This is a genomic window from Streptomyces sp. NBC_00557 (genome assembly GCF_036345995.1).
In the GTDB taxonomy this organism is placed as follows: Bacteria; Actinomycetota; Actinomycetes; order Streptomycetales; family Streptomycetaceae; genus Streptomyces.
Genome location: NZ_CP107796.1, coordinates 7,298,065 through 7,354,016, shown reverse-complemented (window position 1 = coordinate 7,354,016; position 55,952 = coordinate 7,298,065). Strand labels below are relative to the sequence as shown.

The window sequence follows — 55,952 nt, the reverse complement described above, 5'->3', positions numbered from 1 at the left end:
GGTACCTCCGGATCCGGGAGAGTGAGGCGTACGGTCGCGCCGCGCAGCCCGGCACGGTGCGGGCAGCCCCGGTGCACGCGGACTCGGTCGGCGCCGCGCCGCCCCCGGCGGGACAATCGAGACGAGGGCTCGGAGAAGGGATCACGGCAGCCATGGTCGGTGACATCAGCGACGAGCTGCGCGCACGGCGCGAGGGCGACAACGGCCACCGCACGATGCCGCACACGGCGGACACGCGTCTGCAGGCGTGGGGCACCACCCGGGAGCGCTGCCTCACCGAGGCCGTACGCGCCATGGTCGAGGCCTTCGCGGACGTGTCGCACGCGCACCCCACGACGATGGAACGGCTCCGTCTCGCTCCCGGCGACGACGCGGACCTGCTGGTGGCGCTGCTCGACGAGGTGGTCTACCGGCTGGAGGTGTCCGGCCGGATCCCCGTCGACGTGGAGGTGGAGCCCGCCGACGACGGGGCCCTGGAGGTACGGCTGTCGCTCGCCGGCCTCGCGGACGTCCCCATCGTCGGTGCGGTGCCCAAGGGCGTCTCCTGGCAGGAGCTGCACATCGGCCCGGACGCGTACGGCTGGTCCTGCTCGGTGATCGTGGACGTGTGACCGCCCGCAGGCGCCCGCGTCACCCCTTCACCACTCCGAGCGGCACCAGCCGTGCGACCTTCCGGCACAGCCCCGCGCCCTCGCTCGCGCCGACCACGGCGTCGACGTCCTTGTACGCCTCGGGGGTCTCCTCCGTCAGGCCGCGCCAGGACTTCGGGCGGGCGGCGATGCCCGCCCGGCGCAGCCGTGCCCGCAGCTCGCTGCCGGTGACGGAACGGGCGGCCTGGTGGCGGCTCATGGTGCGGCCCGCGCCGTGGCAGGTGGAGTGGAAGGCGTCGCCGCCGGGCACCCCGGCCAGCACGTACGACGCTGTCCCGAGCGTGCCGGGGATCAGCACCGGCTGGCCGAACTCCCTGATGTCGTCGGGCAGTTCGGGGTGCCCGGGCGGGAAGGCGCGGGTGGCGCCCTTGCGGTGCACGCACAGGCGCCGGCGACGGCCGTCCACCGGGTGCGTCTCGATCTTGGCGAGGTTGTGGGAGACGTCGTACACCAGCGACAGCCGGGCGCCGGCGGCGCGCCGGAACACGCCGCGCGCCGCGTCGGACAGCAGCTGCCGGTTCGCCCGGCCGTAGTTGGCGGCCGCGGCCATGGCCCCGAGGTAGGCCTGCCCCTCGGGGGAGTCGACCGGCGTGCAGGCCAGCTGCCGGTCGGGCACGGTGATGCCGTACCGGGCCATCGCACGGTCCATCAGGCGCACATGGTCGGTGCAGATCTGGTGGCCGAGGCCGCGCGAACCGCAGTGGATCATCACGCACACCTGGCCCGGTGCGATCCCGAAGCGGGCCGCGGCCTGCTCGTCGTACACCTCGGCGACCTGCTGCACCTCCAGGAAGTGGTTGGCGGATCCCAGGCTGCCGACCTGGCCGAGGCCCCGCTCCCGGGCCCGCTGTCCGACCTGTGTCACGTCCGCGTCGGCGACCGCGCCGCCGTCCTCGCAGCGCAGCAGGTCGCGTTCCTCGCCGTGGCCCTGCTCCACGGCGTACCGGGAGCCGCCGGCCAGCAGCCGCTCCAGCTCCCGTGGACCGCCGAGGTGCCAGACGCCCCCGGGCCCGGCCCCGCGGGGTATGGCCCGGTCCAGGCCGTCCATCACCGCGGTCAGCGCGGGCCGGAAGGTGTCGCCGTCGCAGTCGGCGGCCAGCAGCCGCACCCCGCAGGAGATGTCGAAGCCGACGCCGCCCGGCGAGACCACCCCGCCGTCGGCCACGTCGGTGGCGGCGACCCCGCCGATGGGAAAGCCGTACCCCCAGTGGATGTCCGGCATGGCGTACGAGGCGGTGACGATGCCGGGCAGCGTGGCGACGTGCGCGACCTGCTCCAGGGACTGCTCGGCGTCCGCGAGGAGTTCCCGGGAGGCGAACACGACCCCGGGCACGCGCATGTCCGCCCGCGGCTCGATGCGGTAGCGGAAGGAACGTTCCTCGACCAACTCCATCGCGGCCTCCGCTCCGGCTCGGCGGCGCGCCCCGGGTCACTGTCCGTGCAGCGCGGCGAGCACGTCGTCGTCCGTCAGCTGCTCGAAGTTCTCGTACCACTCTCCCACGGCCAGGAAGACGGCGGGCCGCTGCAGGCACAGCACCTCGTCGGCCTCGCCGCGCAGCAGTTCGGCCGCCTGCGGCGAGCACACCGGCGCCGCCAGCACCACCCGCTCCGGCGACTGCCGGCGCAGCCAGCGCAGCGCCGCCCGCGCGGTCGCCCCGGTGGCCACCCCGTCGTCCACCAGGATCACGGTGCGGTCCCGCAGCTCGGGCGCGGGACGGCCCTGCCGGTACCGCTCCTCCCGGCGGCGCAGCTCCGCCCGCTCCCGCTCCACCACGTCGGCCAGGTCCTCCTCGCTCAGGCCGAACTCGTCGAGGGTCCGCTTGTCGAACAGCGGAGGATCGTCCCCCGCGAGCGCGCCGACGCCCAGCTCCTCCTGGAACGGCGCCCCGATCTTGCGCGCGACCAGCACGTCGAGCGGCGCCTCCAGCGCCCGCGCGACCTCGCGGGCCACCGTCACCCCGCCGCGCGGCAGGGCCAGCACGACCGGATGGGTCAGCGCCCCGGCCTCCTGCCGGATGCGCAGCCGTTCGGCCAGCTCCCGCCCGGCATGGACACGATCATGAAACCGCATGTCCCGTCCGCTCCTTCCACGTCACCGGCGGGCCGTGCCTCCGGATCGGCGGCCTCGCCCAGCGACGCCCCGCCGGTCGTCCGGTCCGGCGGGCATGGCACACCTGCCTCCGGCGTCCCGCCCGGGTACCCGGGCAGTGCCGGCACGACACGGGGATCGGGCGGCCGGCGGAAGGTGCGGGGCGTGGTGATCGGAGGAGATGGGCGATGGCACGGATGCGCGTCGACGGGGACGACCTGGTCGTACGGCTGTCCTGGTGGGAGCGGGCGGCCGCACGCCGCGGCGGGGTGCGGGTGGCGCTGGCGGAGGTGTGCCGGGTGACGGCCGAGTCCGAGTGGTGGCGCGCCCTGCGCGGAGTCCCGCGGCGCGGCGTCTGGGTGCCCGGCGGCCGGTCGGTCGGGACACGCGGTCATCCCGGCGGGACGGACTTCGTGGCCCTGCGGGCGGGCAGACCCGTGGTGTGCGTCGAACTGCGGCCCTCCGCCCCCTTCCGCTTCGTCGCCGTGTCCGTGCCGGACATGGACGAGGCGAGGGCCACGGCCCGCGCCCTGGACCGGGCCGCGCCGCACATCGACACCTCCACGCGGTACCGGCAGCCGGTTCCGGTGGCACAGGAACTCCCCGGGGGCAGCGCACGTCCCAGCTTGCCTTCGGGCACCGGGAACGACCAGGGCACGGGGCAGGACCGGCGCGCGGGCCCGGATCGGGGCACGGGTCCGGATCGGGGCACGGACCCGGGCACGGGGAAGGGACCGGGCATCGGGAGGGACGCGGACACCCGAAAGGGCGCGGGCACCGGAAGGAGCGGGAACACCGAGAGGGGCGCGGACAGCGAGAAGGACCGGGGCGCCGGGACGGGCCGGGACCGTCCGCCGTGATCCGGGCTGGCTGCGGACCGTGCGCAGCGGGTGGTCGCGGACGCGGATCACGTCCGGGTTGTCCGGGACCCCCGGCCGCTGGACCAGGTAGCCGGTGTTGATCGGCGGGTCCTCGGGCTCGAGCACCGGGACGAGAACGCCCGAGGCCAGGTCGTCCGCGCACGGATAGCGGGGCAGTACGGTGAAGCCCGCGCCGGCCGCCACCGCCGTCCCCTCGACCGTCGGATTCGATAATGCCGGTAAGGCAGTTTTGTCCGGAATGCCCCGGGTACCGCTCCGCCGTGGGGCCGCCTGTGAAACGTCTTCAACGTCTTCAAGGAGGACTCTCGATGAGTCGGCCGGCCGGCGCGAGTGAGGCTCGATGGACTGGCACCCGCTGCGGCTGACCACCCCCGTGAAGCGGCACGTCTTCGGTGGCGGTGCCCTGGCCGGCCGGTGGGGCCGCACCGGCCTGCCCGACACCCCGGTCGCCGAGACCTGGGAGGTCAGCGACGTGGACGGCCAGGGGGCGACCGTGACCGAGGGCCCACTGGCCGGTCGCACTGTGCGGCACCTGGCCGAGCAGTATCCCGACGAACTGGTCGGACGCGGCTGGCGTGGGGCGCACTTCCCGGTGCTGACCAAGTTCATCGACGCCACCGGGCCGCTGCCCGTCCATCTGCACGCCGACGACGTCACCGCCCGCCGCCTGGAGGGGGAGCCCAACGGCAAGACCGAAGCGTGGCACATCCTGGACGCCGCCCCCGGCGCCACCGCTCTGGCCGGCGTGAGAGCCGGCGTCGACCGCGACCGGCTCCACCGTGCCCTGCTGGCGCAGGACTTCGACGCCGTCATGCGGCGTCTGCCGGTGCGCGCCGGGCAGACCCTCTACGTCCCCGGCGGGACCCTGCACAGCTTCGGCCCCGCCACCCTGGTCTACGAGATCGAGCAGACCTCGGACATCCAGCAGCACGCCATGCGCCACCGCATGGAGGACGGCTCCCCGATCGCCGACGCGGAGTGGCATGCCAACCTGGAGCGCCTGCTGGAGGAGTGGCGCCCCGAGCCCCGGCCCGACTTCCAGCCGGGGCTGAGTATGCGGGTCGACGACGGCGTGGAGCGCACCGTACTGTGCGCCGGCCCCTTTTTCGCCCTGGAGCGGTGGCGGGCCGGCACCGCGGCGCCGTTGGCGCACAGGTTCACCACCGCGCTGGTGCTGAGCAACGCGGGCGCCCCGGTCACCGTGGCCACCCCCGGCTGGTCGGGGGAACTGGGCCGCGCCCGCACCCTGCTGCTGCCGGCCGCGCTGGGCAGCCTGCGCATCGAGGGACCGGCCGATGTGCTGCTCGGCTACCTCCCCGACCTGGAGCGCGACATCCGCGCGCCCCTGCTCGCCGCCGGCCACGGCCCCGGCGCGATCGCCGCCCTGGGTGACGCACTCGGCCCGAGGCCGCCTGCCGACGCCCCCGGCCGGTGAACCGCCCGGGAAGGAGGCGCGGCCCGTGAATCCACCGGCACCGGAACGTCCGCCCTCACGGTCGTACGACGGAACCGGCCTCCCTGGAGACCGACGGCGCCACGGTCTCGGCCTGCCAGGAGGCGGTCGAGGCGTACGCCGGTGTCCGCGCCGCCTCCCGGACCGCTGCCCGGAAGCGCAAGGTGCTGGCGTTCGCCGGGGAATGCGTGACCATGGGCCGACGGCCGGGCGGCAGGCCCGCTGGGCGGCGCGTACGGCCCTGACGGCAGGCGCTCACCCGGCCGTCGCGCACAGCGTTTCCTCGGCCCGGCGAACCCGCCACTCCTCGACCGTGTCCTGCTGTCGTCGGGCCCGGTCGAGCAGCGTGTCGAGCCGGGCGGGGTCTAGGCGCTCGTCCGTCGCGCTGAGCCGGCGCAGGGTCTGCCATCCGGCCGCCTTCCCCTCGATTCCCAGCCGCAGCGCTTCCAGGTCCAGCACGTCTCCGAGCGGGGAGCGGCGTACCAGGCGACCGTTGGGCTTCAGCCGCCCCACCTTCTCCCCCGTCCAGCCCGCGCACACCTTGTAGCGGCGGAGGGGAACACCGAGGTCCCGCATGATGCTGATCAACGCTGCCCGGTCCTGGGCGATCTCTGCTGCGACAGGCCCGAGCGCGCGGCCGAGCGCGGAGCCGCGGGAGGTGCGCGCCAGACGGGCGGCACGTGCGGTGCCGGCGGTGGCGCCGGCGAGGTGGTCGTTGAGGTAGACGCCGAGCAGCTTCATGTCGGCACCGTGTCCGGCGGGGCGGTGCTGGAGCGCGCCGGAGTTCGGAAGGGTGTTCATCTGCGGGCTCCTTCGGTTGCCGGGGGCTTCCCCGGGGGCGAGCGGCGTACGTCAGTCCGCGCCGGGAGGGAGGTGGTACGTCTGTCTCAGGAACGCGGCCATGTCGTGCAGGGCCTGCGTGTATCCGGCTCCGTAGTGTGTGTCGACGTCGGTCCGGCCGCCTTCGGCCTCCGCCCAGGCGTCAAGGTGCTGAGCGATGCGCAGGTGGTTGCGGTACAGGGCGCCGTGCCGTCCGCCGAGAGCGGCCCGCGCACGCTGCTCGTCCCGGTCCTCCAGGTCGCCGGTGTCGAAGGCGGGCAGGTCGTCGTCGGTCTGCGGCACCGTTTTCCTCCTCGGGTCGATTCTCCGCCGTGCCGGGTACCGCGCCACCCCGGTGCGATGTCCGAGTGCGGGACACGGTCACGACCGGCGGCCGGCACGCATGAGGTGCCGCGCGCCCCGGGCGGATGAGACGCGGCCCGGGCCGGTGACCGGGCGGCGACAGCCCGGCGCCGCGTACGACGCGGCCGGACACAGCCCGGTCCGTCTCACGGTCCCGCCGAGCTGTCATGCCGGGAACACGCGTGGGACCGGGTCAGGGCTCCGGCCGGCTCTCGTCCGGGCCGCTCACCACGGTGAGCAGGTCGTCCCGGGCGGCCAGGGCGTCCAGGGAGAGTGTGCGGTAGCCGACGTCGTCGAAGAGTACGGTGATGCGGTCCCCGTCCTCGCTCAGCACGGTGCCGCGGCCCCACTCGCCGTGCCGTACGGCGGCTCCGGGCGGATAGGCGCCGGCCTCCGGATGCCGGCCGGTGCCCGTCGCGTCGCCGTCGCCGCTCTCCTGCTCGTTGCACGTGTCGCAGTTGCCGCAGGGGGCTTCGTACTCCTCGCCGAAGTAGCCCAGGAGGAAGCGCCTCCGGCAGCCGGTGGTCTCGGCGTACGCCCGGGCCATGTCCACTCTCGAGCGGTCCATGCGCTTGTGGGCCTCGGCGGTGTCCACGGCCCGGCGCACCGCCCGCGACGGCGCCGTGCCCGGGACCGGACGGACGGCGCCCGAGGCGTCCGTGACCAGGGCCCCGGCTTCCTCGAGCAGGTTCACGGCCGTCGTGACCCTGGCGCGCGACATGCCGGTGTCGCGTCGCAGCCGATCGAGGTCCGGTGGAGCGTCACGGTGGGCGTGGACCGCCTGTACGACGGCGTCGACGGCCTGGGGACGGGGCGTGCGGCTGCTGAAGTACGCCTGCATTCCCGTGTCCTCGGTGCGGTAGTGCAGTACGGCGAGGGCGGGCCGTCCGTCGCGGCCGCAGCGCCCGATCTCCTGGTAGTAGGCGTCCAGGGAGCCCGGCAGCGACGCGTGCAGCACGAACCGCACGTTCTCCTTGTCGATGCCCATCCCGAAGGCCGAGGTCGCCACCACGACGTCCAGGTCACCGGAGAGGAACGCCTCGTGGATCCGCCGGCGTTCGGCGGCGCGCAGGCCCGCGTGGTAGGCGGAGGCGGCAAGCCCGAGGGAGGCCAGCTCCGCGGCGTAGGCCTCGCTGTCCTTGCGGGTCGCCGCGTAGACGATGCCGGGCTTGGGAGCGGCGGCGGCGTCCTCCAGGACGCGGGAGCGGCGTTCGTCGTCGTCGAGGTGGCGGCGCACGTCCAGTCTGATGTTGGGCCGGTCGAACCCGGTGACGAGCTGCCGCGGCCGGTCCATGCCGAGCCGTTCGACGATGTCCTGCCGTACCGGAGGCGCGGCGGTCGCCGTGAGCGCCAGCACGGGCGGCCGGCCCAGCCGCCGTACCGCCGGGGCCAGGCGCAGGTAGTCGGGCCGGAAATCGTGGCCCCACGAGGACACGCACTGGGCCTCGTCCACCACGAAGAGGGCGGGGTGCGCCTCGGCCAGCCGCTGTACGACCTCGTCCTTGGCCAGTTGTTCCGGGGACAGGTAGACGTAGCGCACCGAGCCGCCCCGTACCGCTGCCCAGGCGTCCTCGGTCGCGGCCGCGCCGAGGTCGGAGTTCACGGCGACGGCTTCCGGGCCGCGGTCGCCGCCGGGCAGGCCCGCGATCTGGTCCCGCTGCAGGGCCAGCAGCGGTGACACGACGACGACCGGCCCGGACAGCAGCAGGGCGGGAACCTGGTACACGGCGGACTTGCCCGATCCGGTCGGCATGACCACGAGACAGTCCCGTCCCCGAAGCACCCACTCCATGGCGGTGAGCTGTTCGGGACGCAGCTCCTCCCAGCCGAACACCTCGGCGGCCGTCTCGCGCAGCCGCCCGGCCCGCCGTCTGCGGGCCGTCGGTCCTTCCCCGGTCATGGCGCGCTCCTCGCTGGGCGGGCTGTCGTGGGTACCCCGGCCCTGGGCGAGTACCCGGCACGACCGGTCAGGTGCTCAGGTGCCGTTGCAGCCAGTCGGCAGCGGCACGGCGGAAGAGCCGGCGGTTGTCGGCGCGGAGAAACTCGTGTCCTTCGTCGCGCAGGGTGAGCAGTTCGGCGGTCACACCGCGCTCGCGCGCCGCCCGTACGAACTGCTCGGACTCCCCCGGCGGCACGTTGGTGTCGTGCTCGCCGTGCACGGCCAGCACCGGTGCCCGCAGCGCGTCGATGCGGCTCATCGGTGACAGCGCCCGCAGCAGTTCGCGGTCGCGTTCGGGGTGGCCGTACTTGTGGGCCGCCGACTGGGCGATCCAGGGTTCGGTGCCCTCGAAGAAGGTCGCGAGGTCCGACATGCCGCACACCGCGACTCCGGTGCGGAAGAGGTCCGGGTGCCAGACCAGGGAGGCGAACGTGAGATAGCCGCCGTACGAGCGGCCCATCACCGCCAGCCGGGCGGGATCGGCCGGGCCGGCCAGCACCGCGTGGGCGGCGCAGTCCGCCACGTCGTCGATCGCGGCGAACCGCCCCCTGCCCAGGTCGGCGTCGACGAAGGACCGGCCGTAGCCGGAGGATCCGCGGACGTCGGGCGCGAAGACGTCCAGGCCGCGCCCGAGGATCTCGTGGTACAGCGGGTTGAGGACGGGGCGCTCCTGGTCCTCGGGGCCGCCGTGCAGGTGGATGACGCAGGGCGCCGGTTCGCCGGGGCCGCGGCCCGGCGCGCGGTAGTACCAGCCGTTCAGCGGCAGCCCGTCCCGGGCGGTGGGGCGCAGGGGGACCGGTCGCACGGGCGGGCGGCCCGGGGGAACGGCGTCCTCGTCGCGTGACGACCACGGGGTGCGTACCGGGGTCGCGCCGCCGGGCAGCCACCAGATGCCGGGGCGGCGGCGGGACCCGGACAGAGCGAGCAGCAGCCGGGTGCCGGCGTGCGCGATGCGCGTGACCACTTCGTGGGGCAGGGTCACGGGCCGGGACGGGCCCGGGTCCGTCCCGGGCCGGGCGGACGTGCCCGTGTCCAGCACCTCCAGCTCGCTCGTGCCCCGGACGTTCCAGGCGAGCACGGTGTGGCTGCCGTCGCGGGCGCACCGCAGCAGTTCCAGGTCGGTGCTCTCCCGGGAGGCGACGGTCGACCAGCCGCGCGGTCGGCCTTCCGGGTCGAGTGCGGCGGCGAGGAGGACCGCGAACTCCCGATGCGCGTTGCTGCGCAGCCAGAGCGTGTCCGCGCGGGGTGAGAAGCCGCCGATCCACGGGTCCCCGTCGGCCACCGGCATCACACAGGTCGTCACGTGGTCGGCGGTGCGCAGCACGACCGCCTCGCGCCGGCCGCGGGGTCCCCGGCGCAGCAGTGCCAGCGTGCCGTCCCGGCTGAGATCGCACACGCGGAGCGTCGCCGCGTCCTTCTCGACGGCGAGCAGGACGGGGGCGGCGACACCGTCGGGATCGACGAGGTAGGCCGACAGTCCGTCGCCGAATCCGGCCGCCGGTGCGGTCGCGCCGCCCGGTGCGCCGATCGCCGCCGTCTCCACGGCGACCCCGGGTGACGGCAGTGCGGGCCCGGCGTCCGTGTGGGGTGGCGGGCCGAGGAGCTCCGTGTCGCCCGTCCTGCCCTGCCAGGGGGCCGGCAGCCGGCCGTCGGAAGGGCCGGGACCGGACGCACCGGCCTCCGCCGTGGCGTCCGGGGCGGGTACGGCGGTGGGGACCGCGACGGTGACCGCGATCACCGATCCGTCGTGGGCCCAGCAGCCCAGGTGGGCGGAGCTGCCCGGCTCGGCTCCGGCCAGGATGTGCCGGTCGCTGCCGTCGGGGCGGACGCACAGCACCCGTGTGTGCTCACCGCCGCCGGGGGCGGTGGTGTAGGCGATCCAGCGGCCGTCGGGCGACCAGGACACCTCCGTCACGGGGTCCGGTCCGTCGTCGAGCAGGCGCACGGGCTCGCCGTCGACGGGGCCCGTCCACAGCTGGGGCACACCGCCCCGGTCGCAGATGAAGGCGGCCTGTGTGCCGGCCGGGTCGGACGAGGGGTACCAGCAGCCGTGGGCGATGAGCCGCGTCGTCGCGTCGCGCGGCCCGGAGGCGTTCGGCAGCGGGACGCGGGCGGGCGCGGCGAAGGCGGTCCCATGGCCGTCCGGGGCCGGCGGGGCGGGGCCGGCGGTCCGCTTCGGGTGGGCGGTGGAAGGCCGCCCGGCACCGGCCGTGCCGGCGTCGGGCTGCCGTACCGCGGGGGGTTCCCCGGTCAGATTCCGTGCGTCTGCAGCCATATCTCCAGCAAAGCCACTTGCCACAGTGCGTTCGCTCCGCGCTTGGTGCGGTGCCGGTCGGGGGCCGCCAGGAGTCTGGCGACGTAGGAGTCCTGGAAGAGCCCGCGCCGTCTGGCCTCGGGGGCGGCCAGCGCCTCACGCACCTTGTCCAGGACGGGTCCGGCCATGTGGGTGATCGCCGGGACCGGGAAGTAGCCCTTGGGGCGGTCGACCACCTCGCGGGGCAGCAGTTTGCGGCCGGCCTCCTTCAGGACGCCCTTGCCGCCGTCGGCCAGCTTCAGCTCCGGCGGACACGCGGCCGCCAGCTCGACCAGTTCGTGGTCGAGGAACGGCACACGGGCCTCCAGGCCCCAGTCCATCGTCATGTTGTCGACCCGCTTGACCGGGTCGTCCACCAGCATGACATGGGTGTCCAGGCGCAGGGCGGCGTCGAGCGCGGTCTCGGCCCCGGGCGCCGCCATGTGCTCGGCGACGAACCGGCCGGAGACGTCGTCCCGCGGCAGCATGTCCGGTTGCAGCATCGCGGCGAGGTCGGCGTGCGGCCGGTCGAAGTACGTCTCGGCGTACCTCTGCGGCTCGTCCTCGCGGGCCGCGGAGGCCAGTCGCGGGTACCAGTGGTAGCCGGCGAAGACCTCGTCGGCGCCCTGCCCGCTCTGCACGACCTTGACGTTCTCGGACACCTGCTCGGACAGCAGGTGGAAGGCGACCACGTCGTGGCTCATCATGGGTTCGCTCATCGCCGCGACCGCCGCGTCCAGGGCCGTCGGCACGCGCTTCGAGGGGACCACCAGCTGCCGGTGGTCCGTGGCGAACTCCCTGGCCACCAGGTCGGAGTAGCGGAACTCGTCCCCCTCGTCGCCGCCCTCCGCCTCGAAGCCGACACTGAACGTCGCCAGGTCCCGCTGCCCCTCGTCGGCCAGCAGGGCCACGATCAGGCTGGAGTCAAGTCCCCCGGACAGCAGGACGCCGACCGGGACGTCGGCGACCATCCGCCGCCGTACGGCGGTGCGCAGTGCCTCCAGCACCGCGTCCCGCCACTCGGCGGCGCCCATGCCGGCGTGCTCGGGCCGGCGCGTGTACGACGGCTGCCAGTAGCAGTGGTCCCGGTGGGTGCCGTCCGGCTCGACGACCCGCACGGTGGCCGGGGGAAGCTTGCGCACCCCGGTCAGCACGGTCCGGGGCGCGGCGACGGTGGCGTGCCAGCTCAGGTACTGGTGGACGGCGGCCGGGTCGAGCGAGGTGTCGACGCCGCCGGCCGCGAGCAGGGCGGGCAGCGAGGAGGCGAAGCGCAGCCGCCCCGGGGTCTGGGCCAGGTACAGGGGCTTGATGCCGAGCCGGTCGCGGCCCAGGACGAGGCGGCCGGTCCGGTGCTCGAACAGGGCGAAGGCGAACATGCCGTGGAAGTGGTCGACGCAGGAGGTGCCCCACTGCCGGTACGCCGCGAGCACGACCTCGGTGTCCGAGGTGGACAGGAACCGATGGCCGACGCCCTTCAGTTCCGCGCGCAGCTCCTTGTAGTTGTAGATGCACCCGTTGAAGACACCGGTGATCTCCTGCTCGGTGTCGGTCAGGGGCTGGGTCCCGCGCTCGGAGAGGTCGATGATCTTCAGACGGCGGTGCCCCAGGGCCACGGCGTCCCGTGACCAGACACCCCGGCCGTCGGGTCCGCGGGCGGCAAGCCGGTCCGTCATGCGCTCGACGGCCGCCAGATCGGGACGCGTGCCGTCGAAGCGCATCTCACCGCTCAGCCCGCACATCCGCGACCACCTCCCCGCTGCCCGTGCGTGCGGCGCGGGAAGGGCGGCGATGACGCACTCCGCGTGGGCCGCCCACCGGTATGGGACTGATCGACACGGTCGTGCTTCTCCTTCGCGAGGACGAGGACTTCTCTGCCCTTCCGATGCGCATGGCCACGGCACTCCTCAGGTGGCGGGCGAAGGCCGTCTGCCTCGCCCGGGAACGGATCCGCCCCGCCGGTGCACCGGAGGCGAGCTGTGCACCTCCGACTTCCCACCAGGCGCACGACTCATGCAGCACCGCTCCAAAGAGAGGGTGACCTCACAGATGAGCACCCTGGCCGGCTCCGCGATTCCGCGGGAGGACGTTTGTCCGGGCGCAGACGGTACAGACGAGGAGCTGACACAGTCCTTGTACGACGAGACGGAGACGCACATGGGCATCATCGCGTGGATCATCATCGGCCTGCTCGCCGGCGCCATCGCCAAGGCCATCATGCCGGGCAAGGACCCCGGCGGCATCATCATCACCATGCTCATCGGCGTGGCCGGCGGCCTGCTCGGCGGCTGGCTCGGCAAGGTGATCTTCGGCGTCGACTCCATCGACGGGTTCTTCGACCTCTCCACCTGGATCGCCGCGATCGTCGGCTCCCTCATCCTCCTCGCCCTGTACCGCCTCATCACCGGCAACCGGCACTCGCACCGCCACGCATGACCGACTGACGCCGAATCCGTCGGGGCGACTCTGCAGACGGCTCCCACCCCGGTTCCCAGGGGGGAGCCGTCGCCGCGTGCGGCTGCCGGGCGTCTGCACCGCGGTTCCACGCGCTGGCATGGTGGCCACACGCATAGCCACCCCGCGAACGTTGTCCCGCCACATGTGCCCGTGACCAGCCTCTTCCTACCGTGTGCCGACACGTACCCGTCCCCACCGCACACGAGGAAGTGGCACACGGCATCCCCGAACACCGCTCCCCCCCCCCGCCGACCTCCCCAGAATCGTCGCCGCCAGCCTCATCGGCACGACCATCGAGTGGTACGACGACTCATTCGCTCAGGGCTGGGAACTGCGGTTTTCCGCGATTCCAACCGTCGAAGCCAGGGCGGAATCAGCACGGGGTCGATGACACGCGGACCGGGTGCCGGCCGACCTGCTTCATTCCGCCGTTCACTGCCCCGATGGCGCGGTGTGACGGCTGCGCAGTGTCCGACCCACGTCCGGCTCGGTGCGTCCAGCATGGAGCCCGGCAACACGGCATACGCCCCCGCAGCGAACCGCTGGACAGCCGTCGCGGCGCGGATGACCAACCTCGAAGTCGCGAAGGAGATCGGCACTGGATGAGAGCGAGGTCAACGGCGACAACACACGTTGTGCCCTCATAACGCGGACCACATGGCCGGCGTCAGCGGGCCAGGGATCCCGGGGTCGACGGCGGTGCCGGTCGTGGCAGGACGCCCGGCAGCGCTGCCCGCGACGGCACGGCTTGAGCCTCCAGGCTCCGCCGGCGCACGATCGAGCGCCGCGTGCTCTGTCATTTGGGTTCGGATCGCAGGACCTTGGCCCCGTGCCAGCGGCAGATCGTGAGAGCGAAGTGGAGGTCGAAGGCGTTGGCGTCGAGGCCAAGGTGGTAGCGGTCGACGGCGCTCTGGACACGGTAGTGGACGGTGTTGCGGTGCACCATCAGCTGGTCCGCGGTGGCGGCGTAGCTGCGATGGGTGGCGAGGAAGACGCGGAGCGTCTCGCGGAGAACTTCGCGGCGGCGGTCGTCCACGGCGAGCTCGCCAAGGGTGTCGAAGACGAAGTCGCCAGTTCGCGGGGCTCCTCCACCAGGAGGGCGACCGGGGCGACACGGGCGAAGGCCACCACTTCGGGAGTGCCGGCCCCGCGGAGAGGGCGAGGGTCTTGGCGCGGGCAGCGGCGCGGGCGCTGCGACGGAAGCCGTCGAGTCCCGGGCGGACGATGCCGAGGGCAAGACGCAGCGGCAGCGCGGCGTCGGCCAGTCCAGCGGCGACGGTGTCGGGGTCCACCGGGCAGCCGGGCCTGACGGCCGGCCAGATGCGGGCCCCGGCCTCGACGGTGTGGACCAGCAGGGGACGGCCCTGGGCACGCAGGGCCGTGGACAGCAGCGAAGCCAGCCGGCCGAAGACGGCGGTGGCGCCGGTGGCCCCCGTGGCGCCGTGGAGCCAGCCCTCGACGGCCATGGGGTGGCCGGACAACCGGTAGTCGAGGGCGGCCTCGGCCTGCCGCAGATCGACGCGGGGGTTGTCGAGGAGGGCACGGCACCCGTACGCTCACCGTACATACCAACTGGACGGTATGCCATACAGGAGCGCCGGTGCACGACACGACATCCTGCCGGGCATGCCGACCGCCGATCCAACGCGACCGTCGAAGGAGCCGCCGGGGATGAGCGGAAACAGCCGCCAGGTGCGCCTCGCACATCCCGTGGGAGAGCCGCGGCCCACCGACCGGGAGCACGTCGAGGAGCCGACCGGGCAGCCAGGCGGGAAGTTCCTGGTGCAGGTGCTCTGTCTGCCGGCCGAGCCGGCGATGCGCGGCTGGATGAACGCGGGCCAGGTACCGCGTCCGCCCGGTGGGGGTCGGCGAGGTGATGCGCGCCGGTGCGGTGGGAAGGTGATCGCCTCCCGGCGCTCCGGGTTCGCGGTCGACAACCAAGTGCCGGGCGCGTTCGGCGCGCCCGAGTGCTGCGTGTCGGACGGGCGCGGTGTGACCGAGGCCGGCCCAGCGGCCGCCTGCCAGACGGTCTTGAAGACCGCGGACTGACCGGACCGAGGAGAGAGAAATCCGGTGAAGGCACTGACTTACCACGGCCGTCACGACATCCGCTACGGGGATGCCCCCGACCCGGCCGTCACCAGCCCCACCGACGCGGTGGTGCAGGTGACCGCGGCCGGCATCTGCGGCAGCGACCTGCACATCTACCGCGGCAACCCGTTCAGCCAGGAACTGGGCTACACACCGGGGCACGAATGCGTCGGCGTGGTCGTCGACACCGGCGGCCAGGTCACCCGATTCAGGCCCGGCGACCGGGTTCTGGTGCCCGCCTCCGTCGGCTGTGCGCAGTGCCGGTCGTGCGCGGCCGGGTTCACCGCCCGGTGCGAGCGCGCCACGTCCAGCACGGACCTCTGCTACGGAGTGAGCCCGAAGCTCCCGGGCAGCCAGGCTCAGGCCCTGGCGGTGCCCTACGCCGACGTCAATCTGGTGCACGTGCCCGAGGGCATCTCCGACGAGGCCGCCATCGTGCTGACGGACAACGCCCCCACGGCCTGGTACGGCTGCCGCCGAGCCCGCATCCAGCCCGGCGAGACCGTCCTGGTCATCGGCCTCGGCCCGGTCGGCCTCATGGCCGCCCAAGCCGCCTTCGCGATGGGCGCCGCACGGGTGCTGGGCGCGGACCTGGTCACGGAGCGCCGCGCCTTCGCCGCCACCCTGGGTGTCGAGCCGGTCGAGGGCGAGGACGCACGGACTGCCATACGGGACATGACCGGCGGACGCGGGCCGGACGCCGTGGTGGAGGCCGTGGGCTCGGACGCCACCATCGAGCTCGCCCTCAAGGCCGTCCGGCAGGCCGGGCGGGTCAGCGTCATCGGGGTCAGCCAGAGCAAGGCATTCCCCTTCCACATGGGACTGGCGCAGATCAAGGAACTGGAGTTCGCCATCGGGCTGTGCTCGGTGCACTACGAACTCCCTCCCCTGATCGCCCTCACACGCGCCGGCCGGATCAAGCCCGAGGTCGTGGTCTCCCACCGCTTCGCCCTCTCCGAAGGCCCGGCGGCGTACGAACTGTTCGCAGGCCGCTCCGACGGCGTCCGCAAGATCCTTCTCGACCCCACCCGCTGATCCTCCTGCGCAGACCCGACTCGTCCGGTCTGCCGCGGCAGGACCTTCCGCAGCCGGGTAGGGCGCCCTCAGGCGGCCCGTTCCGGGAACGGCCAGGCCGTGCGGACGACGGCCTGAATCGCCGGGTGTCCGGCGCCGTCGTGCCCTGGCCCGGTGTCCCTTCCCAGGGCTCCGCCCCCGCGGCATCACCGCCATCGCGGCCTGACGGGGCGGGCCCACAGGAGGCCGCGAGGCAGTCGGGCGGGCATTCCGGGCCGAACACCGCCCAGTGACCTTTGCCCGCTCCGCTTCCCGAGTGCGGCCGGCGCAGGCGGGGCAGGACACGGCTGAGCCGGCTCAGCCGAGCAATTGCGCGCTGCTGACCGGTTCGCGCCGCTCTTGCCCGTTGATGCGGTGCCGTTCGATGGACGAGCGCCGGTACACCTCCTGCCGGACCCGCTGGATCTCGCCGAGGGGCCGGTGTTCCTCGCGCGATCGCCACGGCGTGATCGAGGTGGCGTCGGCGGCCGCCAGGTTGTCGTCCCCGCCGATGTCCTGGCGCGGGAGATCCACCCGGGCGACCGTCACCCAGGGGGACAGGTCCTCGGGCCACTTGACGGACGTGTTGTCCACCGGCATGCGGGCCAGATCGGTGTTGATCTGGACCTGGAGCTCGAAGGAGTGGTCTCGCTCCGCGGCCTCGGCCACCAGGGTGCGGCGGAACGCCTCGTTGTCCGCGCGCACGTCCACCATCTGGTGCGTGAGGGAAGCCAGGGATGCGGCGGTCGGCACGGTTCGGATCTTGGCGATGTGGTCGCCGTACCGGAAGGCGCCCATGCTGTTGTAGGTGTACGACAGCAGGTTCCGGCGCGGGACGGCCGTGAACGACAGCATGGCGAACAGTTCGTCCCACAGCCAGCTGCCGGGATCGGTGAGCGTCTGCCGGCGGGTCAGGAACTCCGCCATCCAGGTCTTGCGGCGGGCCGGGTCCACGAGGGCCTCGGGCAGTTCGGCGAACAATTCCTCGATCACCATGTAGTCGTAGGCGGTGTTCGCGAAGAAGACGTCGTTGTTGATCAGGTTGAGGTCGAACGTCCCGCTGTCTCGCTCGTCGTCCAGCAGCGACGGACCGGCGACGCCGAACAGCTTGATGCCCATTCCGCACGCCGCGCCCAACTGGTGGTCGGGGCGCTGGTGGCCCAAGCCGTTCGAGTAACGGACGACGGCGTCGTACACGGTAGGCCGGGCGAAGATGCCCTGCCTGTAGACGCCACGGTTGTCACCAACCGTGACCGTGGCCCTGAGGAGGCCGTAGGTCTTTCCGTGGGCAGTGCGGACAGCGCCGCCGACGGCCTCGCGCTCGACCGAGGCACGAGTACGACGCGCCACCTGGGCGACGACTGCATCCAACTCTTCCTGGTAGCCCGGACGTTCGATGGGGCGGTAGTCCTCGTAGCGGACGGGATCCATGGTGCTGCCTCCCTGTGCGGTGGGGTCGATCAATGACGATAGCGAGCAATTAAATTGTGCACAACATAACTGAGTGTGGCGCATCGCACGGAGACGAGTGCAACCTCGTGGGGGCACCGCGTCCCCGGGGGCGACGCATGCCGTGCTCGGAGGCGGACCGGGCTGCCGGATCCGCCCTGTCCCTGCTCAGCACGGAGCTCAGCCCATCCGAGCGCAAGGGCCGCGCGCGGCGGAGCATTCACCCGGGCCCGGCTGGCCGAGTGGGAGCTCGACGGCGAGGCGGCGGAAAGCACAGGCGTGGTGGTCTCGGAGCTCGTGACCAACGCGGTTCGGCACAGCGGCTCGCCCCAGGCGACGCTGCGGCTGGCCCGCTCCGCGTGGAACCCCGGCTGGCGCGCCACCGTTGAGTGCTGCGGTGGGTGCCGGCCTTCGAGCGTGAGTGGGCGGCGGCGCTGAAGGAGTCGCGCCGGGCGTTCTCCCTCGCCGGGCTGTGCGAGGCCGTCCAGGTGTGGCAGACCCGCGTCGCCTCCGCCCCCCAGCAGTCGGCGCGTTCCTCGACTCCGGCCGGGACGAGACCGCCTTCGTGGGCTGCCTGGAGGAGATCCGGAGCAGATGCCGGTGACCGGACAGCCGTGATGGATCGGCCGTTACGACTGCGCGCAGCAGGAACGGCTCGGCCGCGATGCCGCATACCGCCGGACCGGAGTCGGCGGACAGCAGCCGTGGCCGGCAGGCGCAGCCGCGCGAGCTTCAGACGTGGACTCTGCGCGGTCGACGGCGTGCGGCACTGCGTGGCCGGCCCTGCGACGGTCTGTTCTGCAGGACCTGCTCTGAGGGCCGCCTGCCCGGCCCAGTACCTCGCGCGCCGGCGACGGTGGCACTACGGAGGTGGGCGGCCTGGTGATTCGGTTGGGTGGTGCCTCAGCGGAAAGCGGCGATGTTGCGGGCGACCCAGCCGTCGAAGGGGCGCGGGGCGCGGCCGAGGACTCGTTCCACGTCCGGGCTGATCCGCAGTTCGGCGGGGTTCGGGGCGGAGATGATGTCCAGGGTGTCGTCGGCGAGTTCTGCCGGCACGAACCGGGTCATGGTGGCCTTGGCCTCGTCGCGGGTGAGTTCGTGGAACCGTACAGGCGAGCCGAGCGCGGCGGCGATCGCCTCCGCCTGCTGACGCGGCGTGATGACCTCCGGCCCGGTCAGCTCGTACACCCTGCCGGTGTGCCGGTCGTCCAGCAGGCAGGCCGCCGCGACCTCGGCGATGTCCGCCGGGTCGATGACCGGCACCCCTACGTCGCCGAAGGGCGCGGCGACCGTCCCCTGCGTGCGGACGGACTCCGCCCAGGCCAAGGCGTTGGAGGCGAAACCGCCCGGTCGCAGGACGGCCCAGTCCAGGCCGGACTCCCGCAACGCGTCCTCCACCGCGCGCATCGCGACCCGCGACGGGCCGAGCGGCCTGGTCGCCACGCCCTGCGAAGACAGCAGGACGACCCGGCGGACCCCCCTGGCCGCGGCCAGGCCGATGATGTCGGCCGGCCTGGCTTCCGGGGCGTGCAGTTCTCCGGACAGCAGGAGGAACAGGGCGTTCGCCCCGTCCAGCGCGGGTGTGAGGCTTGTCAGCTCAGCCAGGTCGGCCGTCACATGCCGGACTCCGTCCGGCATCGCCACCGCGTGCCGCGACACCGCCGTCACCTGCTCGCCCGCCTCGGCCAGGGCCTGCGTCAAAGGTCGGCCCACATTCCCGGTAGCCCCGGTCACCACGATCATGTTCAGCTCCTAGTCCGTTGTGCACTGCGGCAAATGACGCTAGGAGGCGGGCTTACTTTTCGTAAGAACGTACCCAGGGGTAAGCTCCCGACATGAAGGAAGGCGCGCAGCTGACGCAGGCCGAGACAGGCGATCGGTATGAGGTGTTTCACACCGACTGCCCCGCGCGAGACGTGGTCGACCACGTGACCAGCAGATGGGGTATCTGGGTGCTGATCTCCTTGCGGAGCAACCACCTTCGGTTCCACGAGCTGCGCGACAGCATCCAGGGCATCAGCGAGAAAATGCTCGCTCAGACCCTGCGCGCGCTGGTCCAGGACGGCTTGGTGTGGCGGGAGGTAGAGCCGACGACGCCGCCCCAGGTCACCTACGGGCTGTCCGAGTTCGGTCAGGACGTCAGCGAGCCGCTGACGGACTTGTTCGACCGGATCACACAGCGGCTACCGCCGCGCAGCCCGGGATAGTGCGGTAGTGGTCGGCCTCGAAGGCGAATCCAGCGTGCCCTGGCGACCTACGTTGGCGCGTCGGCAGTAACCGGCGAGACCGTCGAGGTTCTGCTCGGCGGTCTTGTGCCATACGTACGGGCGGGGGTTCGCGTTTCCAGTCCTTGATCCAAGCGCGGATCCGGCGTTCGAGGGCGGGGACGGACCGGTGGACGCCACGCGGGAGCTTCTTGCAGGTCAGCTCGCCGACCACCACCCGACCAGGTTCAGCCAGGACGAGCCGGTCGGGGTGAAATGCAGCTGGAACCGGGGGTGGTCCAGCAGCCGCTTGCGGACCGGCTCGGTCTTGTGGGTGCCGTAGTTGTCCACGATCAGGTGCACATCAGGTCGGTGGACGGCTTGAACAACTCCGCACGGTGCGGCTTGAGACCGAAGGCCCGCCAGATCCTCGACACCGTCGAGCGACATGTCGGCCCGACGGTCCATCGACCGCGTCGACCAGTGGGGTGGTGTTCTGCGGCTTCGTCTGGTGGTCCAGCAATCGCAGTTCGGCCCGTTACTCGTACCGGTACTTCAGCGAGTCCGCCTCCGCCTGCTCGATGTCGGCGATCGTCAGCTCCGGCATCCGCAGCTGGACCAGCGTCACCTCGGCCGAGGTGGGCTGGGCGTCCGCCGGCAGCCACTGCTCCGGCTTCCAGGCGCCGCTGCGCAGGAGGGACTTGGGGCAGTGCGGGCAGACCTCCTCGATCCCCAGCACCAGCGCACTGGCCGGCGGCTCGCCGACGGCGGTCGGCTGGGACAGCAGCTCCCGGCGGGTGGAGACGCAGGCCCGGCCGTTCACACTGAGCGTCGTGGTGCGGCCCGGGATGACGGACAGCAGCCCGGCCCGTCCGGTGGCGACGACGTTCTGCAGGGTGTCCAGACGCTTGTTGCCGGTCCAGGGGGTGTCCGACGGATCGCGTGACGGATTCTTCAACGGATCGTTCGGTTCGCTGTGGGACGGGGCGACATATCTGACAGCGAGTGGGCTCGATTGGAGCCGCACCTGCCAAAGAGCCTGGGACGCGGGGGCCGGTGGAAGGATCACCGCACTGTCATCAACGGCATCTTCTTCCGGCCGCGGACCGGCGTTCCGTGGCGGGACCTGCCCACGCGGTTCGGGAAGTGGAAGACGGTCCATGACCGTCACCGCCGGTGGTCTGCGGACGGCACGTGGGAGCGAATCCTGCGGGCTGTCCAAGCCGACGCGGACACGGAAGGTCGGATCGACTGGAGCGCGGTGAGCGTGGATTCCACGGTGTGCCGCGTGCACCAGCATGCCGCCGGAGCCCGTCACCGGCCGGCTCGGATTCCGGGACAACGCCGTCGCCCGGCACGACATGTCCCCGATGAGGCGATCGGTCGCTCGCGCGGCGGGCTCACGACAAAGATCCATCTGGCCAGTGAGGGCGGGTGCCGTCCGCTGGCTGTCCTGGTCACGCCTGGGCAGTGGGGTGATGCACCGCAGTTGATTCCGGTCCTGGACCGAATCCGTGTCCCTCGCCCGTTTGGGGGACACCCGCGGACACGACCGGACCACGTGTGCGGCGATAAGGCGTACAGCTCGCGTCGAAACCGCCGCTACCTGCGCCGACGGCAGATCCGGCACACCATCCCCGAGCGCCGGGATCAGCGTGCCAACCGTCAGCGGCGTGGCAGCCGGGGCGGTCGCCCCACCAGCTTCGACCGGGACCGGTACGCCCGCAGGAACGAAGTCGAGCGCACCGTAAACGCACTCAAGGGGTTCCGCGCCGTGGCGACCCGGTACGACAAAAGAGCATACGTATTCCACGGCACGGTCACCCTCACCGCTATCCGGCTATGGCTGCGCCGGTAACCCGCCGGACAGTCCCTAGTGCGCATCCACCCGCACCGGTGGTGCGGTCACCGGTGCAGAGCCACCACGGTGTCCACCACCGCGCGGGACTCCACCTGCTCATCGCGCAGCGCCTGCAGAGCCGGCACGACGTCCTTCGGCGCGTCGACGAGGACCTGGCCGACGAAGTGCGCTCCCGCTGGAGATCCGACAGCGACACGAGCAAGAACACGCCCTCGCAGCGAAGACCACCCTGGTACTAGCTGCCCGCGTGCGTCGAGCGCAACGGCTCGCGTCGTTTCGGTCATGCTCTCCTTCTGGTTGGCTCGTCGCCGTGAGACATGTGGCCGGCGGAAGTTCTCATGACGGGGATCAGCCGGGCAGAAGATCGCGTGCCGGTTGTTTCAGCGCGGTTCGGACGAACTGGCCCGCGCGGTCGAGCGCCAATGCGCCCTCGTCCAGGATCGGCGCGAAGCCCTGGAAGACGTGTGGCACTTCCGCGGTGATGTCGAGGATGACCGAGACGTCGGCGGCTGCCAGGCGGGAGGCGAGCCGGATGGAGTCGTCGAGCAGTGTTTCGTGCGTTCCGACCTGCACGAGAGTGGGCGGCAACCCGTGCAGGTCGTCGAACAGCGGGCTGTGCTCCCGCGCCGCGGTAGCACCTTCGCCGGCGTAGTCGAGCACGCGCCGGGCGAGCGCTTCCCGATTCACCGCGACGTCTACGGACGCCCGCGTTGTCATCGAGTCGCCGGCCAATGTCAAGTCGATCCAGGGCGACAGCAACACCGCGCCCGCCGGTACGGGCCGGTTTCCCGCCACCAGTGACGTGAGCAGTCTCAGTGCCACCCCGCCTCCGGCGGACTCCCCGATCACGATCAGTTCGTCGGCGCCGATACCCGAGTCCAGCAGCGCTTCATAACACGTCGCGGCATCGGTCGCCGCGGCCGGTGCCGGGTGCTCCGGCGCAAGCCGGTAATCCACGGTGACGACCCGCAGTCCCGATCGCCGGGCGATCTGGGTCACCAAGCCCAAGGAGCTGTTCGCCGAACCCAGTGCGAACGCGCCGCCGTGGAAGTAGAGCGCGGTGCCGACCGGTTGCGGCGCACCGCTGATCGTGACCGACAGCGCGGCGACACCCGCCAGGTCGAGCTTCTCGACGATGGCGTCGGTGGGCACCGGCTGCGAGCTGAGGATCTGTTCGAACAGCGGCCGTTGGACGTCGAGATCGCCACCCAGGTCGAGCGGCGAGTTCCGCCGGAGTTCGCGGACCTGCTCGCGTTGCTCACGAGTCATGCTGTCACCTGCCTGGTTTCGAGGCCGGTGCGGTGTGGACGTTCGACCGGGCTGAGGACGACGGTGCGCTTGTTCGTCATGATCGCGCCTCCGCCGACTTGACGTGCTGCGCTACCAGTGCCGAAAACTCTTCGGGCTCGTCGATCGGAACGATGTGGCCGGCGTTGGGCAGCAGGCTAGCGGTCAACTTCTCGCTAAACGGGGCGAGTTGACGCGCGGTGCCCTCGCCGACTGCGCCTCCGCCGATCGTGAGCACCGGAAGTGTGAACACGTTGTGCGTCACCCACGAGGAGATCCAGCCCGCGTTCGCGGGCATCGCGCGGTAATGCTCGAAAGCGGCCCGCAAGGACTCCCGCCCACGGTACGCCTCGACGATCCGGGCGGTCAGCGCCTCCGAGAGCCCGCGGCGGCTTCCGCCGTCGAGGAAGAACCGGATGTAGTGGTCTTCCCGCCCCTCCAGCAGGTCCTCGGCGAACCCGCCCGGAGCCGAATGGAGCCCGAACCACCAGGGGGCGCCGCTCGCCGTGAAGGATTCGGCTCCGGGCAGTGTGCCGATCACCGCCTCACTCAGCGTCAGACTGGACACGCGGTGCGCGTGGGTCGCCGCCAGCGCGAACGCCGGTGCAGCGCCGAGGTCGATGCCGACGACGTGCGCCCGGTCGATGTCAAGCGCGTCGAGGAGCCCGACCAGATCCCCGGCGAGCTCGGTCGCCAGGTAACCGCCGGCCGCCCGGTCGCTGTCGCCCAGACCGCGTAGATCCGGCGCGACGACACGAAGCCCGGCCGCCGTCAGCAGTGGCGCGACTTCGGACCAGATCGCCCGCGTGTGCGGAAAACCGTGCAGCAGCAGGACCGCGGGGCCCTCACCCGCCACCTCGACCGCGAGGCGGACGTCGTTCACCGAGATGTACCGCGCTTGGGCGTCCGCCAGGTAGGCAGTCAACATCGTTCATCTCATCCAGTCGGTTACTATCGGATACCAGGCGAACATAGGAGACCGACCGTGGACGTTCAAGGAGGCACTTCCCGGAACCCTGGTCACCTCGGGGCAACCCCTCACCGCGGCGACCTCTTCGATGCAGCCTGCCCCACCAGGCAGCTGCTCGACCGGGTCGGCACGAAATGGACGACAATGCTCGTCCTGACCCTCGACCAGACCGATGGCGAACTTCGTTTCACCGAACTCAAGCGAGCCCTGACCGGGATCTCCCAGAAGATGCTGACGCAGACCCTGAGGTCGCTCGAGCGGGATGGCCTCGTCACCCGCCGGGTCGAGCCTTCCGTTCCGCCACGGGTGTTCTACGGGCTCACCGCGCGTGGAAAGTCGTTGGCACAACCCCTGTCACAGTTGCGAGAGTGGGCGGAGATGCACATGCCACAGATTCAGCTCGATCAGGACGCATTCGACCGTTCACTCTGAGCGCAGGGCTGGTCCACGGCCGACCAGGTCGGCGATGAGCAAGGTCGTTGGGAGTGTCTGATGGGTCCCGTGACGGGTCTGGCGGTGGATCCGTAAGTGAGAGCGAGGTGGGAGAACAAGCTCAGCGTGTGAGCACGCACCCAGCCGCGACGCCGAGCCAGAGCATGGCTCCGAAGAACAGGCCGACGATCGGATATAGGCGGTACTTCCGGGTGGATACCCTTGCGCTTTTCGGCCTTTCGGGCAGGTAGGCGACCGGTACATGGGTTCCAAGGGCCAGCCCCGTCCCCGTCGTGGCGGGCCGGAACCGGACGGGGCGGCCCTGCCGGTCGGTCAACTCGATGACGGGCTTCGAAGAGTCGTCCCCCGGCTCATGCTCCTGGTTCACCACCGCCCCCCTCGGCGCGCAGCCCGTAGCGGCTCAGCCGCATCTGCAGCCGTGCCTCCCGTTACCGGCCCACAGACTCGCCAGGCCCGCCAATACGGCTAGCCCGATACCGATCGTTTCACCCGTCATCCGTCCCCTGCTCTCCCTCGCACAGCGCCCGCCCGGCACGGGGCGCGCATCAGGAGGACGCGGCGTGTAGCCCGCTGGTTCACGAAGGTGCATGGGCACACCGGCTCCTCGGGCTTACGCGGTCGTGGCGAGGGGCCACGCAGGGCCGGTTGCCGCCTTCGCCGTCGGGCACGCGACTGCCGCCCCTGATGAGCCTTCGTGGAGTCGAGCCAGTCAACTGAGTCACTGCAGTCAACTGACCAGACACAGCAGGCTTGCTGACCCATCGGACACCCCCTAGGGGCTTGAGAGGCTGCGCCGTCCGTCATGACTGCAGGCGCTCCAAGGCTCCCATGGTGACTGGCAGGTCGATGGTCGATCAGGCCAGGCCGGCGGCGTCCAGCCCGGAGCGCAGCAGGGCAAGCAGGTCGGCCAGCGCTGCCGGCGGATCCGGTTCGAGCGTGACGAGCATCACTGCGTCGATGATGAATCGGGCCACTGCGCGGATCCGCAGGTCGGGAGTCTCCAGGCCACGGTCGGCTGCGAGCGCGTCGGCCAGGGTGTCCGCGTGCCGTAGCCACATCTGCTGCCAGTGGACGCGCAGTGCCGGGGTGCCGTGCACGAGGCCGAGGAACGCCTCGAACTGTTCCCGCTCCCGGGGATCCGCCGTAGGCAGTGACATCAGGTACTCCTGCACCGCATCGAGTACGTCACGGCCAGGAGAGCGCTGACGGACCGCGGCAACGAGGCCGGCGTCGATCTCCGGTTCCAGGTCGAAGAGCAGCGCTTCCTTGCTGCGGAAGTAGGAGAACAGGGTGGGCACCGAGACGTCGGCGGCATCGGCGATCTCCGCCACGGTGACCGCGTCGTAGCCGCGTTCGAGGAACAGCCTCAAGGCCGCGTCGGCCAGTGCCCGGCGGATGCGGGCCTTCTTGCGCTGCCGCAGGCCGGGCGCTGGACGGTTCTTTTCGGTCACACATCGAACCTAACAGGTTCCATAGCGATGCAAAATCTTAAGTGGCTTAAAAACTTCAGTAGTTGAAGAAACGTCAGCTGCTGTGCTTCACTCGTGCCGCCGGCTGCCGAGGTCGGTCCACGGTCCGGATGGGCTCCGAAGGGTGTAATCAGCCATACCCATGCGCTCACGCCCGGCAGGCCGCAGTGAAGAGACCCCCCGAAAGTCCCGTTGGCGATGCCGCCCTCCGTCCATTGCCCCGCCCGAGATTCAACAGCGTTCAGCGTCAGTGAGTCCGAGTGACAACCGACCACTGCAGGTAAACGCCGCCTGGACACACCACCGCCCACTGCTGAGACGCCGCCACGGAGAAGCAGGAACTCCCGCCGTAATTCGAAAGGAGTATCAGGTGCAGCGCGACGTAGATTCTCATGGGATTCGGCTTGAATCACCCACGTTCTCTTGCGATATGTGCGGCGGACCGATTCGCCGAGGCTCCGCAGATGACATCAGGGCCAGGAGGAAGCGTCCGCGATACTGCTCGAACGCCTGCCGTCAGCGCGCCTACCGTCAGCGGCTCAAGGACGGCGGAATGGGTACTTCGACTGCGACCGGGATAGCCCGTTTGAGCAGTTTCATCGGCCGCATCGATGAGCTGGTGGAGCTGAAGCGGCTGGTGCGCGCCACACGACTGCTGACCCTGACAGGGCCCGGGGGTGTGGGCAAGTCACGCCTGGCGGTGGAGTTGACTGCCCTTGAACAGCGCGGCGGACGCTGTGAGGTCAGCCTTGTCGAACTGGCGTCGGCGACCACGGGGGAGCAAGCGCGGCAGCGGATCACCGAAGCGCTCGAGGGAACCAGGGAAGCGCGTACCCCCATGGTGGGGGCACGGAGCGGGACGGGCTCCGACCGCGATCGGCTTCTGGTGCTCGACAATTGTGAGCATGTGCTCGACGGCTGCGGGCTGGCCCTCAGCGCGATACTCCCTCGCTATCCGGGCCTGCGCGTCGTGGCCACCAGTCGCGCACGATTACGGTTGCCGGGCGAGACGGTGTACTCGGTGGGGGGTCTCTCCCTGCCGGATCCCGATGGCGGCGGATCACTCGACGGCTTGCTGCGCTCGGACGCCGTCCGGCTCTTCGTCCACCGGGCTCAGGCCGTCTCCTGCGGATTCCAGCTTACCGAGGACAACGCCGTACACGTCGTCGCGTTGTGTGCCAGGCTGGACGGGCTGCCGCTGGCGCTGGAGCTGGCGGCCGGTCTCGTGCGGGCCTTTCCGCCGGGCGAGATCCACCATCGGCTGGACGACCGCCTTTCCCTCCTGACCTGCGGATGGCGTACGGCGGATCGACGTCACCAGAGTCTTCGCTCGGCCATCGAATGGAGCTATGACCTGCTGACGCCTCAGGAGCGGTCGCTGTTCCGGTCACTGTCGCTGTTGCCGGGCGGGTTCGGGACGGATGCCGCCGCGGCCGTCGCCGTGGACCATGGCATACCCCCGTCGGCCGTGCCGCAGCTGCTGGCCGGCCTTGAAGCCAAGTCCCTCATCGTCGCCGGTGCCGACCGGGCAGGTTCCGCCCGGTTCGGGATGTTGGAGTCGATCCGGTGTTACGGGCATGAACGGCTCCGTGCCGAAGGCGAGGAGATACGGGCCTACGACCGTCTCGTGGACTGGCTTGCGGAACTCGCGCGCCCGTTCCGGGAGGCAGCACTCACGCCTGCCAGGACCTGCCGACGACTGGACGAGGAACGCGACAATCTCACGTCTCTGCTGCAGTGGTTGAGCGTGGGAAGCGACCCGCGCCAGCTCCTCCTCGCCGGGGCGCTGGCCCTCGTGGACATCAACCGGGGGTACGCGGCGGAGTCCCGGACGATGCTGGCCGGGGCGTTGGACCGAACGGATCCGGGGGCGGGCGACCGCAGCATCGCTCTGTGCATGCAGGCGCTGCTCATCGCGTGGGAGGGGAACGCCGGCGAAGCGGTACAGCTTGCGCTGCGGGCAGTGACGCTCGAGCGCCGGCGCCCGCAGCGCCGCGAACATCTGATCTGCCGCATGCTGCTGGTGCTGAGCCTGGCCCGGACGCAACACGGCGACCAGAGCTCGAGGGCCGATCTCGAGGAGTGTTTGGAGATCAGCCACCGGATCGGCGATCGCGTCATGACCGCGTTCTGCCTGATCCTCCTCGCCTGGCAGTTGCTCGGCGCCGGCGACACGGTCCAGGCGGTGCGGCTGGTTGACCAAGCCCTCCCGATCCTGAGGGGCGAGGCCAATCCGGTCCTGCTACGGGTGATCCTGCACACGGCCGGCGTCCTTGCCCTGGAACGGGACGACTGCGCTGCGGCGGAGGCGCACTTCGCCGAGGCGCTGGGAGACACGGACCACGTGAGCGACGCGGCTCACCTGGGCGCAGCCGGTCCCGCGCTCTGGGGCCTGGCTGTCAGCGCGGCGCGGGGCGGTCGTTTCGAGCGGGCGCTGCGGCTGTTCGCGGCCGTCGAAAGGTACGACGTGTCCGCGGCCCTCGTACTGCCTCCCTGGTTCCGGGCGCGGGTGGAGGAGGCGGCGGCCACAGCGCTGAGGGCGCTGCCCAAGGCACGGGCCGAGGGTGCGCTTGCGGCAGGGCGCCGGCTGGGTCCACGACAGATCGTGCACTACGCACGGGACGAACAGCCGGCAACCGCACCCGATGGTGACGACCCGCTCAGCCCGCGCGAACGGGAAGTGATCGACCTGGTGGCTGACGGACTCACCAATCGACAGATAGCGGCCCGGTTGTATCTGTCGGTTCGCACCGTCGAGACCCACGTCCGCAACGTCCGCACCACACTCGGACTGCGTTCCCGTACCCATGTCGCCGCATGGTCCGCACGGCGGGCGCAGGCCATGCCCACACGCACCGAAGGAGGGGCCGGAGCCGGGTCCGTGGTGTAACGGTGTTCGTCACCGCGGACCACGTCCGCTGATGCGCCGTTGACAAGCCGGAGCGGCATCCGAGCCGCCGGGGTGAGGAAGGCATGGCGGCCGGCGCCGCCAGGGGAGATGAGTGACCCCTGGCGGCGCCTTTTTCTGCGCTCGTACGTCGTGCTGTTGTCGCTGTAGCCGACGCCGAGGCTGCGCGGCCGCCCGATCCGCCGACGCGTCATGTCTTCCCCTGCGGCTCTGAGCCGCCGTCCTGTGCCACCGGCGGCGGGGCCCGCTCGGAGGCCGCATGCCCCATGTCCAGCGCGACGGGGCGGCGGAGATCAGACCGGTGTCCGCGTCACGTCGCCGTAACGGTGGGCATTGCCGATGCGGCGGCTCTCCAGGCTGAGGATTCTTGTATGCGCAGTTCGATCCCGTGGCGGTGACCGAAAGGAAGAGGCCCGCCTGCTGATTCGACCCCACCCATGTCCGTGCGCATGCGGGCGTGCAGCGGTGGTCGTGCCGGAAACGGATCGTCCTCCCCATCCAGGCACCCTTCGAGGAGTTCTCCGTGCGCATTGTCATGCCCACTACGCGTATGGCCGTGGCCGCAGCAGCAGTGGTCGCCGCCGCATCGACGGTTGTCCTTCCCGCCACTTCTGCCACAGCCGTGACCGCAAAGCCCGCGGCGGCCTCGGCCGACTTCGTCGTAAGCCAAGCCCAGTTCCAGCACATGTTCCCGAACAAGAACCCGTTCTACACCTACGCCGGGCTGCGGAACGCGATGAACTCCTTCCCGGCTTTCGCCCACACGGGAAGCGACACGGTCAAGAAGCAGGAGGCGGCCGCCTTCCTGGCCAACGTCAGCCACGAGACCGGCGGCCTGCGATACACGAAGGAGCAGAACCCCGCCAACTACCCGCACTACTGCGACGCGAGCCAGCCGTACGGCTGCCCGGCCGGCCAGGCGGCCTACTACGGCCGCGGGCCGATGCAGCTGAGCTGGAACTTCAACTACAAGGCAGCGGGTGACGCGTTGGGCATCGACCTGCTGCACAACCCGAACCTCGTGGAGACCGACGCCACGATCTCGTGGAAGACCGCGCTGTGGTACTGGAACACTCAGTCGGGTCCCGGCTCCATGACGCCGCACAAGGCGATGGTCAGCGGTGCCGGATTCGGTGAGACGATCCGCAGCATCAACGGCGCGCTGGAGTGCAACGGCCAGAACCCCGCCGAGATGCAGGACCGTGTCAACCTCTACCGGCAGTTCACGCAGACCCTGAATGTCGCCCCCGGAGACAAGCTGACCTGCTGATCGCGCCGGTGGCGGCGGTCCGCCACCACCACGCCGCATCGCACGCTGTCGCACCCACCGTGGTGCCTGGCCGGCAGGCGACGCCCTTGGCCCCAGGAGGCCGGCACACAACCGGCCTCCCCTCCGCCTTGCCGCGGTCGCCTGCTCGCGCCCTTCAGAACCCGCTCGTTGACGTCATCCGGCGAGGAATCATGCGCAGAACACCTCTGAAAATCCCCCTGCGACTCTCCCTGACAACCCTCCTGACCGGCCTGGTCGCCGCGATCGCAGCAGCGCTGTTGGCGGCCGCACCGAGTACGGGCGCGGGTGCGGTTGCTCCACCCTCCGTCGCACCGGCTGCCGCGGCGGCGGTCGACCACACGGTCACGTTCGTCAACAGCACCGGCAGGAAGATCTGGATCGGCAGCGCCGTCAACGCCGACGAGTCGAGGAACTTCGACAAGCTGCCGATCCTGGAGCCCGGCCAGTCGGCGACGGTGACCATTCCCGAGACGACGGCGCCCGGCCACTGGCGCGGCAAGTTCTTCGCGCGCATGGGATGTAGCGGGACACCAGGCAGCACCTTCCACTGTGCGGTCGGGGACTGCGGCAAGTTCGCCGACCACTGCGCCAAGGGCACCGGAGAACAGCCCGTCAGCCTCGCCGAGTTCAACTTCGACTCCAAGGACGCTGCCGCTCCCTGGTACGACGTGAGCTACGTGAACGCGTTCTCGGTGCCGATCACGATCGCGCCCCGGAACGTGAGCCCCGGCGGTGGCGGGTGCGACACGGTGGGCTGCGCGAACAACCTGCTGCCGAACTGTCCCGCGGACAATCTGACGCGCTGGGCGGACGGCAAGCCGATGCTGTGCACCAACCCCAACCGGGACGCCAAGACGGCCTACAGCGACATGATCGCCTCCCATTGCCCGAAAGCCTATGGGTGGTCCCGGCAGGACCAGGAGCCGGGCAACAAGGTGATGCAGCAGTGCAGCAAGTGCAGCGGCTTCCTCGTGACCTTCCACCGCGCCTCGTGACCGCGGATCACGCGGCCCTCCTGGCCGTGAATGCGGCTTGGCGAGCGGCCGGATGAAAAGGAAGGACGAAGCCATGCGAAAGGCACCCAACTTACGTGGTCTCGCCGTGATTCTGGCGGCTCTGGCCCTGCTCGCGTTCGGCAATCAGGCCGGCACACCCACCGACGCGGTGAACGCGTCCTCCGCCACGGTGAAGAAGAAGGGCGTCAGCGCCTGGAACTTCACCGGCGTCACCAACGCGCTGGCCGACTCGAAAGCCGGTTGGTTCTACACCTGGTCCTCGGGCAAGCAGCAGATCACACCGCCGTCCGGGGTCGAATTCGTGCCCATGATCTGGGGCAAGGGCTCGGTGACCGATGCGGAACTCGGCCAGGCCGAGCAGCAGGGTAAGACCCTGCTCGGGTTCAACGAACCCGACATGCCGGGGCAGTCGAACATGACCGTGCCGCAGGCGCTCGATCTGTGGCCCCGGCTGCAGTCGACCGGCATGCGGCTCGGGGCGCCCGCCGTCGCCACCGGCGCCGACGTCGCAGACGGCTGGCTCGACCGCTTCATGAAGGGCGCCGCCGGCCGTCACTACAAGGTCGACTTCATTCCCCTGCACTGGTACGGCGGGGACTTCGACGCCACGCATGCGACAGCCCAGCTGCGGAACTACCTCCAGGCCACCCACAACCGCTACAAGAAGCCGATCTGGCTCACCGAGTACGCACTGATCGACTTCTCCACCGGCACCCCGAGGTATCCGACACAGGCACAGCAGGCCGCGTTCGTGAAGCAGTCGACCGCCATGCTGCAGGGGCTGCCGTTCGTCGAGCGGTATGCCTGGTTCACCCTCTCCACCAGCCGCGGTGACGGCACCGGACTCTACAACGGTGCGACGGCCAACGAGGTGGGCGCCGCCTATCGCTCGGCCGGCTGAGAAACAGCCCCACCCTTCATCCGGCGACAGCCGGGCCGGGTGCACGCATGCCGCCACGGCCAAGGAGCACAACGCTCCCTTCACCGGTCCACCACGCCGTGAAACCAAGCCACATGAAACGAGGAACGAGCATGAGCAAGCGAAAGCTCCACGTCCCACTGGCCGCAGGGGCCGTCGCGCTGACCGCCGTACTGGGGCTCTCCCCGGCGAGTTCGGCCGCGCCCAGGGCCCCGCAGGCCGAGACCTGCTGGGCGACGCACTACGGTCCCATACCCGCCGGAGCCCTCACGGCCAGCGGCGAGGTCTTCGACAACAACAAGAACACCGCGGCGACCTCACTGACACGCAATCCGCAACTGCCGTTCGGGACCCGTGTGAAGGTGACCAACGTCGCGAACGGCAAGTCCCTCGTCGTGCGCATCAACGACCGCGGCACCTTCCAGCAGACGCCGCAGGAACCGAAGTGCCTCGACCTGACCGACGGTGCCTTCGGCCGGCTCGGCGGCAGCCTCAACCCCGACGCCGGCCACATCGTGGTCCAGCAGAAGGTCCTGAACTGATCCCGGGCTCTCGATCCACGGCCACCGGAAGGAGAGCTTCGTGATCACCATCAGGCAGAAGACGGTAGTCGGACTGGCCACACTCGCGGCCGGCTTCGGCCTTGTCTCTCTCGCCACCCCCGCCGGGGCGGCCGCTCCCGCGGCCCCCGTCATCCACCGCTGCGACGCGCACCACACCACACCCGGGAGCCACCTCTTCGTCCGGCTCCAGACCGGTGACGAGGGACTCTGCTTCACCGGCCAGGGCACCACGACGGACGTCCAGAACCTGACCCCGTTCGAAGCGATCAACCTCAAGCCCGCCGGCGGCGAGCTCATGCAGGTGACCGTCACCTACGTCACCGCGATGGGCGAGCAGAAGGACAAGAACCTCAACCGCGAGGGCCAGGTCTTCAGGTTCCCGGGTTACGCGTTCCTCAAGAAGGTCGACATCAAGCCCCTTTGACGCCGACGGGTGCCTGACCGGCGGTCTTCGATCCCTGGCCGCCCAGCATGTGATGCGCCACCCGCAACACCCGGCGAACCGCAGGTTCCGTCCGGCTCGCACGGAAAACCACTCGGCGCGGCTGTGGAAGACGGCGGCCGCGCCGAGTTCCGCCCACGCACCGTTCCGCCCTGGGAGGCTGACCGGTCTCCCGCCGCCCGGCTGCGACGGGCGTTGCGCGGGGTCGGCGGTGCGGCAGCGGCCATCGACGATCCCGGCTTCCAGCCGGCTCGAAGGCACCCTCAGGGGCGATGGGTGGAGGCCGGGTTGGTCAGCGCTTGCCGGCTCAATCGCTGCCACCATCCTGCGATGTACAGAAAACTTGACATCATGTCGCGGCTGTTTGACACTGCCCGTGTCAAGCTTTCTTTACATCGGGAGCCGCAGTGGCATTCGAAGAGAAACGTGCCTGGATCATGGTCCTGGTCACGGTCGCGTCATACGCGGCGTACCTGGCCGTCGTCCTGCGGCGGCACGAAGGAGCGGCGCCGCTGGCGCAGACGTCCTATGCGTCCCCGCTGCTGTGGACCGTCGGTGCGGCGATCGTCACGCAGATCGCGCTGAACATCACGGTGGCGATCGTGTCTCCCGAGGGCGCGAACACCAAGGACCAGCGCGACCGGGAGATCCACCGCTTCGGCATGTACATCGGGCAGTCGTTCATCGTGATCGGCGGCGTGACCGGGCTCGCCCTCGCGATGGTCCGCGCCGATCAGTTCTGGATCGCCAACGCCATCTACCTGGCGTTCGTCCTGTCGGCGATCCTGTCATCCACGGCGAAGATCGTCGCCTACCGGCTGGGCTTCCACCCGTGGTGAGGCCGACCAGGGTCACCAACACGATCCGGGCGCTGCGCTTCGCCCACGGCGAGATGACCCAGGCCGAGCTCGCCCGCCGCATCGGCGTGACCCGCCAGACCGTCATCGCCATCGAGCAGGGCCGCTACTCGCCCACTCTGGAGATGGCCTTCCAGATCGCCCGAGTGTTCGGCGTCCCACTCGAAGAGGTTTTCCAGTACCCCGGAACCGATGAAACCGGGGAAGTCGAGGGAGAGAGCAAGTGAAGGCCATCGTCCAAGACGCCTACGGACCGCCCGAGGACCTGCGTGTCGAAGAGATCGCTCAGCCGGATCCCGGTAGCGGCGAGGTGCTCATCCAGGTCCGGGCGGCATCCGTAGACCCGGGTGTCTGGCACCTCACCACGGGCCAGCCGTATCTGCTGCGCGCCCTCGGTTTCGGGCTGCGGGCGCCCAAGGCACGCGTCCGGGGCATGGATGTCGCGGGACGTGTGGAGGCCGTCGGCCCGGACGTCACCCGCTTCCAGCCGGGCGACGAGGTGTACGGCACCTGCGACGGATCGTTCGCCGAGTACGCCTGCGCCAAGCAGGACAGGCTCGCCCGCAAGCCCGGCAACGCCGGCTTCGAGCAGGCGGCCGTCGTCCCGGTGTCCGGCTGCACAGCCCTCCAGGCGCTGCGCGATGTCGGGCGACTGCGGTCCGGGCAGAGTGTCCTCGTCATCGGCGCCGGGGGCGGCGTGGGTACCTTCGCGGTGCAACTGGCCAAGGCCCTCGGGGCCGGCCATGTCACCGGTGTCTGCAGCGACGCCACAGCGGAGCTGGTCCGCTCCCTCGGCGCCGACGAGGTGATCGACTACTCGCGTCAGGACCCCACCGACGGCACCCGCCGCTACGATCTCGTTCTCGACATCGCCGGCAACCGCCCCCTGGCCCGGCTGCGCCGCGTCCTCAGCCCCGGCGGGACGCTGGTCCTGGTCGGCGGTGAGGACGGCGGGAAGTGGTTCGGCGGCATGGGCCGGCTCCTGCGAGCGCTGCTGCTGTCTCCGTTCACCGGCCAGCGCCTCCGCGGCCTCTTCTCCACTCAGAGCCACGACGACCTGCGGCTCCTCGCGGAGCTCATCGAGGCGGGCGCGATGACCCCCGTCATCGACCGGACCTACCCGCTGGCCGACGTCCCCGAGGCCATCGGCTACCTGAGGAGTGGCCGTGCACGCGGGAAAACAGCCGTCAGCGTCTGACAGGAGTCCGGCGCAAACCGGGTGCCCGGCTCGAGCGCCTGGCATCCCGCGTCGCGGCGTTGCCATCAGGGACTTTGTGCTCGTCTCAGTCGGCCGCGCGGCCCCACCCCACCGGCTCCTTCAGTAACGCCATGACTCCGAGAGGGAACGACATGCCAGTGTTGCGACAGGCCCGCGTCTCCGACCACGGCACGATCATCGCATGTGTACCGCAGTGGTGGGGGGACTCGCGTGCCCCCGCGCAGGCCCGCGAGCTATCGCTGCTGCTGCCCAAGCTGTTCTTGCAGTTCTTCTCAGGCACCAGCCTGGTCCTGGAGAACGAAGCCGGCGTCAGGGCGTTCCTCATTGGTTTTCACGCCGCCGACAACGACGAAGAGGCGTACATCCACTTCGTGGGAGTGGATCCGAAGCTTCGTGGGCAGGGGGTTGCCCGGCGTCTGTACACCACCTTCTTCCAGCATGCCGCCGACGCCGGCCGCACAGAGGTGCGTGCGATCACCTCACCGGGAAACAAGGGCTCCATCGCCTTTCACCGCGCCATGGGATTCACCCTGGAAAGCGGGGACCGAGAGGTCGATGGTCTGCCCGTACACAGTGACTACGACGGTCCTGGGCAGGACCGGGTGTGCTTTCACAAGAAGTTGGCCCTCTGATCCACGATCACCACTTCGCCGCACGAGGCAACGACATACAGATACGTATGGATAGGGGCCTGCTGATGAGACTCCCCACGACGGCGCACACGTCCCGCCCCTGGCGGATCCACGAGATCGCCGGTGACTTCCGCGTCGAGGACGTCTGGGCGCTGCCGACACCGGGCGGTCCCCACGACTTCCCGCACCTGGTCCGCCAGATCGCGAACGGGCCGAGAGACGGGGCCACCACGTCCTCCCCCTCCCTCGTGTACCGCCTGCTCTTCGAGGTTCGCTGGAAGCTCGGGAGGCTGCTCGGCTGGGACAAAGCCGACTCCGGCATCGGCACCCGGGTGCCGACGCTGCGCGACCGGTTGCCGGCGGACCTCCGCGAGGGTCCGCGGGGGCCCGATGTCCGTTCGGATCCGTTCACCTCCCTCTACCAACTGCACGACGAGTGGGCGGCCGAAATGGCGAACCGGACCGTGCACGCCGTGTTGCACATCGGCTGGGTCCCGGACGAGGCCGGTGGCCACCGCGGCCAGATGGCCATCCTGGTGAAGCCGAACGGGCTGTTCGGCAGCGCATACATGGCCGCTATCAAGCCTTTCCGGTACGTGTGGGTGTATCCGGCGCTGCTTCGAGCAATGGGACGCACATGGCGGGCGAGTGCCGAAGAAAGGCGCGCGGAATAATGGATCTGGCCGACACACCCTTCGGAATCACCGACTGGTTGGTGCCAGCCTTGATGGTGACGATTTCACCGTTTGCCAGTTCGGTGGTGAGTGTTCCTTCGAGGACGAGCAGGATGTGGCCCCGACTGCACCAGTGATCGGCCATGTAACCGGGGCTGTACTCCACCATTCGAACGCGCACGGCACCGAATTGACGTGTGCGCCAGGTAGCGGTCTCGGAGTCGCCCGCCTGCACTGAAGGGGTGACGTCCGAGGGGTGCCGCGGGGTCAGCCCTCCGCGTTTCGCGAAGCACCCCTCTCGAGGCCGATCCACAGATCTTGAGCATTGCTCCCCAGCAGAGTCACGGCACACCATGTCCGAGGCTGCCCGCCCCAAGACGATCACACATGGCGGCCACCACGCGGCACACCTCGCCCGGCTACTTCGCGAGGTGGAGCGATTCCTCGCCCCCAGCACCTGCACCGGCACAACACCGTTCCGAGCGCTCTACTAACCGGTCCTCCTCGCCCGGATCTGGGGGTCCAGCGCCGAGCTGGACCCCTTCCCGCGCCTCGCACCACCGTACTCGCGGTAATCAAGAGGGGCGGGGTGAGCGACGGGAGTGGGAGCTGGAGGACATGAACCGGGTTTATCCGGGTTCTGGGAGCTCAGGGCCGCGTGCGGCGTTGCCGTCTGCTTCGCGAACAGGCCGGCGGAACGTGGCGCGGTAGTCCCGTGGCCGCTGGCCGGTGTGCCGGGCGAAGATGGCGCTGAAGGTGCTCGTGTCCGCGTACCCGAGGTCGGCGGCGATGTGTGCGATGGTCCTGTCGGTGGTCTCCAGCAGATGACGGGCCCGGCGCACGCGAGCGGATTGCAGGTAGGCGAGCGGGGTCTGACCTGCTTCCTCGCCGAAGCGGCGGAGCATCGTTCGGGTGCTGACGTGGAACGTTTCGGCGAGGGCGGACAGGTCGTAGCGGGCCCCGAGGTTCTGGTCGAGCCACCGTTTGACGCCGAGTGAGAACTCCCGGCCGACGGCGGGCATGAGCTCCGGGTCGACGTAGGGAGTCTGGGTGGAGCGGGCGTCGTCGACGAGTGCGATGCGTGCGGTGCTGCGGGCGACGCGGGAGCCGTCGTGCTCACGGATCAGGTGGAGTGCGAAGTCGTACATGGCGCTGAAGGCGGCGGTCGTCGTCACACCGTGGTCGGTGACCACCAGGTGCTCGGGGCGCACCTTGACGTTGGCGTATCGACGCGCGAACCGGTCCGCGAACAGCCAGGCCGTCGTCGCCTCGCGCCCGTCGAGCAGGCCGGCCTCGGCGACGAGGAAGGCGCCGACACAGATCGACACGACAGCGATACCGGAGGCGGCCTGCGACCGAATCGCCGCCACTTCGGGCCTCAGGTTCGCGAGCGTGGCGTCGAGATCGAGGCTGGGCGACAGCTCGAAACCCGGCACGATCAGGACGTCGACGGGGCGCAGCGCCGAGACGTCGATGGCCGAGCCGCCGGAGGCGACCACCCTCCGCCGGGGCGAGACGACGGACACCTCGTACGGCGGTCGGTCCGATCCGTGCGCCGCCGCGATGTGGTCGGCCATGGCCAGCAGGTCGGGGATCCCGAACACCTCCGAGGCGAAGCAGCCGGGATACGCCAGCACACCCAGACGCAGCGGTTTCATGGTTCCTTCGGCTCCCCGCGGGGTTGGCGATATCGCCGCGCTTTGTGGCGATGTCGCCGCTTCTCGTGGGAGCAGTGTCGCACCACACTCTCGATCATGACAACGATGCGAGCACGGCGCGACGACCCCTTGGACGACTTCTCCCGGAGAGCCGTCGGCGTCGATGACGTCAGCAAGACCGTGTACGTTGCCGGGACGGGACCCGGCGTCGTCCTGATGCCCGAGATGCCCGGCATCAGCCCCGACGTCGCACGGTTGGCACGCTGGATACGCGACGCCGGCTTCCGCGTGTACCTGCCCTCGCTCTTCGGTGTCGACGGCGCCTACCCGACCACCGAGGCAGGCGAGGCCGTCGTGCGGCGCGCCTGCGTCAGCGCCGAGTTCCGTGCGTTCGCCGGGGGCGGCACCAGTCCCGTCGTGGCGTGGCTGCGCGGCCTCGCGCGGATCGCGCACGCGGAGTGCGGTGGGCCGGGCGTCGGCGCGGTCGGGCTGTGCTTCACCGGCAACTTCGCGCTGACCATGGCACTCGAACCGGCCGTCATCGCCCCGGTCGTCAACCATCCCTCGCTGCCGCTCGACGACCCCGGAGGACTGGAGATCGCAGACGAGGACGCGGTTGCCCTCGCCGAACGCATCGAACGAGACGGATTGAAGGTGCTCGGCTACCGCTTCGACAACGACAGGTGGTGCACGGGCCAGCGGTTCGCGGCCTACCAAGCACTACTCGGCGAAGCGTTCGACGGCCGCGTTCTTCCCGGAGATGCAGCGAACACGAACCCTCCGCCCTTCTTCCGCGACGTCGTCGGGTGCGCCCACAGCGTCGTCACGGCACATCTCGTGGACGAGCAGGGTCATCCCACGGTACGTGCCCGTGATGAGATCATCGCCTTCCTCCGGGAGCAGCTCAGAAGATGACGCGCGAGCCTCGCCGGAAGACCCTGCCTGAGCCGGCCTGACAAGCCCGCAGGCCATGCGTCGGCCGCCGTCACCCATGCACTGCACCGATGTCCCCGCCGAGATGGCCGACCTGGACTTCTCCCACACCGACGCCGCACGGCTGACCACAGCGCCGTCAGGATTGCCGAGTCGTCGTTGTCGATCTTCTTCGCCCAGAGGGTCACCCGTCTCGTCGACCACCGCCGCCCAGTAGTGGCACATGCCGGCGTCGGCGTTAGCCCAGAACTGGGCCACCCGCCGTCATTTCCGTGGACAGCAGACCGCACCAGGCGCGACATCCCCATCAGCAGCGGCGCCCTGGAGAACCGAACGGCCACTCCTTCGGAGCCACATCGGGCAAGCCACCGTCAGCCGCATCCGGCCCTGCCAGGCCGCGCGACAACGTAAGGAGACACCATGACTGAGAGCACCAATGTGGTCGTGATCGGCGGCGGATACGCCGGCGTCATGGCGGCCAATCGCCTGACGCAGCGCGACGACGTGACAGTGACTCTGATCAACCAGCGCCCGGTCTTCGTCGAGCGGATCCGCCTGCACCAACTGGTGGCCGGATCCCACGACGCGCTGGTCGACTACACACAAGTCCTGGGCAGCGGCATCCGGCTGGTGGTCGGCACAGTGACACGGATCGACGCGTCCGAGCGCAGCGTGACGTTGGCGACCGGGGGCACGGTCGGCTACGACTACCTGGTCTACGCAGTGGGCAGTGGCAGCGCCGCCCCGCGTGTGCGGGGAGCGGCCGAGTTCGCCTACCCGATTGCCGGCCTGGAGGAGGCGGAGCGGCTGCGGCCAGTCGTCGACGCAGCGCCAGCAGCGGCCCCGATGACGGTTGTCGGAGCCGGTCCGACCGGCATCGAGACCGCCGCCGAACTGGCCGAGGATGGCCATGCCGTGACCCTGGTCTGCGGCGAGGTGCTCGGCTCCTGCCTTCACCCTAGAGGCCGGCGCTCGGTTGCCAAGCGGCTGGGCAAACTCGGTGTGACCGTACTCGAAGGCCCCGACGCCAAGGTGACGGCTGTGACTCGCGATGTCGTGCAGCTCAGTGGCGGCCGCAAGCTGCCGAGCACGGTGACCATCTGGGCCGCCGGATTCGGCGTGCCGGATCTGGCCGGCCGCAGCGGGCTGAGCACCGATGCCTTGGGCCGTCTGCTCACGGACGAGACGTTGACGAGCGTGGACGACGTGCGCATCGTCGCGGCCGGTGATTCGGCGGCACCGTCGGACCTGCCGTTTCGGATGAGCTGCCAGGCCGCGGTTCCTCTGGGCGCGCATGCCGCCGACTCGGTGCTCAGCCGGATCGCGGGTGAGCAACCCGCGCCCATCAACCTGGGGTTCGTCGGCCAGTGCATCAGCCTGGGTCGTCGCGCCGGCATCTTCCAGTTCGCCTACAAGGACGACACCGCGAAGAGGTACTACCTCAGCGGCCGCCCTGGCGCGAAGCTCAAGGAGTTCGTTTGCAAGCACACCGTCAAGCAACTGGCGGACGAGACACGCAAGCCCGGCTCGCACCACTGGGCCAAGGATGACAAGCGCCGGCAGTTGCTGCAGGCCAAACGTGGCGAGGCGCCGGCCACCACCGAACGATCGGCCTAGCTGTGCGGCTGGCGGACGCCTATGACAGTGGGTCTTCGGCTTTCTGTCATAGGCGTTCGTAGGGGGCGCCCTGGTCACCGCAGCTGGAGCAGGCCGACGTCTTCCACGGCCTAGCCACCACCCGACACGACACGTCACCCGCTGGTCGATCGACCACCCCGTCCAGGACCTGCTTGACGGTCTGCCCCCGCGGAAGTAGAAGCGCCGCTCCGGCGGCCAGGGGCTCATGGCCTGCGCGTCTACGACTGGTCACGCATCCCGGTACGCATATCCAGTGCACGCCTACGACACGTAAGCCGCACCGGAGCGCTCCGATGCGCTTCGTCGTCTCACGGCTCGGCTCAAATCCCGTCAGGGTGCACCCCCGCGGGGCCTCGTCGTATCACTCGTTCAGGGGCTCGCAAGCGCTGAACTATCAGCAGACGAAGAATCTGCTGGGCCGAACGCGTACCACGCGCAGGCGCAACGCCTTGTCCTCGCCCGCAGAGCCGAGCGGCAAAGCCGGGTCGAGTTCTCGTTCAGGTCGCCTACCACGCAACGGCCCTGAGCCGATCGACCCCAAGATGTCCGATTTCAACGGAGCGTAGTCAGCACCAAACCAGCACGGGAGTCAGCACCGCACCGCACCGTCAGATCACCCCGAACTGAGCGTCCCGGACAGCACTCGTTTCGACCACCTTCGAGCCCCTGAACCGCTTGTCCGTGAGCCGGCATGGTGGCCGCACGCATAACCAATACTCGAACTATGTTGCCCCACCACATGTGCCCCTGACCAGCCTCTTCCTACCGTGTGCCGACACGTACCCGTCCCCACCGCACACGAGGAAGTGGCGCACATGGCATCCCCGAACACCGCTCCCCCACCTCCCGCCGGCCTCCCCAGAATCGTCGCCGCCAGCCTCATCGGCACCACCATCGAGTGGTACGACTTCTTCCTCTACGGCTCCGCGGCCGCGCTGGTGTTCAACAAGCTGTTCTTCCCCGGCTCCGATCCGCTGGTCGGGACGCTGCTGTCGTTCCTGACGTACGCCGTCGGGTTCGCGGCCCGCCCGCTGGGCGCGCTGGTGTTCGGGCACTACGGCGACCGGCTCGGGCGGAAGAAGCTGCTGGTGCTGAGCCTGGTGATGATGGGCGGGGCGACGTTCGCCATCGGGCTGCTGCCCACGCACGCCACGGTCGGGGCCGCCGCGCCCGTGCTGCTCACCGTCCTGCGGCTCGTCCAGGGGTTCGCGCTCGGCGGCGAGTGGGGCGGCGCCGTGCTGCTGGTGTCGGAGCACGGGGACGCGCGCCGGCGCGGCTTCTGGGCCTCGTGGCCGCAGACCGGTGCGCCGGCGGGGCAGTTGCTCGCGACCGGTGTGCTCTCCCTGCTGACCGCGGTGCTCTCCGACCACGCCTTCGGGACCTGGGGCTGGCGCATTCCCTTCCTGCTCTCCGGTGTGCTGGTGCTCGTCGGTCTGTGGATGCGGCTCTCCGTCGACGAATCGCCCGTGTTCAAGGAGGCGTTGGCGCGGGCGGAGTCCCGGCGGCAGGACGCGGTGGCGGAGAAGCTGCCGCTCGTCTCCGTGCTGCGGCACCACTGGCGGGACGTCCTGGTGGCGATGGGCGCCCGCATGGCGGAGAACATCAGCTACTACGTCATCACCGCCTTCATCCTCGTCTACGCCACCACCTCGGCCGGCGTCTCGAAGCAGACCGCGCTCAACGCGGTGCTCATCGGCTCCGCCGTGCACTTCGCCGTCATCCCGGCCTGGGGCGCGCTGTCCGACCGGGTCGGGCGGCGGCCGGTGTATCTGCTCGGCGCGGCCGGTGTCGGCCTGTGGATGTTCCCGTTCTTCTCGCTCGTGGACACCGGGTCGTTCGGCTACCTGGTCCTCGCCGTGACCGTCGGGCTCGTCCTGCACGGCGCGATGTACGCGCCCCAGGCCGCCTTCTTCGCCGAGATGTTCGCGACGCGGATGCGGTACTCCGGCGCGTCCATCGGCGCCCAGTTCGCCTCCGTGGCGGCCGGTGCGCCGGCCCCGCTCATCGCCACCGCGCTCCTCGACGACTACGGCAGCTCCACGCCGATCGCCCTGTATGTGATCGCCGCGGCGGTGCTGACCCTGGTCGCCGTGGGCGTGGCGCGGGAGACGCGGCACCGGGACCTCGCCCGTGTCGAGGCCGAGGACGGCGAGTCCGCCGGTGCCGGCACGGCCGCGCAGGCGCGCACGGCCTGACGGGCCCGGCTCCCCGCACGCGTCCGCCGCCCGCCCCCGTACGGCACGTCCGTACGGGGGTCAGCGTCTGTCCGGGGCCGCCAACCGGTGCAGGCGCAGGGCGAGTTGGATCTCCAGGGCACGGGCCGGATCCTGCCAGTCACCGCCCAGCAGACGGCCCACCCGCTCCAGCCGCTGGGCGACCGTGTTCACGTGCACGTGCAGCGCGTCCTTGGTGCGGGCCGGGCTCATCCCGCAGGCGAAGTACGCGTCCAGGGTGCGCAGCAGTTCCGTGCCGCGGCGCTCGTCGTAGTGCACGACCGGGCCGATGGTGCGGTCGACGAAGCCGGCGATGTCCCGTTCTCCCGCGAGGAGCAGGCCGAGGAAGCCGAAGTCCTCCGCCGCCGCGCCGTCCCCGGACCGGCCCAGCAGGCGCAGCGCGTCCAGGCAGCGGCGGCCCTCGGCGTAGGCGGCGGCGACGGTCTCGGGGTGGGTGGTGAGACCGGTCACCGGGGCCGAGGCGCCGACGGTGACCGGCTGGTGGACCGCCGTGCCCAGCTGGCGGGCGGTGCGCCGGGCCAGGTCCGTGGCGGTGTCCCCGCCGGCGAGCGGCAGCAGCAGGACGGTGCCGCCGTCGCGTGCGGCGGACAGGCCGTGCCGGGTGGCGGCGAGGTGGGAGGCGGCCGACCACAGGCGACGGCGGGCCGCGGCCTCCTCGTCGGCGTCGGCCGCGGGGCCGTCGAGGCGTGCGGCGAGGACGACATGGGTGGCGTCGAGGTCGGCGTGCAGCCGGGTGGCGCGCTCGCGCAGCAGGCGGGGGTCCCGGTCGCGTGCGTCGAGCAGGTCGTCCAGCAGTTCGCCGCGGACGCGCTGTTCGGCCTCGGCGGCCGACCGGCGGGCGAGCAGGAGCAGCGAGGTGACCATCGCCGCGCGCTCCAGGGTGCGCTGGTCCACCGGGTCGAGGCCGGGGTGCCCGCGCAGGACCAGCGCGCCGAGGAGTTCGCCGCCTGCGGCGACCGCGGCGATCCAGTCGCTGCCGTGCCGTACGGCGTGGCCCTCGGCGCGGGACGCCTCCAGCGCCTCGGCCGGCGCGGCGTCGGCCTCGCAGAACTCGACGGCTCCGTCGAGGACTTCGGAGACGGCGGCGGCCACGTCGTGCACCCCGCCGCCGCGCAGGACGAGTTCGGCGAGCCGGTCGTGGACGTCGGAGGCGCGCTCGATGACGGCGCTGCGGTCCCGGATGATCTCGTTGGCGCGCTCCAGGCCCGCCAGGGCGGCGCGGGTCTCGGTGAGCAGATTGGCGGTGTCGATCGCGGCCGCGGCGAGGGCGGCGAAGGAGCCGAGCAGGGCGATCTGGGCGCGTTCGAAGACGCGGGCCCTGCGGTCGGCGGCGAAGAGGACGCCGATGACGTGGTGGCCGAGCATGAGGGGGACGCCGAGGATGGCGACCAGGCCCTCGTCGCGGACGCCGGCGTCGATGGTGTGGGTGTGCTGGAAGCGGGCGTCCTTGAAGTAGTCGTCCGTGACGTAGGGCCGGGTCGTCTGGGCGACCAGTCCGCCCAGGCCCTCGCCCATGCCGAGGCGCAGCTGCTGGAAGCGGGCGGAGACGGATCCCTCGGTGACCCGCATGTAGGTGTCGCCGCGCGCCGGGTCGTTCAGCGTGAGGTAGGCGACGTCCGTGCCGAGCAGGGAGCGGGCGCGCTGCACGATGGCCTGCAGGACGGCGTCCAGGTCGCGCAGCCCCGCGAGGTCGTGGGCGGTCTCGAAGAGCGCGGACAGCTCCGCCTCGCGCCGGCGGCGGCCCTCCAGCTCGGCCCGGACGCGCAGGGCGAGCAGCTTGGCCTGTTCCAGCGCGGCGATCCGGTCGGCCGGCCCGCCCTCGGCGCGGGCGAGCAGCACCGGCTGCTCGTACGCCTCCGCGGAGGCGTCGCGGGCGAGCAGCTCGAGGTACGGGGCCTCGATGCTGCCGCTGGGTGCCGGCTGAAGGTGATCGCGGGACATGGTCACAGGATTCCGCATCGGCCGCCCGGCCGGTCAGGCCTGTGGAAAACTCCGGGGCCGGGCGCCGCCGGTCGTGTCAGTGGGCCGTCCACCCGCCGTCCAGCACCAGGGAGGTGCCGGTGACGAAGGACGCCTGCGGGCTGCACAGGTAGGCCACGGCTTCGGCCACCTCCTCCGCTTCGATGAGCCGCTTGACCGCGCTGTCCTTCAGCAGGACCTCCGACAGCACGCGGTCCTCGGGGATGCCGTGCGCCTGCGCCTGGTCGGCGATCTGCTTCTCCACCAGGGGTGTGCGCACGTATCCGGGGTTCACGCAGTTCGAGGTCACTCCGTGCGGGGCGCCTTCCAGAGCGGCCGTCTTCGACAGGCCCTCGAGACCGTGTTTGGCGGCCACATACGCGGACTTGAACGCGGAGGCGCGCAGTCCGTGGACGGAGGACACATTGACGATGCGGCCCCACCCCTGTGCGTACATGTGCGGCAGGGCCCCGCGGATGAGGCGGAACGGCGCCTCCAGCATCACGGTCAGCACGGTGCGGAAGACCTCGGGCGGGAACTCCTCGATGGGGCGCACCAGCTGCAGACCCGCGTTGTTGACCAGCACATCGGCGCCGGCGGCGGCGCGTTCGGCGGCGTCGAGGTCGGTGAGGTCGACGGCGAGCGGTTCGACGGTTCCCGCCAGGCCGGCGGTGCGTTCGGCCTGCTGGGCCAGCTCGGCCAGGCCGGCCGTGTCCCGGTCGACGGCCCGCACCTTCGCTCCGGCGGCCGCCAGCCGCAGCGCGCAGGCGCGGCCGATGCCGCTGGCGGCGCCGGTGACGAGGGCGGTCCGGCCGCCGAGGTCGAGGGCGAGAGACTGGGGGCGAGGGCCGGGCGGGAGGCTGGACGTGGTCATGTGCCGACCCTAAGCGGAGCCCATCCCTCACCACATGTGGCGGTCACCCATACTTCAGCCGGCAGTCGTAGTGTCAAACCATGTGGGTGCCTCCGACATGGCCTGCTTGATCCGGAAGCGGCCGAACTCATGGAGATCGGGCAGCGCGTCCACGTCGAACCAGCCCACTTCCAGGGACTCGTCGTCGTTGACCCGGGCCTCGCCGCCCACCGCGCGGCAGCGGAAGGTGATGTCCATGTACTGGCACTGGTCGCCGTTGGGATACGTGACCGGCTCCAGCGCCTGGACGAGGACGACCCGCTCGGCGACGCACCGCACCGCCGTCTCCTCGTAGACCTCCCGCACGGCACAGGCCGCGGGCTGCTCGCCGGGCTCCGGGATCCCCCCGATCACCGACCACTTGCGGGTGTCGGCCCGCCGTCCCAGGAGCACTCTGCCCTCGTCGTCGAAGACGATCGCGGTGATCCCGGGGAGCCAGAGCAGCTGCTGACCCGCGGTGGCCCTCAGCGTGCGGATGAAGTCAGGAGTAGCCATGGGCCCGACCCTAACCGGCGGGGCCCGCGCTCCCGGCGAGGTTCCCGGGGCGTACGCGCCGGTTCAACGGGGGTACGCGGGCCGTACGGCCGCACGCCACCCGGCGCTGCGATCAGGGCCGTACCGCTAAGCGTCCTCGGTGCGCCGGCGGCGCAGACCCGAGCCGGTCGCCCAGCCGATGCCGCCCGCGGCGACGAGCACCAGGGCGAGCTCGGGGAGGATGCCCAGTTCGGTCGCGGGCGTCCTGGACGTGCGCAGCGGCACCTTCTGCTCCAGATAGGCGGGCACGAACATGCCGGTCTTCCGGGTGATCCTCCCGTCCGGCATGATGATCGCGCTGACGCCGCTGGTGACCGGCACGGTGACGGTCCGGCTGTGCTCCACCGCGCGGATCCGGGACATGGCGAGCTGCTGGTAGGTCATCTCGCTGCGGTCGAACGTCGCGTTGTTGCTCGGCACGGAGATCATCTCCGCGCCGTGGGTGACGGTGTCCCGCACGGCCCAGTCGAAGGCGGCCTCGTAGCAGGTGGCGAGGCCCACCTTGGCGCCGTCGATGTCGAACACGCCGGGCGCGCTGCCGCGGCTGAAGTCCTGGCGGACCATGCCGGTCCAGTTCTTGTTGATCGCGCCGACGAGCCCGCGCAGCGGCAGGTACTCGCCGAACGGCTGGATCTGCCGCTTGTCGTAGGTCTGCGTCGGCCCCTTGGCCGGGTCCCACAGAACCTGCTCGTTGAGCAGCTTGCCGTCCCGCTCCACGACGGCGCCGACCGATATGGGCACGCCGACGGCCCTGGCGGCCCCGCTGATGACGGCGGCCGCGTCGGGATTGGCGAAGGGGTCGATGTCGGAGGAGTTCTCCGGCCACAGCACGTAGTCGGGTTTCGGGGCCTTGCCCGCCTTGATGTCGGCGGCGAGCCGGAGCGTCTCGCTCACGTGGTGGTCGAGCACGGCGCGCCGCTGGGCGCTGAACTCCAGCCCGGAGCGCGGCACGTTGCCCTGGATGACCGCGACGGTCCGGGTGCCGTCCTGCGCCTTGTCGCTCACCAGCGGCCGGGCGGCGACGGCGCCCGCGACCGGGACGGCCACGCTCAGCAGCGCGGCGGCCGCCGCCCCGCGCCGCACGGCCCGGGTCCGGCGCCGCTCGGCGAGCAGCCGCCCGGTCTCGTACAGGCCGAATCCGCACAGCACGACCGCGAAGCCGAGCACGGGCGTGCCGCCCACCGCGGCCAGCGGGAGGAAGACGCCGTCCGCCTGCCCGAACGCGATCTTGCCCCAGGGAAAGCCGCGGAAGGGCACGCGCGCGCGTACCGCCTCGCCCGCGATCCACACCGCGGCCGCCCACACCGGCCACGCCGGCAGCCTGGAGACGGCGGCGACACCGGCGCCGACCAGGGCGACGAAGACCGCCTCGATGGCGACGAGGGCGAGCCAGGGGCCGGGACCGACCTCGACACCGGTCCACACCAGCAGCGGCAGCAGGAAGCCGAGCCCGAACAGATAGCCGAGGCCCAGGGCCGCCTTCCAGCCACGGCCGCGCAGCACCCAGCCGAAACCGGCGAAGGCGGGCAGCGCCAGCCACCACAGGGTGCGCGGCGGGAAGCTGACGTAGAGCAGCACTCCGCACAGCGCGGAGGCGGCGGCCGGGACCAGGCGGAGCAGGCGGCCGCGGAACCCGCGGGGCGCGGGGGACGGCTGGAGCTGCTCCGGCTGGTCCACGGAAGTTGCGGTGACGGTCACCCGGGTGAGTGTACGGCGGCATCCAGGGCCTCCGACAGCGCGGTTCGCGGGCCGGGCCGGCCGCGTCGGCGCTGGTCCGCCGCTGGTCGGGGCGCTCGGCGACCGGCCCGGGAGCCGGTGCGGCGTCCGGCGTCCCACCGCGACGTTCCGCCGCATCTCGTGCCCAAAGCGGTCATCAGCCGCTACGGTGTGCCCAGCCTCGGCGGTGCGGCCGGATCCGGCGCCGTGCCCGGCCGTGGCCTGAGGACAGGGGTCGGGGACCGGGGACGAGGGGCAGTGGTGGGGTCGACGGGGACGAGGCCCGCGTCCGGGGTGGACGCAGACGCGGCCGACGTCAGGCGAAACGTTTCTGATGGGACGGGCATGATCCTGCTCGGCGCCTGCGCCGGCTGGTCGCTGATCACCGCGGCGGCGCACGACGGACGGCCCGAGGGCGTGCTGCTCGCGGTGCTCGCCCTGGCAGCGGGTCATGCCGTCGGCCGGATGTCCGGGGCGCTGCTGCCGGTGGCCGCGCCCTGCGCCGGCGCGGCGGCCGCGGTGACGCTGGCGGTGGTGCTGCCCGGTCTGTCCGTGGGCGCCCGGTACGCCGCACCGCTCGGCCACGCCGGTGGCACGGCCGCCCTGCTGGCGCTGGCCACGGGCGCCGTGTGCGGTGCGGCCTGGGCCACGCCCGTACCGGAACTGCGGCTGGTGCTGCGGCTGCCGGCCGTCGCGCTCGTGCCGGCCGCGGCCGTGCTCGGGTCGCCGGCGGGCTGCGCGGCGAGCGCGGCCGTACTGCTGTGCTCGCTCGCCGCCGGGTGGGCGTCCCGGCGAGGCGTGTGGCTGCTGGGTCTGGCCGCGGTGGCGGCCCTGACGGCCGGCACGGCGTGGGCGCTCGCCGCGCGCGTGCTGCCGGGCGGCCCGGCCCGGGTGCTGGAGGACCGGCTGGGCGCCCACCGGGTGGCGCTGTGGCAGGACGCCCTGCGGCTGGCCGGCCGCGACCGGGGCCTCGGCGTCGGTCCGGGACGGTTCGGCGAACTGGCCGGTACGGCGCCGCCCGCACTGTCCGCCGACGGCAAGCCGCACTCGGCCCTGCTGCAGCTCGCGGCCGAGCAGGGCGCCGTCGGGGTGCTGCTGTGCGTCGCCGTGTTCTGCTGGGTGCTGCACGCGCTGTGGCGCTCGCCCCGCTCCACACCGGTCGTCCTCACCGCCGGCGCCGCCCTGACCGCGCTCGCCGTGTTCGCCTCGGTGAGCGACGCGCTCAGCTTCACGACGGTGACCGTGGGCGCCGGGCTGCTGGCTGGCTGGGCGACGGCGCGGCCATGGGCGCACCGGGCCGCCGAGCCCCGGCCCTGAGCGGCGCCCGGCGCGGCCTCAGTGGGCCGGACCGGGAGTGATCGTGCGCAGCCGGTCCCGGATGGCCCGTACCGCCGCCTCGGCGTTGTCCACGGTGATCGTGAAGGTGTGGCCGTCCCACAGGCGCAGCACGATGCCCTCGCCACGCCGGACCACCACGGCGGTGCCCTTCTCGGGACGCCACCGGTAACCCCAGCCGCCCCAGTGCCGGGGGGTGACGAGGGCGGTGAACTCGGCGCCGGCCACATGGGAGAGCGGGATGCGGCGGCGCGGCAGCCCTATGTGGCCGCAGCGCACCTCCACGCACTCCTTGTCGAGTCTGAGGTCGACGTGCACGAAGGCGAGCGTGCCGAAGAGGACCAGCAGACCGGCCGCGATGCAGCCGACGACGGACATCGCGAGCGGGGCGATGCCGGAGGTCCATGCGGAGTCCACGGCCAGTTCGACGCCCAGTGCCATGCAGGCCGCACCGACCAGCGCCAGCAGCCATTGGACCCGGTTCGTGGCGCGCCCGGTCCAGATCTCGGGGGGCCGGCCGTCCTCGGCGTGGGGGTGGTCCCTCATGGTTATGAGGTTACTCAGGTTTCGCTGCGCGGGTAGTGCGTCGCGGAGGGTGACCGCCCCGGCGGGCCAGGGCCGGCCCGCCCGGGCACGGGTCAGCGGACGGGGCTGACCGCCTGCAGGAAACGGCCTTCCGCGTAGGACAGCGCGGTGTCCGGGAGGGTGGCCTCGCGGCCGCTGAGCAGCACCGTGAGCCCGGTGCCGGGGGTGGCGTCCGGGTCCGCCTCGGCGCCGATCCGCCGCAGGGCCTGCGCGGCCACCGCTCCGGCGGAGCCGTGCAGGGCGAGCGGCTCACGGCCGGGGCGCTGGACGGCGGCCCGGATGCGCTCGCCGACCAGCTCGTAGTTGGTGCAGCCGAGGACGACGGTGGTCACGTCGTCGGGGGTGCGGGCGGCGGCCGCGTCGATCGCGGCGTCGATCGCGGCGTCGTCCGCGTGGTGCACCGCGTCCGCGAGTCCCGGGCAGGGCACCTCGGTGACGTCGACGCCGGCGGCGAACTGCTCGATCAGGTTCCGCTGGTAGGCGCTGCCGGTGGTGGCGGGGGTGGCCCAGATCGCCACGTGCCCGCCGCCCGCGGCGGCCGGCTTGATCGCCGGGACGGTGCCGATGATCGGCAGTTCCGGCTCGAAGCGGGCCCGCAGCACCGGCAGGGCGTGCACGGAGGCGGTGTTGCAGGCGACGATCAGGACGTCGGGGCCGTGGGCTGCGGCCGCCTCGCACACGGCGAGGGCACGCTGGGTGATGTCCTCGGGGGTGCGCGGCCCCCAGGGCATCCCGTCCGGGTCCCAGGAGAGCACGAGCTCCGCGTCGGGCCGCAGCCGGCGCACCGCGGCGGCCGCGGGGAGCAGGCCGATTCCGGAGTCCATGAGCGCGATCTTCACCCGGCCACGATAGACGATCCGGCCTTGCCCGCCGCTCGGGTGGGGCAGACTGCGGGCGTGAGCGCCCTGATGTGGATCACCGTCGTATCGCTGGCGGCCTGGTGCTGGCTGCTGCTGTGCCAGGGCTTCTTCTGGCGCACGGACGTGCGGCTGCCGCCGCGCCGGGAACCGGACGCGTGGCCGTCCGTCTGCGTGGTCGTGCCGGCCCGGGACGAGGCGGCCGTGCTGCCCGCGAGCCTGCCGTCGCTGCTGGCGCAGGACTATCCGGGACGGGCCGAGGTCTTCCTGGTGGACGACGGCAGCACCGACGGCACCGGGGAGCTGGCCCGCGAGCTGGCCCGGCGGCACGGCGGGCTGCCGCTGACCGTGGACTCGCCGGGCGAGCCGCCGGCGGGCTGGACCGGCAAGCTGTGGGCCGTGCGCCACGGCATCGGCCTGGCACGCGCGCGTGACCCCGAGTATCTGCTGCTGACGGACGCCGACATCGCGCACGCCCCGGACAGCCTGCGCGCGCTGGTGGCGGCGGCCCGGGCCGGGGGCTTCGACGTGGTGTCGCAGATGGCGCGGCTGCGGGTGGAGAGCGTCTGGGAGCGGCTGGTGGTCCCGGCGTTCGTGTACTTCTTCGCGCAGCTGTATCCCTTCCGCCGGATCGGCCGCAGGGGCTCGCGCACGGCCGCGGCGGCGGGCGGCTGCGTCCTGCTGCGCGCCACCGCGGCCGAGAAGGCCCGCATCCCCGACTCCATCCGGCACGCCGTGATCGACGACGTCGCCCTCGCGCGTGCGGTCAAGGGCGCCGGAGGACACGTCTGGCTGGGGCTGGCCGACCGGGTGGACAGCGTGCGGCCGTATCCGCGGCTGCACGACCTGTGGCGGATGGTGTCGCGCAGCGCCTACGCCCAGTTGCGGCACAACCCTGTGCTGCTCCTGGGCACGGTCGCCGGGCTGGCGCTGGTGTACCTGGCGCCGCCCGCCGCGCTGGTCGTGGGGGCGGCGGGCGGCTCCGCGGTGACGGCGGCCGTGGGCGGCGCGGCGTGGGCGGTGATGACGGGGACGTACGTGCCGATGCTGCGCTACTACCGGCAGCCGCTGTGGCTCGCTCCGCTGCTGCCGTTCACGGCGCTGCTGTACCTGCTGATGACGGTCGACTCGGCCGTGCAGCACTACCGGGGGCGCGGTGCGGCGTGGAAGGGCCGCACGTACACGCGTCCCGGCGCCGTGCCCGACGAGGGCTGAGCCCGGTCACTTGCGGCCGGGCGTCCAGTTCATGCCCCAGTCGTAGGCGCGGTCGACGGTCCGCTGCGGGCTGACCCCGCGCTGCGGCACCAGGTACCGCGCCTCGCGCTGCACGAGGAGGTCGCCGCCGGTGTTGGTGATCAGCGCGAGCGCGCACACCGTGGAGGGGACGGTGCACTCGTCGAGCGAGAAGTCGATCGCGGCGCCGTGCTGCGGCTGCAGGGTGACGGTGGCGTGCAGGTCGGCGAAGGAGTCGGCGCCCTCGTAGATGGTGACGAAGACGAGGATGCGCCGGAAGTCCTGCTTGTGGTCGAGGTTGATGGTGAGGTTCTCACCGCTCGCGAGGGCGCCGGTGCGGTCGTCGCCGTCGAGGTGGATGTACGGCGGCCGGTGCAGCGATCCGAAGGCGTTGCCGAGGGCCTGTACGACGCCCTTGCCGCCGTCGGCGAGTTCGTACAGGGCGCACAGGTCGAGGTCGATCTCTCCCCGGCCGCCGCCTCCCCAGCGGCTGCCCCACCCGGAAAGGTGCTTGCGCGTCTGCCAGTTGAGGTTGACCCGCATGGCTCCGGACGTGCCGCCCTGCTTGGCGAGCGAGACGGACGGCGCCGTCTTCGTGAGGGTGACCTTGGACAGGCGGACGGGCTGGGGCGACGGAGGGGACACGGGGGCGCTCGGCATGGGCGGCGGGGGCGGTCCGGAGACGGTCGCGGGAGCCGGGGGCGGGGCCGGACTCGCCGGTGCCGGAGGCGGCGGGGGCGCCGGGGCCGCCGAGGGCGGGGGCGGCGCCACCCGGGGCGGCGCGGCGGGTGGCGCGGCGTGCTGGGGCTCGTCCACGGTGATGCCGAAGTCCGTTGCCAGGCCTTCGAGTCCGCTGCTGTAGCCCTGGCCGACGGCGCGGAACTTCCAGGCGCCCTGCCGGCGGTAGAACTCGCCGAGCACGAAGGCCGTCTCCACGGTCGCGCCGGGGCTGTCGAAGCGGGCGACCGGCTGTCCGCCCGCGGCGTCCGTCACCTCGATGTAGAGGCCGGGGACCTGTCCGAAGGTCCCTCCGTCGGCGGAGGCGGCGAGGACGATCCGCTCGATGGCGCCCTCCACGCGCGCGAGGTCGACGACGAGGGTCTCGGTGACGGCGGCGCCGGCCGTCCTCTTGCCCTCGTGCCGCACGGCACCGGAGGGGTGGGCGGGCTGGTTGTAGAAGACGAAGTCGTCGTCGGAGCGCACCTTTCCGGTGGCGAGCAGCAGCGCCGAGGCGTCCGCGTCGGGCACGCCTGGTCCGGAGCGCCACCCCAGTTCCACGCGCAGCGCCGTGGTCGGCACCGGCGTGTTCGCTCCCTTCATCATGGACATGTCCGCCCCCATCCGTGTCGGCTCCGCGGCCGTCGGTCGTCCAGGTCATCCCTACCCGCACAACCTATGCGCGCCCACGGCGAACTCCCATGGCCCGGCGCCGGAAGATCGCCGGTCAACCGGCGGTAACCCTGGAGGAAGTCGCCCTTTACATGATTTAAACGCGGGCCGCCGTCCCTTTTTGCCAAGTTCGCTCGGATTGGGGATCCCACGTCACTGCGGACACGGAAAACAACCCTCTTATCGGTCTCCCCAACGAGCACATCGTGGGCTTAACTTATGTGCCATGACCTCCCCCCGCTCCACTTATGGTGGCGGCTACTACTCCGCCTCCTTCCCGGACACCCCGATCTACGACTCGCTCGTCGCCGAGCGCGGTACCCCGCAGATCGCCCCTATCCGGGTCCCCGCCGCCTACGACACGGGCAGCAGCCTGCCCGCACTCTCGTCGGCCCTGCCCGCCCTCCCGGCGGCTCCCTCCCCGCAGGCCCCCGCCTACGGCTACCCGCAGACGCCACAGCCCGCCCCGCTGCAGCAGGCGCCGACGGCGTACATCCCGCAGCAGGCGAGCGCCCCGCGGGGTTACCCCGGCCCGCAGGCGCCGCAGCAGCAGCGTCCGATGGCCACGGGTTACGAGGCCATGCGCCCGGCCGCGCCGCGGCCCGCGCCGACGCCGTATCAGGACCCGTACCAGAACCAGCAGCAGTACCGCGGCTACTGACCGGCGCATGCCGCCGTCGGCGCCCGCTGGCACGATGACGGCATGGGAAACGCCGAAGTGCAGTCGATCCACGTCCACCCGGTCAAGGCGTTCCGGGGTGCCGCACCCCGGGAGGCCGTGGTGGAGCCCTGGGGCCTGGCCGGGGACCGGCGCTGGACACTGGTCGACGACGGGGGAAAGGTCGTCACCCAGCGCGAGCAGCCGCGGCTCGCGCTGGCCGCCGCCGAGCCCGGGCCCGGCGGCGGTGTCCGTCTGTCCGCGCCCGGCCGCGCGCCGTTGACGGTGCCGGTGCCCGAGCCGGCCGGGACCGTGCCGGTGAACGTGTTCGGCACGAAGGTCGAGGCGGTGCCGGCCGCCGACGCGGCGCACGCCTGGTGCAGTGCCTATCTGGAGGCGGACGTCCGCCTGGTCCACCTCGACGATCCCGCCATCCGCCGCCCGGTCGACCCCGAGTACGCCCTGCCCGGCGAGACGGTGAGCTTCGCCGACGGCTACCCCCTGCTGGTCACCACGACCGCCTCCCTCGACGCGCTGAACTCCCTGATCGCCGAGGGCCCCTACGCGCACGAGGGCCCGCTGCCGATGAACCGCTTCCGGCCCAACGTCGTGGTCGCCGGCACCGAGGCCTGGGCCGAGGACCACTGGTCGCGGATCTCCGTCGGCGAGGTCCTCTTCCGCGTCGCGAAGCCGAGCGGACGCTGTGTCGTCACCACCACCGACCAGGACACCACCGCACGCGGCCGGGAGCCGCTGCGCACCCTGGCGCGCCACCGCAACGTCGGCTCCAGGCTCCTCTTCGGCCAGAACCTCGTACCCCTCTCCCGCGGCACGATCAGGATCGGCGACCCGGTCCGGGTGCTCGGCTAGTGCTGTGGCCGGAAAGGTTTGCCGGGAAGCTCGCGGCGTCCGGTGCGGCGCATCGCAAGGCGGAGCATCATCCGCGTACTGGACGTACTCGGGTGATGCGACAACGCGGCGAGGCGCCGTGCCGGGCGTCGCGAGCCGGTGAACCTTTCCGGTCGCAGCACTAGCCCGGCGAAACGGCCCGGCGGGCGGGGAACCGGGGACGGGTCCCCGTCGTTGGGACGGATGAGAGATCCGTGAGAAGCCGCGTGCGTGACCGAGCGCGGTCGAAGTGATGTCGCTCTCTCTTGCTCCGGGCCGCGGACGCGCGTCCGCGCCAGGGGATATGACGGAGCGAAAGGGGGTGGGGACATGCGGGTGATCAGTGGTCTGTGGCGCTGGCGGCGCAATCCGCTGCGCCGCGCGACCGATCTGGCCGAGGCGTGGGTGGCCCTCGTGGCGCTGGTGCTGATAGCCGTGGCCGCGCCCGTGGCCGGCTGCCTGGCCGGCGCCGCCGCCCAGGACTCGCTGCAGCGGTCCGTGCGCGAGCAGCGGCACACCCGCCATCTCGTCACGGCCACGGTGGTGCGCGATCTGGGCGAGGCCCCGCTGGACACCGACCCCGACACCACGACGGCCCGCGAGACCCGCAGCCGTGTCCTCGCCGCGTGGACGGCGCCGGACGGCAGCCACCGGCACGGCCGGACCCTGGCGGACCTGAAGTCCCCGCACGCCGGCGACCACTTCAGGATCTGGACGGACCCGCAGGGACGAATAACGGCCCGCCCGCTGGACTCCCCCACCGCCACGACCCACGCGGTGCTCGCCGGGATCGGCGCGGCCCTGCTGGCCGCGGGCCTGGTGGAGGGCGGCAGGCGGCTGGCGGTCTGGCGGATGGTCCGCAGGCGGTACGCACGCTGGGACCAGGCGTGGGAGCGGGCGGGTCCGGACTGGGGCAAGGCGGGCACTGGCAGCTGACCGCCTTCCGCCTCCGGTCAACCCACCCCGCACGCACGCGCTACGGTGGACCGGCCGAAGCGCTTTCGGCGACAACCCGCGGGTGAGCGAACCGCAGGGCCGCGCCCAGGTTTTCGGGAGCGCGAACGCGCACCAGCCCCAGGGCTGAGCACGGTCGCGGTCCCGCTCCCGGCGGGAAGGTCCCCTG

At 71.5% G+C, this 55,952-nt stretch carries 52 protein-coding genes and 4 pseudogenes (1 of these 56 running past the window's edge); 29 read left to right on the top strand and 27 right to left on the bottom strand.

Going from position 1 to position 55,952, the window contains the following annotated elements:
- Window positions 1-611, top strand: the 3' portion of a protein-coding gene (locus tag OG956_RS32570) for an archease (RefSeq protein ID WP_330341595.1). Its footprint begins 418 nt before the window's first position; only the last 611 of its 1,029 coding nucleotides appear in the window; its start codon lies off the left edge, out of view; its stop codon occupies window positions 609-611.
- A gap of 19 nt (window positions 612-630) precedes the next feature.
- On the opposite strand, the gene OG956_RS32565 is transcribed toward OG956_RS32570, so the two are convergent.
- Window positions 631-2,043, bottom strand: a complete 1,413-nt coding sequence (locus OG956_RS32565; protein WP_330341594.1) for an RtcB family protein — start codon at window positions 2,041-2,043, stop codon at window positions 631-633.
- Window positions 2,044-2,079: 36 nt separating this feature from the next.
- Window positions 2,080-2,721 (bottom strand): phosphoribosyltransferase, encoded by a 642-nt coding sequence (locus OG956_RS32560; protein ID WP_330341593.1) that lies wholly within the window; start codon window positions 2,719-2,721, stop codon window positions 2,080-2,082.
- Window positions 2,722-2,927: 206 nt separating this feature from the next.
- On the opposite strand from OG956_RS32560, the gene OG956_RS32555 reads away from it, so the two are divergent.
- Both OG956_RS32555 and OG956_RS32550 read left to right on the top strand, forming a co-directional pair.
- Window positions 2,928-3,599 (top strand): hypothetical protein, encoded by a 672-nt coding sequence (locus tag OG956_RS32555; RefSeq protein WP_330341592.1) that lies wholly within the window; start codon window positions 2,928-2,930, stop codon window positions 3,597-3,599.
- Window positions 3,600-3,960: 361 nt separating this feature from the next.
- Complete coding sequence (locus tag OG956_RS32550; RefSeq protein ID WP_330341591.1) at window positions 3,961-5,055, top strand: class I mannose-6-phosphate isomerase; 1,095 nt, start codon at window positions 3,961-3,963, stop codon at window positions 5,053-5,055.
- 55 nt (window positions 5,056-5,110) lie between these two features.
- On the opposite strand, the gene OG956_RS32545 is transcribed toward OG956_RS32550, so the two are convergent.
- From OG956_RS32545 to OG956_RS32520, 6 genes are all read right to left on the bottom strand, one after another.
- Complete coding sequence (locus OG956_RS32545) at window positions 5,111-5,269, bottom strand: hypothetical protein (RefSeq protein ID WP_330341590.1); 159 nt, start codon at window positions 5,267-5,269, stop codon at window positions 5,111-5,113.
- Between the two features lie 59 nt (window positions 5,270-5,328).
- Entirely contained in the window at window positions 5,329-5,874 is a 546-nt protein-coding gene (locus OG956_RS32540) for a hypothetical protein (RefSeq protein WP_330341589.1), read from the bottom strand.
- Between the two features lie 51 nt (window positions 5,875-5,925).
- Window positions 5,926-6,195: a hypothetical protein gene (locus OG956_RS32535; RefSeq protein WP_330341588.1), complete on the bottom strand. Its 270-nt coding sequence runs from the start codon at window positions 6,193-6,195 to the stop codon at window positions 5,926-5,928.
- A 253-nt stretch (window positions 6,196-6,448) separates the two neighbouring features.
- A complete protein-coding gene (locus OG956_RS32530; protein ID WP_330341587.1) occupies window positions 6,449-8,155 on the bottom strand; it encodes a RecQ family ATP-dependent DNA helicase in 1,707 nt (568 codons plus the stop codon).
- A gap of 67 nt (window positions 8,156-8,222) precedes the next feature.
- Entirely contained in the window at window positions 8,223-10,469 is a 2,247-nt protein-coding gene (locus OG956_RS32525) for a prolyl oligopeptidase family serine peptidase (RefSeq protein ID WP_330341586.1), read from the bottom strand.
- A complete protein-coding gene (locus OG956_RS32520; protein ID WP_330341585.1) occupies window positions 10,445-12,226 on the bottom strand; it encodes an N-acetylglutaminylglutamine amidotransferase in 1,782 nt (593 codons plus the stop codon). The genes OG956_RS32525 and OG956_RS32520 overlap by 25 nt, the downstream gene beginning before the upstream one ends.
- A gap of 415 nt (window positions 12,227-12,641) precedes the next feature.
- Between OG956_RS32520 and OG956_RS32515 the strand changes: the two genes are divergently transcribed.
- Entirely contained in the window at window positions 12,642-12,920 is a 279-nt protein-coding gene (locus OG956_RS32515) for a GlsB/YeaQ/YmgE family stress response membrane protein (RefSeq protein ID WP_189297688.1), read from the top strand.
- An 817-nt stretch (window positions 12,921-13,737) separates the two neighbouring features.
- On the opposite strand, the gene OG956_RS32510 is transcribed toward OG956_RS32515, so the two are convergent.
- On the bottom strand, window positions 13,738-13,977 hold the full coding sequence (locus OG956_RS32510; protein WP_330341584.1) for a helix-turn-helix domain-containing protein: 240 nt from the start codon (window positions 13,975-13,977) through the stop codon (window positions 13,738-13,740).
- A 145-nt stretch (window positions 13,978-14,122) separates the two neighbouring features.
- Window positions 14,123-14,455 (bottom strand): annotated as a pseudogene (locus tag OG956_RS40300) (hypothetical protein); the annotation flags it as partial.
- A gap of 157 nt (window positions 14,456-14,612) precedes the next feature.
- On the opposite strand from OG956_RS40300, the gene OG956_RS32505 reads away from it, so the two are divergent.
- Window positions 14,613-14,990 (top strand): hypothetical protein, encoded by a 378-nt coding sequence (locus tag OG956_RS32505; protein WP_330341583.1) that lies wholly within the window; start codon window positions 14,613-14,615, stop codon window positions 14,988-14,990.
- 24 nt (window positions 14,991-15,014) lie between these two features.
- Window positions 15,015-16,067 carry an alcohol dehydrogenase catalytic domain-containing protein gene (locus tag OG956_RS32500; protein ID WP_330341582.1) on the top strand — a complete coding sequence of 351 codons (1,053 nt, stop codon included), beginning with the start codon at window positions 15,015-15,017 and terminating at the stop codon, window positions 16,065-16,067.
- 336 nt (window positions 16,068-16,403) lie between these two features.
- On the opposite strand, the gene OG956_RS32495 is transcribed toward OG956_RS32500, so the two are convergent.
- Together OG956_RS32495 and OG956_RS32490 are read right to left on the bottom strand one after the other, a co-directional pair.
- Window positions 16,404-17,516 carry a catalase family protein gene (locus OG956_RS32495; RefSeq protein WP_330341581.1) on the bottom strand — a complete coding sequence of 371 codons (1,113 nt, stop codon included), beginning with the start codon at window positions 17,514-17,516 and terminating at the stop codon, window positions 16,404-16,406.
- A 921-nt stretch (window positions 17,517-18,437) separates the two neighbouring features.
- On the bottom strand, window positions 18,438-19,277 hold the full coding sequence (locus OG956_RS32490) for an SDR family oxidoreductase (protein WP_330341580.1): 840 nt from the start codon (window positions 19,275-19,277) through the stop codon (window positions 18,438-18,440).
- 92 nt (window positions 19,278-19,369) lie between these two features.
- On the opposite strand from OG956_RS32490, the gene OG956_RS32485 reads away from it, so the two are divergent.
- Window positions 19,370-19,741, top strand: a complete 372-nt coding sequence (locus OG956_RS32485) for a winged helix-turn-helix transcriptional regulator (RefSeq protein WP_330341579.1) — start codon at window positions 19,370-19,372, stop codon at window positions 19,739-19,741.
- Window positions 19,742-19,978: 237 nt separating this feature from the next.
- On the opposite strand, the pseudogene OG956_RS40295 reads toward OG956_RS32485, so the two are convergent.
- Both OG956_RS40295 and OG956_RS32475 read right to left on the bottom strand, forming a co-directional pair.
- Window positions 19,979-20,101: pseudogene (locus tag OG956_RS40295) on the bottom strand (transposase); the annotation flags it as partial.
- Window positions 20,102-20,276: 175 nt separating this feature from the next.
- Window positions 20,277-20,657, bottom strand: a pseudogene (locus OG956_RS32475) (MSMEG_1061 family FMN-dependent PPOX-type flavoprotein); the annotation flags it as partial.
- Window positions 20,658-20,714: 57 nt separating this feature from the next.
- Between OG956_RS32475 and OG956_RS32470 the strand changes: the two are divergent.
- A complete protein-coding gene (locus tag OG956_RS32470; RefSeq protein ID WP_330341578.1) occupies window positions 20,715-21,596 on the top strand; it encodes an IS5 family transposase in 882 nt (293 codons plus the stop codon).
- A gap of 47 nt (window positions 21,597-21,643) precedes the next feature.
- Here OG956_RS32470 and OG956_RS32465 read toward each other — a convergent pair whose 3' ends face one another.
- The 3 genes from OG956_RS32465 to OG956_RS32455 all read right to left on the bottom strand — a co-directional run bounded on the left by OG956_RS32465 (window position 21,644) and on the right by OG956_RS32455 (window position 23,814).
- Entirely contained in the window at window positions 21,644-21,883 is a 240-nt protein-coding gene (locus tag OG956_RS32465; RefSeq protein ID WP_330341577.1) for a hypothetical protein, read from the bottom strand.
- A gap of 64 nt (window positions 21,884-21,947) precedes the next feature.
- Window positions 21,948-22,868 (bottom strand): alpha/beta hydrolase, encoded by a 921-nt coding sequence (locus tag OG956_RS32460; protein ID WP_330341576.1) that lies wholly within the window; start codon window positions 22,866-22,868, stop codon window positions 21,948-21,950.
- A 76-nt stretch (window positions 22,869-22,944) separates the two neighbouring features.
- Window positions 22,945-23,814, bottom strand: a complete 870-nt coding sequence (locus OG956_RS32455; RefSeq protein WP_330341575.1) for an alpha/beta fold hydrolase — start codon at window positions 23,812-23,814, stop codon at window positions 22,945-22,947.
- A 57-nt stretch (window positions 23,815-23,871) separates the two neighbouring features.
- Between OG956_RS32455 and OG956_RS32450 the strand changes: the two genes are divergently transcribed.
- Complete coding sequence (locus OG956_RS32450) at window positions 23,872-24,288, top strand: winged helix-turn-helix transcriptional regulator (RefSeq protein ID WP_330341574.1); 417 nt, start codon at window positions 23,872-23,874, stop codon at window positions 24,286-24,288.
- A gap of 875 nt (window positions 24,289-25,163) precedes the next feature.
- Here the strand turns inward: OG956_RS32450 and OG956_RS32445 are convergent.
- Complete coding sequence (locus OG956_RS32445; protein ID WP_330341573.1) at window positions 25,164-25,760, bottom strand: TetR/AcrR family transcriptional regulator; 597 nt, start codon at window positions 25,758-25,760, stop codon at window positions 25,164-25,166.
- Between the two features lie 604 nt (window positions 25,761-26,364).
- Between OG956_RS32445 and OG956_RS32440 the strand changes: the two genes are divergently transcribed.
- The 11 genes from OG956_RS32440 to OG956_RS32390 all read left to right on the top strand — a co-directional run bounded on the left by OG956_RS32440 (window position 26,365) and on the right by OG956_RS32390 (window position 36,299).
- Complete coding sequence (locus OG956_RS32440) at window positions 26,365-28,668, top strand: ATP-binding protein (RefSeq protein WP_330341572.1); 2,304 nt, start codon at window positions 26,365-26,367, stop codon at window positions 28,666-28,668.
- A gap of 553 nt (window positions 28,669-29,221) precedes the next feature.
- A complete protein-coding gene (locus OG956_RS32435; protein WP_330343005.1) occupies window positions 29,222-29,956 on the top strand; it encodes a chitinase in 735 nt (244 codons plus the stop codon).
- A 191-nt stretch (window positions 29,957-30,147) separates the two neighbouring features.
- Window positions 30,148-30,972 carry a thaumatin family protein gene (locus OG956_RS32430; protein WP_330341571.1) on the top strand — a complete coding sequence of 275 codons (825 nt, stop codon included), beginning with the start codon at window positions 30,148-30,150 and terminating at the stop codon, window positions 30,970-30,972.
- A gap of 73 nt (window positions 30,973-31,045) precedes the next feature.
- Window positions 31,046-31,894, top strand: a complete 849-nt coding sequence (locus tag OG956_RS32425) for a glycoside hydrolase family protein (RefSeq protein WP_330341570.1) — start codon at window positions 31,046-31,048, stop codon at window positions 31,892-31,894.
- Between the two features lie 131 nt (window positions 31,895-32,025).
- On the top strand, window positions 32,026-32,454 hold the full coding sequence (locus OG956_RS32420) for a septal ring lytic transglycosylase RlpA family protein (protein ID WP_330341569.1): 429 nt from the start codon (window positions 32,026-32,028) through the stop codon (window positions 32,452-32,454).
- Window positions 32,455-32,494: 40 nt separating this feature from the next.
- Window positions 32,495-32,899, top strand: coding sequence for a hypothetical protein (locus OG956_RS32415; RefSeq protein WP_330341568.1), 405 nt, complete (start codon window positions 32,495-32,497; stop codon window positions 32,897-32,899).
- Window positions 32,900-33,324: 425 nt separating this feature from the next.
- On the top strand, window positions 33,325-33,756 hold the full coding sequence (locus OG956_RS32410; RefSeq protein ID WP_330341567.1) for a hypothetical protein: 432 nt from the start codon (window positions 33,325-33,327) through the stop codon (window positions 33,754-33,756).
- Complete coding sequence (locus tag OG956_RS32405) at window positions 33,750-34,001, top strand: helix-turn-helix transcriptional regulator (RefSeq protein WP_330341566.1); 252 nt, start codon at window positions 33,750-33,752, stop codon at window positions 33,999-34,001. The genes OG956_RS32410 and OG956_RS32405 overlap by 7 nt, the downstream gene beginning before the upstream one ends.
- Window positions 33,998-34,972: an NAD(P)-dependent alcohol dehydrogenase gene (locus OG956_RS32400; RefSeq protein ID WP_330341565.1), complete on the top strand. Its 975-nt coding sequence runs from the start codon at window positions 33,998-34,000 to the stop codon at window positions 34,970-34,972. Before OG956_RS32405 ends, OG956_RS32400 begins: the two co-directional genes overlap by 4 nt.
- A gap of 152 nt (window positions 34,973-35,124) precedes the next feature.
- Window positions 35,125-35,625, top strand: coding sequence for a GNAT family N-acetyltransferase (locus OG956_RS32395; protein ID WP_330341564.1), 501 nt, complete (start codon window positions 35,125-35,127; stop codon window positions 35,623-35,625).
- Between the two features lie 65 nt (window positions 35,626-35,690).
- Window positions 35,691-36,299 carry a DUF2867 domain-containing protein gene (locus OG956_RS32390; RefSeq protein ID WP_330341563.1) on the top strand — a complete coding sequence of 203 codons (609 nt, stop codon included), beginning with the start codon at window positions 35,691-35,693 and terminating at the stop codon, window positions 36,297-36,299.
- Here OG956_RS32390 and OG956_RS32385 read toward each other — a convergent pair.
- Window positions 36,205-36,654 (bottom strand): DHCW motif cupin fold protein, encoded by a 450-nt coding sequence (locus tag OG956_RS32385; protein WP_330343004.1) that lies wholly within the window; start codon window positions 36,652-36,654, stop codon window positions 36,205-36,207. The genes OG956_RS32390 and OG956_RS32385 overlap by 95 nt on opposite strands.
- Before the next feature lie 274 nt (window positions 36,655-36,928).
- Window positions 36,929-37,957 carry a GlxA family transcriptional regulator gene (locus tag OG956_RS32380; protein ID WP_330341562.1) on the bottom strand — a complete coding sequence of 343 codons (1,029 nt, stop codon included), beginning with the start codon at window positions 37,955-37,957 and terminating at the stop codon, window positions 36,929-36,931.
- Between the two features lie 96 nt (window positions 37,958-38,053).
- Between OG956_RS32380 and OG956_RS32375 the strand changes: the two genes are divergently transcribed.
- The 4 genes and pseudogenes from OG956_RS32375 (at window position 38,054) to OG956_RS32360 (ending at window position 42,723) form a co-directional block, all read left to right on the top strand.
- Window positions 38,054-38,872, top strand: a complete 819-nt coding sequence (locus tag OG956_RS32375; protein ID WP_330341561.1) for a dienelactone hydrolase family protein — start codon at window positions 38,054-38,056, stop codon at window positions 38,870-38,872.
- 438 nt (window positions 38,873-39,310) lie between these two features.
- Complete coding sequence (locus tag OG956_RS32370) at window positions 39,311-40,507, top strand: NAD(P)/FAD-dependent oxidoreductase (protein WP_330341560.1); 1,197 nt, start codon at window positions 39,311-39,313, stop codon at window positions 40,505-40,507.
- 71 nt (window positions 40,508-40,578) lie between these two features.
- Window positions 40,579-40,775: pseudogene (locus OG956_RS32365) on the top strand (IS701 family transposase); the annotation flags it as partial.
- Between the two features lie 568 nt (window positions 40,776-41,343).
- Window positions 41,344-42,723, top strand: coding sequence for an MFS transporter (locus tag OG956_RS32360; RefSeq protein ID WP_330341559.1), 1,380 nt, complete (start codon window positions 41,344-41,346; stop codon window positions 42,721-42,723).
- Between the two features lie 60 nt (window positions 42,724-42,783).
- Here OG956_RS32360 and OG956_RS32355 read toward each other — a convergent pair whose 3' ends face one another.
- The 4 genes from OG956_RS32355 to lnt form a co-directional block, all read right to left on the bottom strand.
- Window positions 42,784-44,703, bottom strand: coding sequence for a helix-turn-helix domain-containing protein (locus tag OG956_RS32355; RefSeq protein WP_330341558.1), 1,920 nt, complete (start codon window positions 44,701-44,703; stop codon window positions 42,784-42,786).
- 76 nt (window positions 44,704-44,779) lie between these two features.
- Window positions 44,780-45,595 carry a 3-hydroxybutyrate dehydrogenase gene (locus OG956_RS32350; protein ID WP_330341557.1) on the bottom strand — a complete coding sequence of 272 codons (816 nt, stop codon included), beginning with the start codon at window positions 45,593-45,595 and terminating at the stop codon, window positions 44,780-44,782.
- Between the two features lie 54 nt (window positions 45,596-45,649).
- Entirely contained in the window at window positions 45,650-46,129 is a 480-nt protein-coding gene (locus tag OG956_RS32345; protein ID WP_330341556.1) for an NUDIX hydrolase, read from the bottom strand.
- Between the two features lie 126 nt (window positions 46,130-46,255).
- A complete protein-coding gene (gene lnt, locus OG956_RS32340; RefSeq protein WP_330341555.1) occupies window positions 46,256-47,866 on the bottom strand; it encodes an apolipoprotein N-acyltransferase in 1,611 nt (536 codons plus the stop codon).
- Between the two features lie 363 nt (window positions 47,867-48,229).
- On the opposite strand from lnt, the gene OG956_RS32335 reads away from it, so the two are divergent.
- Window positions 48,230-49,201 (top strand): O-antigen polymerase, encoded by a 972-nt coding sequence (locus OG956_RS32335; protein ID WP_330341554.1) that lies wholly within the window; start codon window positions 48,230-48,232, stop codon window positions 49,199-49,201.
- Between the two features lie 18 nt (window positions 49,202-49,219).
- Here OG956_RS32335 and OG956_RS32330 read toward each other — a convergent pair whose 3' ends face one another.
- Together OG956_RS32330 and OG956_RS32325 are read right to left on the bottom strand one after the other, a co-directional pair.
- Window positions 49,220-49,765, bottom strand: a complete 546-nt coding sequence (locus OG956_RS32330) for a hypothetical protein (protein ID WP_330341553.1) — start codon at window positions 49,763-49,765, stop codon at window positions 49,220-49,222.
- A 92-nt stretch (window positions 49,766-49,857) separates the two neighbouring features.
- Window positions 49,858-50,643, bottom strand: a complete 786-nt coding sequence (locus OG956_RS32325) for a glutamate racemase (protein ID WP_330341552.1) — start codon at window positions 50,641-50,643, stop codon at window positions 49,858-49,860.
- 69 nt (window positions 50,644-50,712) lie between these two features.
- On the opposite strand from OG956_RS32325, the gene OG956_RS32320 reads away from it, so the two are divergent.
- A complete protein-coding gene (locus OG956_RS32320; protein ID WP_330343003.1) occupies window positions 50,713-51,876 on the top strand; it encodes a glycosyltransferase in 1,164 nt (387 codons plus the stop codon).
- A gap of 6 nt (window positions 51,877-51,882) precedes the next feature.
- On the opposite strand, the gene OG956_RS32315 is transcribed toward OG956_RS32320, so the two are convergent.
- A complete protein-coding gene (locus OG956_RS32315; RefSeq protein ID WP_330341551.1) occupies window positions 51,883-53,223 on the bottom strand; it encodes a TerD family protein in 1,341 nt (446 codons plus the stop codon).
- A 286-nt stretch (window positions 53,224-53,509) separates the two neighbouring features.
- Here OG956_RS32315 and OG956_RS32310 point away from each other — a divergent pair, with 286 nt between their 5' ends.
- The 3 genes from OG956_RS32310 to OG956_RS32300 all read left to right on the top strand — a co-directional run bounded on the left by OG956_RS32310 (window position 53,510) and on the right by OG956_RS32300 (window position 55,765).
- A complete protein-coding gene (locus OG956_RS32310) occupies window positions 53,510-53,944 on the top strand; it encodes a DUF6643 family protein (protein ID WP_330341550.1) in 435 nt (144 codons plus the stop codon).
- A 42-nt stretch (window positions 53,945-53,986) separates the two neighbouring features.
- Window positions 53,987-54,811: an MOSC domain-containing protein gene (locus tag OG956_RS32305; RefSeq protein WP_330341549.1), complete on the top strand. Its 825-nt coding sequence runs from the start codon at window positions 53,987-53,989 to the stop codon at window positions 54,809-54,811.
- 348 nt (window positions 54,812-55,159) lie between these two features.
- Entirely contained in the window at window positions 55,160-55,765 is a 606-nt protein-coding gene (locus tag OG956_RS32300; RefSeq protein ID WP_330341548.1) for an Rv1733c family protein, read from the top strand.
- Window positions 55,766-55,952: the final 187 nt, after the last annotated feature.

Excerpts from the sequence above, each read along its gene's own strand:
- OG956_RS32565 (WP_330341594.1), bottom strand. The coding sequence starts at position 2,043 with ATGGAGTTGGTCGAGGAACGTTCCTTCCGCTACCGCATCGAGCCGCGG.
- OG956_RS32560 (WP_330341593.1), bottom strand. The coding sequence starts at position 2,721 with ATGCGGTTTCATGATCGTGTCCATGCCGGGCGGGAGCTGGCCGAACGG.
- OG956_RS32555 (WP_330341592.1), top strand. The coding sequence starts at position 2,928 with ATGGCACGGATGCGCGTCGACGGGGACGACCTGGTCGTACGGCTGTCC.
- OG956_RS32550 (WP_330341591.1), top strand. The coding sequence starts at position 3,961 with ATGGACTGGCACCCGCTGCGGCTGACCACCCCCGTGAAGCGGCACGTC.
- OG956_RS32545 (WP_330341590.1), bottom strand. The coding sequence starts at position 5,269 with ATGGTCACGCATTCCCCGGCGAACGCCAGCACCTTGCGCTTCCGGGCA.
- OG956_RS32540 (WP_330341589.1), bottom strand. The coding sequence starts at position 5,874 with ATGAACACCCTTCCGAACTCCGGCGCGCTCCAGCACCGCCCCGCCGGA.
- OG956_RS32530 (WP_330341587.1), bottom strand. The coding sequence starts at position 8,155 with ATGACCGGGGAAGGACCGACGGCCCGCAGACGGCGGGCCGGGCGGCTG.
- OG956_RS32525 (WP_330341586.1), bottom strand. The coding sequence starts at position 10,469 with ATGGCTGCAGACGCACGGAATCTGACCGGGGAACCCCCCGCGGTACGG.
- OG956_RS32520 (WP_330341585.1), bottom strand. The coding sequence starts at position 12,226 with ATGTGCGGGCTGAGCGGTGAGATGCGCTTCGACGGCACGCGTCCCGAT.
- OG956_RS32515 (WP_189297688.1), top strand. The coding sequence starts at position 12,642 with ATGGGCATCATCGCGTGGATCATCATCGGCCTGCTCGCCGGCGCCATC.
- OG956_RS32505 (WP_330341583.1), top strand. The coding sequence starts at position 14,613 with ATGAGCGGAAACAGCCGCCAGGTGCGCCTCGCACATCCCGTGGGAGAG.
- OG956_RS32495 (WP_330341581.1), bottom strand. The coding sequence starts at position 17,516 with ATGGATCCCGTCCGCTACGAGGACTACCGCCCCATCGAACGTCCGGGC.
- OG956_RS32490 (WP_330341580.1), bottom strand. The coding sequence starts at position 19,277 with ATGATCGTGGTGACCGGGGCTACCGGGAATGTGGGCCGACCTTTGACG.
- OG956_RS32485 (WP_330341579.1), top strand. The coding sequence starts at position 19,370 with ATGAAGGAAGGCGCGCAGCTGACGCAGGCCGAGACAGGCGATCGGTAT.
- OG956_RS32465 (WP_330341577.1), bottom strand. The coding sequence starts at position 21,883 with ATGACCGAAACGACGCGAGCCGTTGCGCTCGACGCACGCGGGCAGCTA.
- OG956_RS32460 (WP_330341576.1), bottom strand. The coding sequence starts at position 22,868 with ATGACTCGTGAGCAACGCGAGCAGGTCCGCGAACTCCGGCGGAACTCG.
- OG956_RS32455 (WP_330341575.1), bottom strand. The coding sequence starts at position 23,814 with ATGTTGACTGCCTACCTGGCGGACGCCCAAGCGCGGTACATCTCGGTG.
- OG956_RS32435 (WP_330343005.1), top strand. The coding sequence starts at position 29,222 with ATGCCCACTACGCGTATGGCCGTGGCCGCAGCAGCAGTGGTCGCCGCC.
- OG956_RS32430 (WP_330341571.1), top strand. The coding sequence starts at position 30,148 with ATGCGCAGAACACCTCTGAAAATCCCCCTGCGACTCTCCCTGACAACC.
- OG956_RS32425 (WP_330341570.1), top strand. The coding sequence starts at position 31,046 with ATGCGAAAGGCACCCAACTTACGTGGTCTCGCCGTGATTCTGGCGGCT.
- OG956_RS32420 (WP_330341569.1), top strand. The coding sequence starts at position 32,026 with ATGAGCAAGCGAAAGCTCCACGTCCCACTGGCCGCAGGGGCCGTCGCG.
- OG956_RS32395 (WP_330341564.1), top strand. The coding sequence starts at position 35,125 with ATGCCAGTGTTGCGACAGGCCCGCGTCTCCGACCACGGCACGATCATC.
- OG956_RS32390 (WP_330341563.1), top strand. The coding sequence starts at position 35,691 with ATGAGACTCCCCACGACGGCGCACACGTCCCGCCCCTGGCGGATCCAC.
- OG956_RS32385 (WP_330343004.1), bottom strand. The coding sequence starts at position 36,654 with ATGGTGTGCCGTGACTCTGCTGGGGAGCAATGCTCAAGATCTGTGGAT.
- OG956_RS32380 (WP_330341562.1), bottom strand. The coding sequence starts at position 37,957 with ATGAAACCGCTGCGTCTGGGTGTGCTGGCGTATCCCGGCTGCTTCGCC.
- OG956_RS32375 (WP_330341561.1), top strand. The coding sequence starts at position 38,054 with ATGACAACGATGCGAGCACGGCGCGACGACCCCTTGGACGACTTCTCC.
- OG956_RS32370 (WP_330341560.1), top strand. The coding sequence starts at position 39,311 with ATGACTGAGAGCACCAATGTGGTCGTGATCGGCGGCGGATACGCCGGC.
- OG956_RS32360 (WP_330341559.1), top strand. The coding sequence starts at position 41,344 with ATGGCATCCCCGAACACCGCTCCCCCACCTCCCGCCGGCCTCCCCAGA.
- OG956_RS32355 (WP_330341558.1), bottom strand. The coding sequence starts at position 44,703 with ATGTCCCGCGATCACCTTCAGCCGGCACCCAGCGGCAGCATCGAGGCC.
- OG956_RS32350 (WP_330341557.1), bottom strand. The coding sequence starts at position 45,595 with ATGACCACGTCCAGCCTCCCGCCCGGCCCTCGCCCCCAGTCTCTCGCC.
- OG956_RS32345 (WP_330341556.1), bottom strand. The coding sequence starts at position 46,129 with ATGGCTACTCCTGACTTCATCCGCACGCTGAGGGCCACCGCGGGTCAG.
- OG956_RS32335 (WP_330341554.1), top strand. The coding sequence starts at position 48,230 with ATGATCCTGCTCGGCGCCTGCGCCGGCTGGTCGCTGATCACCGCGGCG.
- OG956_RS32330 (WP_330341553.1), bottom strand. The coding sequence starts at position 49,765 with ATGAGGGACCACCCCCACGCCGAGGACGGCCGGCCCCCCGAGATCTGG.
- OG956_RS32320 (WP_330343003.1), top strand. The coding sequence starts at position 50,713 with ATGTGGATCACCGTCGTATCGCTGGCGGCCTGGTGCTGGCTGCTGCTG.
- OG956_RS32315 (WP_330341551.1), bottom strand. The coding sequence starts at position 53,223 with ATGTCCATGATGAAGGGAGCGAACACGCCGGTGCCGACCACGGCGCTG.
- OG956_RS32310 (WP_330341550.1), top strand. The coding sequence starts at position 53,510 with ATGACCTCCCCCCGCTCCACTTATGGTGGCGGCTACTACTCCGCCTCC.
- OG956_RS32305 (WP_330341549.1), top strand. The coding sequence starts at position 53,987 with ATGGGAAACGCCGAAGTGCAGTCGATCCACGTCCACCCGGTCAAGGCG.
- OG956_RS32300 (WP_330341548.1), top strand. The coding sequence starts at position 55,160 with ATGCGGGTGATCAGTGGTCTGTGGCGCTGGCGGCGCAATCCGCTGCGC.